The organism is Kocuria salina, assembly GCF_013368965.1.
Lineage (GTDB): Bacteria > Actinomycetota > Actinomycetes > Actinomycetales > Micrococcaceae > Kocuria > Kocuria rosea.
This window is the reverse complement of record NZ_SSSF01000001.1, coordinates 1-55,402: the sequence shown is the minus strand read 5'-3', so window position 1 is coordinate 55,402 and position 55,402 is coordinate 1. Positions and strand designations below refer to the sequence as shown.

The 55,402-nt window shown below is 75.2% G+C and carries 55 protein-coding genes, 1 pseudogene and 1 riboswitch; of the genes and pseudogenes, 35 read left to right on the top strand and 21 right to left on the bottom strand.

Annotated features, from left to right (window positions below):
• Positions 1-45: 45 nt before the first annotated feature.
• Entirely contained in the window at positions 46-1,059 is a 1,014-nt protein-coding gene (locus E7Z53_RS00275) for a hypothetical protein (protein WP_176336890.1), read from the top strand.
• Between the two features lie 59 nt (positions 1,060-1,118).
• On the opposite strand, the gene E7Z53_RS00270 is transcribed toward E7Z53_RS00275, so the two are convergent.
• The 3 genes from E7Z53_RS00270 to E7Z53_RS00260 form a co-directional block, all read right to left on the bottom strand.
• Positions 1,119-2,345: an NAD(P)/FAD-dependent oxidoreductase gene (locus E7Z53_RS00270; protein ID WP_176336889.1), complete on the bottom strand. Its 1,227-nt coding sequence runs from the start codon at positions 2,343-2,345 to the stop codon at positions 1,119-1,121.
• Between the two features lie 9 nt (positions 2,346-2,354).
• A complete protein-coding gene (locus E7Z53_RS00265) occupies positions 2,355-3,527 on the bottom strand; it encodes a type III polyketide synthase (protein WP_133410964.1) in 1,173 nt (390 codons plus the stop codon).
• Between the two features lie 93 nt (positions 3,528-3,620).
• The gene (locus E7Z53_RS00260) at positions 3,621-4,232 is read right to left on the bottom strand and encodes a malonic semialdehyde reductase (RefSeq protein WP_176336888.1); all 612 of its coding nucleotides are present in this window, start codon (positions 4,230-4,232) and stop codon (positions 3,621-3,623) included.
• A 126-nt stretch (positions 4,233-4,358) separates the two neighbouring features.
• Between E7Z53_RS00260 and E7Z53_RS00255 the strand changes: the two genes are divergently transcribed.
• The 3 genes from E7Z53_RS00255 (at position 4,359) to E7Z53_RS00245 (ending at position 8,994) form a co-directional block, all read left to right on the top strand.
• A complete protein-coding gene (locus E7Z53_RS00255) occupies positions 4,359-4,778 on the top strand; it encodes a DoxX family protein (RefSeq protein WP_176336887.1) in 420 nt (139 codons plus the stop codon).
• A 202-nt stretch (positions 4,779-4,980) separates the two neighbouring features.
• A complete protein-coding gene (locus E7Z53_RS00250) occupies positions 4,981-6,630 on the top strand; it encodes a S8 family serine peptidase (protein WP_176336886.1) in 1,650 nt (549 codons plus the stop codon).
• 237 nt (positions 6,631-6,867) lie between these two features.
• The gene (locus E7Z53_RS00245) at positions 6,868-8,994 is read left to right on the top strand and encodes a S8 family serine peptidase (RefSeq protein WP_176336885.1); all 2,127 of its coding nucleotides are present in this window, start codon (positions 6,868-6,870) and stop codon (positions 8,992-8,994) included.
• A 26-nt stretch (positions 8,995-9,020) separates the two neighbouring features.
• Here the strand turns inward: E7Z53_RS00245 and E7Z53_RS00240 are convergent, their stop codons facing one another.
• From E7Z53_RS00240 to E7Z53_RS00230, 3 genes are read right to left on the bottom strand one after another with little or no spacing between them, the layout of a single operon-like run.
• Positions 9,021-9,569: a TspO/MBR family protein gene (locus E7Z53_RS00240; protein ID WP_176336884.1), complete on the bottom strand. Its 549-nt coding sequence runs from the start codon at positions 9,567-9,569 to the stop codon at positions 9,021-9,023.
• Between the two features lie 3 nt (positions 9,570-9,572).
• Positions 9,573-10,208, bottom strand: coding sequence for a hypothetical protein (locus tag E7Z53_RS00235; protein WP_176336883.1), 636 nt, complete (start codon positions 10,206-10,208; stop codon positions 9,573-9,575).
• Positions 10,205-11,008, bottom strand: coding sequence for a glycosyltransferase family A protein (locus E7Z53_RS00230; RefSeq protein WP_176336882.1), 804 nt, complete (start codon positions 11,006-11,008; stop codon positions 10,205-10,207). The genes E7Z53_RS00235 and E7Z53_RS00230 overlap by 4 nt, the downstream gene beginning before the upstream one ends.
• Before the next feature lie 38 nt (positions 11,009-11,046).
• On the opposite strand from E7Z53_RS00230, the gene E7Z53_RS00225 reads away from it, so the two are divergent.
• The 5 genes from E7Z53_RS00225 to E7Z53_RS00205 all read left to right on the top strand — a co-directional run bounded on the left by E7Z53_RS00225 (position 11,047) and on the right by E7Z53_RS00205 (position 16,832).
• Positions 11,047-11,652, top strand: coding sequence for a MarR family winged helix-turn-helix transcriptional regulator (locus E7Z53_RS00225; RefSeq protein ID WP_176336881.1), 606 nt, complete (start codon positions 11,047-11,049; stop codon positions 11,650-11,652).
• Between the two features lie 143 nt (positions 11,653-11,795).
• Complete coding sequence (locus E7Z53_RS00220; RefSeq protein WP_031283749.1) at positions 11,796-12,818, top strand: polyprenyl synthetase family protein; 1,023 nt, start codon at positions 11,796-11,798, stop codon at positions 12,816-12,818.
• Positions 12,815-15,301, top strand: a complete 2,487-nt coding sequence (gene crtI, locus E7Z53_RS20075) for a phytoene desaturase family protein (RefSeq protein ID WP_017834830.1) — start codon at positions 12,815-12,817, stop codon at positions 15,299-15,301. Before E7Z53_RS00220 ends, crtI begins: the two co-directional genes overlap by 4 nt.
• The gene (locus tag E7Z53_RS00210) at positions 15,298-15,654 is read left to right on the top strand and encodes a lycopene cyclase domain-containing protein (RefSeq protein ID WP_017834831.1); all 357 of its coding nucleotides are present in this window, start codon (positions 15,298-15,300) and stop codon (positions 15,652-15,654) included. Before crtI ends, E7Z53_RS00210 begins: the two co-directional genes overlap by 4 nt.
• Positions 15,651-16,832: a prenyltransferase gene (locus E7Z53_RS00205; protein ID WP_017834832.1), complete on the top strand. Its 1,182-nt coding sequence runs from the start codon at positions 15,651-15,653 to the stop codon at positions 16,830-16,832. The genes E7Z53_RS00210 and E7Z53_RS00205 overlap by 4 nt, the downstream gene beginning before the upstream one ends.
• A 44-nt stretch (positions 16,833-16,876) precedes the next feature.
• On the opposite strand, the gene E7Z53_RS00200 is transcribed toward E7Z53_RS00205, so the two are convergent.
• Together E7Z53_RS00200 and E7Z53_RS00195 are read right to left on the bottom strand one after the other, a co-directional pair.
• A complete protein-coding gene (locus E7Z53_RS00200) occupies positions 16,877-18,310 on the bottom strand; it encodes a phytoene desaturase family protein (protein ID WP_109221302.1) in 1,434 nt (477 codons plus the stop codon).
• A complete protein-coding gene (locus E7Z53_RS00195; RefSeq protein ID WP_017834834.1) occupies positions 18,307-19,173 on the bottom strand; it encodes a UbiA family prenyltransferase in 867 nt (288 codons plus the stop codon). Before E7Z53_RS00195 ends, E7Z53_RS00200 begins: the two co-directional genes overlap by 4 nt.
• 161 nt (positions 19,174-19,334) lie before the next feature.
• Between E7Z53_RS00195 and E7Z53_RS00190 the strand changes: the two genes are divergently transcribed.
• From E7Z53_RS00190 to E7Z53_RS00180, 3 genes are all read left to right on the top strand, one after another.
• Positions 19,335-20,528, top strand: coding sequence for a glycosyltransferase (locus E7Z53_RS00190; protein ID WP_109221301.1), 1,194 nt, complete (start codon positions 19,335-19,337; stop codon positions 20,526-20,528).
• A gap of 187 nt (positions 20,529-20,715) precedes the next feature.
• A complete protein-coding gene (locus E7Z53_RS00185; protein WP_017834836.1) occupies positions 20,716-20,877 on the top strand; it encodes a hypothetical protein in 162 nt (53 codons plus the stop codon).
• Positions 20,878-20,955: 78 nt separating this feature from the next.
• The gene (locus tag E7Z53_RS00180; protein ID WP_176336880.1) at positions 20,956-22,209 is read left to right on the top strand and encodes an alpha-hydroxy acid oxidase; all 1,254 of its coding nucleotides are present in this window, start codon (positions 20,956-20,958) and stop codon (positions 22,207-22,209) included.
• Positions 22,210-22,398: 189 nt separating this feature from the next.
• Here the strand turns inward: E7Z53_RS00180 and E7Z53_RS00175 are convergent, their stop codons facing one another.
• From E7Z53_RS00175 to E7Z53_RS00165, 3 genes are read right to left on the bottom strand one after another with little or no spacing between them, the layout of a single operon-like run.
• A complete protein-coding gene (locus E7Z53_RS00175; protein WP_176336879.1) occupies positions 22,399-23,934 on the bottom strand; it encodes a dihydrolipoamide acetyltransferase family protein in 1,536 nt (511 codons plus the stop codon).
• 2 nt (positions 23,935-23,936) lie between these two features.
• Positions 23,937-24,986 (bottom strand): alpha-ketoacid dehydrogenase subunit beta, encoded by a 1,050-nt coding sequence (locus E7Z53_RS00170; RefSeq protein ID WP_017834839.1) that lies wholly within the window; start codon positions 24,984-24,986, stop codon positions 23,937-23,939.
• Positions 24,983-26,158, bottom strand: a complete 1,176-nt coding sequence (locus E7Z53_RS00165; protein WP_176336878.1) for a thiamine pyrophosphate-dependent enzyme — start codon at positions 26,156-26,158, stop codon at positions 24,983-24,985. Before E7Z53_RS00165 ends, E7Z53_RS00170 begins: the two co-directional genes overlap by 4 nt.
• Positions 26,159-26,399: 241 nt before the next feature.
• Here E7Z53_RS00165 and E7Z53_RS19925 point away from each other — a divergent pair, with 241 nt between their 5' ends.
• From E7Z53_RS19925 to E7Z53_RS00150, 3 genes are all read left to right on the top strand, one after another.
• On the top strand, positions 26,400-26,852 hold the full coding sequence (locus E7Z53_RS19925; RefSeq protein ID WP_017834841.1) for an Lrp/AsnC family transcriptional regulator: 453 nt from the start codon (positions 26,400-26,402) through the stop codon (positions 26,850-26,852).
• A gap of 113 nt (positions 26,853-26,965) precedes the next feature.
• A riboswitch (SAM riboswitch) is annotated at positions 26,966-27,087 on the top strand.
• Between the two features lie 37 nt (positions 27,088-27,124).
• Positions 27,125-28,453, top strand: a complete 1,329-nt coding sequence (locus E7Z53_RS00155; RefSeq protein ID WP_115163511.1) for an O-acetylhomoserine aminocarboxypropyltransferase/cysteine synthase family protein — start codon at positions 27,125-27,127, stop codon at positions 28,451-28,453.
• 8 nt (positions 28,454-28,461) lie between these two features.
• Positions 28,462-29,649, top strand: a complete 1,188-nt coding sequence (locus tag E7Z53_RS00150) for a cystathionine gamma-synthase (RefSeq protein ID WP_035923206.1) — start codon at positions 28,462-28,464, stop codon at positions 29,647-29,649.
• Positions 29,650-29,720: 71 nt separating this feature from the next.
• On the opposite strand, the gene E7Z53_RS00145 is transcribed toward E7Z53_RS00150, so the two are convergent.
• The gene (locus E7Z53_RS00145) at positions 29,721-30,848 is read right to left on the bottom strand and encodes a tellurite resistance/C4-dicarboxylate transporter family protein (protein ID WP_237740476.1); all 1,128 of its coding nucleotides are present in this window, start codon (positions 30,846-30,848) and stop codon (positions 29,721-29,723) included.
• 87 nt (positions 30,849-30,935) lie between these two features.
• Here E7Z53_RS00145 and E7Z53_RS00140 point away from each other — a divergent pair, with 87 nt between their 5' ends.
• Positions 30,936-31,835, top strand: coding sequence for a sulfurtransferase (locus E7Z53_RS00140; RefSeq protein ID WP_176336876.1), 900 nt, complete (start codon positions 30,936-30,938; stop codon positions 31,833-31,835).
• Here the strand turns inward: E7Z53_RS00140 and E7Z53_RS00135 are convergent.
• The 3 genes from E7Z53_RS00135 to E7Z53_RS00125 form a co-directional block, all read right to left on the bottom strand.
• Positions 31,801-33,372 (bottom strand): SDR family oxidoreductase, encoded by a 1,572-nt coding sequence (locus E7Z53_RS00135; protein ID WP_109221293.1) that lies wholly within the window; start codon positions 33,370-33,372, stop codon positions 31,801-31,803. The two genes, E7Z53_RS00140 and E7Z53_RS00135, sit on opposite strands and share 35 nt — an antisense overlap.
• Positions 33,373-33,503: 131 nt before the next feature.
• Positions 33,504-34,619 carry a fatty acid desaturase family protein gene (locus E7Z53_RS00130; RefSeq protein WP_017834847.1) on the bottom strand — a complete coding sequence of 372 codons (1,116 nt, stop codon included), beginning with the start codon at positions 34,617-34,619 and terminating at the stop codon, positions 33,504-33,506.
• Between the two features lie 53 nt (positions 34,620-34,672).
• A complete protein-coding gene (locus E7Z53_RS00125) occupies positions 34,673-35,725 on the bottom strand; it encodes a ferredoxin reductase (RefSeq protein WP_035923198.1) in 1,053 nt (350 codons plus the stop codon).
• Between the two features lie 103 nt (positions 35,726-35,828).
• On the opposite strand from E7Z53_RS00125, the gene E7Z53_RS00120 reads away from it, so the two are divergent.
• Positions 35,829-37,037 carry a PucR family transcriptional regulator gene (locus tag E7Z53_RS00120; protein ID WP_229588109.1) on the top strand — a complete coding sequence of 403 codons (1,209 nt, stop codon included), beginning with the start codon at positions 35,829-35,831 and terminating at the stop codon, positions 37,035-37,037.
• Positions 37,038-37,056: 19 nt separating this feature from the next.
• Here the strand turns inward: E7Z53_RS00120 and E7Z53_RS00115 are convergent, their stop codons facing one another.
• Positions 37,057-37,872: a lysophospholipid acyltransferase family protein gene (locus E7Z53_RS00115; RefSeq protein ID WP_095651841.1), complete on the bottom strand. Its 816-nt coding sequence runs from the start codon at positions 37,870-37,872 to the stop codon at positions 37,057-37,059.
• A 248-nt stretch (positions 37,873-38,120) separates the two neighbouring features.
• On the opposite strand from E7Z53_RS00115, the gene E7Z53_RS00110 reads away from it, so the two are divergent.
• The 7 genes from E7Z53_RS00110 to E7Z53_RS00080 all read left to right on the top strand — a co-directional run bounded on the left by E7Z53_RS00110 (position 38,121) and on the right by E7Z53_RS00080 (position 42,873).
• On the top strand, positions 38,121-38,519 hold the full coding sequence (locus E7Z53_RS00110; RefSeq protein ID WP_017834851.1) for a DUF4870 domain-containing protein: 399 nt from the start codon (positions 38,121-38,123) through the stop codon (positions 38,517-38,519).
• A gap of 162 nt (positions 38,520-38,681) precedes the next feature.
• Positions 38,682-38,966, top strand: coding sequence for a hypothetical protein (locus E7Z53_RS00105; protein ID WP_052132646.1), 285 nt, complete (start codon positions 38,682-38,684; stop codon positions 38,964-38,966).
• A gap of 39 nt (positions 38,967-39,005) precedes the next feature.
• Complete coding sequence (locus tag E7Z53_RS00100) at positions 39,006-39,578, top strand: hypothetical protein (protein ID WP_176336875.1); 573 nt, start codon at positions 39,006-39,008, stop codon at positions 39,576-39,578.
• A gap of 34 nt (positions 39,579-39,612) precedes the next feature.
• Complete coding sequence (locus E7Z53_RS00095; protein ID WP_109221291.1) at positions 39,613-40,185, top strand: hypothetical protein; 573 nt, start codon at positions 39,613-39,615, stop codon at positions 40,183-40,185.
• A 74-nt stretch (positions 40,186-40,259) separates the two neighbouring features.
• Positions 40,260-40,664 carry a hypothetical protein gene (locus E7Z53_RS00090; RefSeq protein WP_035923187.1) on the top strand — a complete coding sequence of 135 codons (405 nt, stop codon included), beginning with the start codon at positions 40,260-40,262 and terminating at the stop codon, positions 40,662-40,664.
• The gene (locus tag E7Z53_RS00085; RefSeq protein WP_176336874.1) at positions 40,661-42,220 is read left to right on the top strand and encodes a hypothetical protein; all 1,560 of its coding nucleotides are present in this window, start codon (positions 40,661-40,663) and stop codon (positions 42,218-42,220) included. The genes E7Z53_RS00090 and E7Z53_RS00085 overlap by 4 nt, the downstream gene beginning before the upstream one ends.
• Positions 42,190-42,873, top strand: coding sequence for an ABC transporter ATP-binding protein (locus tag E7Z53_RS00080; protein WP_052132645.1), 684 nt, complete (start codon positions 42,190-42,192; stop codon positions 42,871-42,873). Before E7Z53_RS00085 ends, E7Z53_RS00080 begins: the two co-directional genes overlap by 31 nt.
• Here the strand turns inward: E7Z53_RS00080 and E7Z53_RS00075 are convergent.
• Entirely contained in the window at positions 42,837-43,532 is a 696-nt protein-coding gene (locus tag E7Z53_RS00075) for a response regulator (protein ID WP_035923181.1), read from the bottom strand. The genes E7Z53_RS00080 and E7Z53_RS00075 overlap by 37 nt on opposite strands.
• Before the next feature lie 182 nt (positions 43,533-43,714).
• Here E7Z53_RS00075 and E7Z53_RS00070 point away from each other — a divergent pair, with 182 nt between their 5' ends.
• Positions 43,715-43,900: a hypothetical protein gene (locus E7Z53_RS00070; protein ID WP_035923179.1), complete on the top strand. Its 186-nt coding sequence runs from the start codon at positions 43,715-43,717 to the stop codon at positions 43,898-43,900.
• Between the two features lie 86 nt (positions 43,901-43,986).
• Positions 43,987-45,204 (top strand): sensor histidine kinase, encoded by a 1,218-nt coding sequence (locus E7Z53_RS00065; RefSeq protein ID WP_176336873.1) that lies wholly within the window; start codon positions 43,987-43,989, stop codon positions 45,202-45,204.
• On the opposite strand, the gene E7Z53_RS00060 is transcribed toward E7Z53_RS00065, so the two are convergent.
• Positions 45,133-46,419 (bottom strand): MFS transporter, encoded by a 1,287-nt coding sequence (locus tag E7Z53_RS00060; RefSeq protein WP_176336872.1) that lies wholly within the window; start codon positions 46,417-46,419, stop codon positions 45,133-45,135. The genes E7Z53_RS00065 and E7Z53_RS00060 overlap by 72 nt on opposite strands.
• Positions 46,420-46,475: 56 nt before the next feature.
• Here E7Z53_RS00060 and E7Z53_RS00055 point away from each other — a divergent pair, with 56 nt between their 5' ends.
• From E7Z53_RS00055 to E7Z53_RS00025, 7 genes and pseudogenes are all read left to right on the top strand, one after another.
• Complete coding sequence (locus E7Z53_RS00055; RefSeq protein WP_217905327.1) at positions 46,476-47,114, top strand: DNA-3-methyladenine glycosylase I; 639 nt, start codon at positions 46,476-46,478, stop codon at positions 47,112-47,114.
• 58 nt (positions 47,115-47,172) lie between these two features.
• Complete coding sequence (locus E7Z53_RS00050) at positions 47,173-47,382, top strand: hypothetical protein (RefSeq protein WP_095651850.1); 210 nt, start codon at positions 47,173-47,175, stop codon at positions 47,380-47,382.
• Positions 47,383-47,386: 4 nt separating this feature from the next.
• Positions 47,387-48,220, top strand: coding sequence for a PhzF family phenazine biosynthesis protein (locus tag E7Z53_RS00045; RefSeq protein WP_095651849.1), 834 nt, complete (start codon positions 47,387-47,389; stop codon positions 48,218-48,220).
• 37 nt (positions 48,221-48,257) lie between these two features.
• Positions 48,258-48,434: pseudogene (locus E7Z53_RS00040) on the top strand (acyl-CoA thioesterase); the annotation flags it as partial.
• A 70-nt stretch (positions 48,435-48,504) separates the two neighbouring features.
• Positions 48,505-49,374 carry an SMP-30/gluconolactonase/LRE family protein gene (locus tag E7Z53_RS00035; protein WP_176336870.1) on the top strand — a complete coding sequence of 290 codons (870 nt, stop codon included), beginning with the start codon at positions 48,505-48,507 and terminating at the stop codon, positions 49,372-49,374.
• Positions 49,375-49,379: 5 nt separating this feature from the next.
• The gene (locus E7Z53_RS00030; RefSeq protein ID WP_165979738.1) at positions 49,380-49,553 is read left to right on the top strand and encodes a hypothetical protein; all 174 of its coding nucleotides are present in this window, start codon (positions 49,380-49,382) and stop codon (positions 49,551-49,553) included.
• A 60-nt stretch (positions 49,554-49,613) separates the two neighbouring features.
• A complete protein-coding gene (locus tag E7Z53_RS00025; protein WP_176336869.1) occupies positions 49,614-50,318 on the top strand; it encodes a TetR/AcrR family transcriptional regulator in 705 nt (234 codons plus the stop codon).
• Position 50,319: 1 nt separating this feature from the next.
• On the opposite strand, the gene E7Z53_RS00020 is transcribed toward E7Z53_RS00025, so the two are convergent.
• Positions 50,320-50,865 (bottom strand): GNAT family N-acetyltransferase, encoded by a 546-nt coding sequence (locus E7Z53_RS00020; protein WP_052132692.1) that lies wholly within the window; start codon positions 50,863-50,865, stop codon positions 50,320-50,322.
• A gap of 131 nt (positions 50,866-50,996) precedes the next feature.
• On the opposite strand from E7Z53_RS00020, the gene E7Z53_RS00015 reads away from it, so the two are divergent.
• On the top strand, positions 50,997-53,123 hold the full coding sequence (locus E7Z53_RS00015; protein ID WP_176336868.1) for a 3-hydroxyacyl-CoA dehydrogenase NAD-binding domain-containing protein: 2,127 nt from the start codon (positions 50,997-50,999) through the stop codon (positions 53,121-53,123).
• A gap of 46 nt (positions 53,124-53,169) precedes the next feature.
• Positions 53,170-54,408 (top strand): acyl-CoA dehydrogenase family protein, encoded by a 1,239-nt coding sequence (locus E7Z53_RS00010; protein ID WP_176336867.1) that lies wholly within the window; start codon positions 53,170-53,172, stop codon positions 54,406-54,408.
• 93 nt (positions 54,409-54,501) lie between these two features.
• On the opposite strand, the gene E7Z53_RS00005 is transcribed toward E7Z53_RS00010, so the two are convergent.
• Together E7Z53_RS00005 and E7Z53_RS19920 are read right to left on the bottom strand one after the other, a co-directional pair.
• Positions 54,502-54,840 (bottom strand): hypothetical protein, encoded by a 339-nt coding sequence (locus E7Z53_RS00005; RefSeq protein WP_017834871.1) that lies wholly within the window; start codon positions 54,838-54,840, stop codon positions 54,502-54,504.
• 205 nt (positions 54,841-55,045) lie between these two features.
• A partial coding sequence (locus tag E7Z53_RS19920) for a hypothetical protein (protein WP_217905326.1) occupies positions 55,046-55,402 on the bottom strand: 357 nt, incomplete at its 5' end.

The window sequence follows — 55,402 nt, the reverse complement described above, 5'->3', positions numbered from 1 at the left end:
GGGGTTCTCGCTGATCCGGGGCTGCCGGAAAAGGTGGCCCGTCGGGTGGCCGAAGACCTGCCGCGGGCGCTCGCGGAACGCTCCGGCCCGGAGATCTCCTGGACGGTGGAGGTCAGCCGCGAGACCCTGCCCCTGACGGCCGAGGGGAACATCCCGCTGCTGGACAAGGCCGGCCGGCTGCGCGAGGAGCACGGGTGGGACTTCGTGGTGTACCTGACGGACCTGCCGCGCGTCCACGACGGGGAACCGCTGCTCTGCGAGATCGGCGCGGCCGACGCCGCGGCGCTGGTCTCGCTGCCGGGCCTGGGCGCCGACCACTTCTCCCGCAAGACCTGCCGGCTGCTGGCCGCCCTGGTCGGCGCGATCCGGGACGGCGCCGAGGACGCCCCTTCGCCGTCCGCGGTGCACGGGGCCCTGGGACGGGCGGCGGCGCGCAAGGTCTCCTCGGGGGAGGCGGGAGGCGCGGCCTACGTCGTGCTGCCCGGGCGGATGAACCGGCTGCGGCTGCTGATCGGCATGATCCTGAGCAACCAGCCCGGGCGCCTGCTGCCGGCCCTGGCCAGCTGTGTGGCGGCCGCGGCTGCCACCGGCGCCTTCGGCATCTTCTACGCCTCCATCTGGAACATGTCCGACGTCCTGTCCCCGCTCCGGCTGGCCACGATCAGCGTGGTGGTCACCGCCGCGCTCAGCGGCTGGCTCATCCTCCACAACGGCCTGTGGAACCGTTCCGCGGACGACGGCGAACCCTGGCGGTCCCGGTCGGACAACGCCTCCACCGTCATCACCGTGTGGCTGAGCGTGGCCCTGATGTACGTGATCCTGTGGGCGATGCTGCTCCTCGTGGGCCTGGCGGTGATCGAGGCCGGCTACCTCGAGTCCCAGCTGGGCCATCCCGTCGATCTCCTCGACTACCTGCACCTGTCCTGGCTCGCCGCGTCGCTGGGCACCCTGGCCGGCGCCCTGGGCTCGAACTTCGACAGCGACGAGGCCATCCGCGAGGCCACCTACAGCCGCCGGGAGCACCAGCGCCGCCGGCTCGCCGACACCTACGAAGACTGACCCGGCGCGGCCGGGGCCACCCCGGCGACCGGCGGGCTCAGGCCAGCAGGGCCTCGGCCTCAGGCCAGCAGGGCCTCGGCCGCGCGGCGCCCGGAGCGCAGGGCGCCCTGAGTCGAGCCGTCGGTGCGGTGGTCGCCGCACACGTACAGGCCGTCGCCGAGGGCGGCGGGCCGGTCGGCCACGAGCCCGGGCGGCTGCTCCGGCAGCGCCCGGCGCACCTCGTGCACGGTCAGCAGGTCCCAGGCGGCGGCGTCGGCGGACCAGATCGTGCCCAGCTGCCGGCGGACGTCGGCCTCGGCGGGGAGCTCGGCGCCCCGCGGCAGGAGGGCGGTCGCCTGGATCAGCGCCCGGCCGTCCGGGGCGTAGCTGGGGGCGGCGTTGCTGACCACGGCCGTGTCGACGAGCGGGCCGGTCGACTCGCCCGGCAGGACCAGGCACCCGAGGTCGGAGGGCGCGGCGTCCGCCGCGAACCACCAGGTCGCCTCGCCCTTCATGGGGGTGTCCGGCAGGTCCAGGAGCCGGGCGGCGGCCGGGCCCTCGGTGGCCACGACCACGGCGGACGCCCGCCAGGCGGCGTCCCCGGCGCCCACGGTCCACCCGTTCCCGGTGCGCTCCACCGCGTCCACGCGGGCACCGAGGACGGCCGGGGACCGGAGCCCGTCGTGGATCCAGGCCGGGAGCGCGCCCATGCCCCCGGTGGGCAGGCCGGGGGTGCCGAGCAGGAACCAGCCGACGAGCTCGCGCACGAAGGCGGCCGAGGTGCGGCCCTCGTCCTCGAGGATCACGCCCGCCAGGAACGGCTCGAGCACCAGGTCCCGCAGCGGTCCCCGCACTCCTGCGGCGTCGAGGGAATCGTGCCAGGGCAGGTCCCGCCGCTCCCGGCGCCGCGCGCGGGGGTCCAGGCCCGGGGCGAGCCAGGCAGCCAGGGCGGGCAGCCGGCGCAGCTCCACGAGCGGGCTGCGCAGCGTCCCCGGCAGCCGGGAGGGGACGCGGCGGGGGTCGGCGAGGACGTCGATGCCGTCGCCGCGGCGGACCCCGGCGGCGGCGTCGAACTGCTGGATCCCCAGGGCCGCGACGTCCACGCTGCGCCGCAGCTCGGTGTAGGCGGGGTTGAGCACCTGGAACCCGCGGTCGCAGCGGAAGCCGTCGACCGTGTCGGTGCGGATCCGGCCCCCGACGCCGTCGGAGGCCTCCAGCACCACCACGTCCAGTCCGTGCCGTTCGAGCAGGTGGGCGCACTGCAGACCGGCGAGCCCGGCGCCGACGACGACGACGTCGTGGTCCACGGGAACCTCCTAGCGGATCGGGACGGCCGCGGCGGGATCGAGCTCCGCGGCCGGTGCCGCGGCCCGGGCGGGGATCGTGAACAGCGCCGACTCTACGGTCAGGCCCGGCCCGAACGCCAGGGCGCAGACGGTGCGGGTCTCGTCCGCGGGGGCCGCGTCGATCACCTGGCGCAGGACGTGCAGGACGGTCACGCTGCTCATGTTGCCGCGCGTGGCGAGCACGTCGCGGGACTCCCGCAGCGCCTCGGGCGGCAGCCCCAGGGTGTCCTCGAGCTTGTCGAGGATGCCGCGGCCGCCGGGGTGGAGGGCCCAGTCGGTGATGCGGTCCCGGTCGACGGACCCCTCCGGCCCGTCCAGCAGCGCGGCGAGGGCGGTGTGGATGTTGTCCTCGAGGACCTGGGGCACCGCGGCGCCGAGGATCATCTCGAACCCGGCGTCGCCGATGGTCCAGGCCATGGCGTCCTCGCCGTCCGGGATCACGAGGGTGCGGAACCGGTCGAGCTCGAGCAGCGGGGTGACGCCCTCGGGCGTCCGCGCGCTGACCACGGCCGCCGCGGCGCCGTCGGCGAAGAGCGCGGCCCCCCGGATGGCGTCCGGGTCCCGGGCCGGGCGCAGGTGCAGCGTGCACAGCTCCACGGCCACGAGCAGGACCACGGCGTCCGGGTCCGCCGTGGCGATGGCCGCGGCCTGGCGCAGCCCGATCAGCCCGCCGTGGCAGCCCATGAAGCCGATGTGCGCGCGGCGGACGGCCGGGTCGAGGCCGAGGTCCCGGACCAGCTGGTAGTCGGGGCCCGGGGCGAAGAAGCCGGTGCAGGAGACGGTCACCACGTCGGTGACGGTCGCGGGGTCGAGCCCGGGGCAGCGGGCGAGGGCGTCCCTCGCGGCCTCGGCGAAGAGCGCGGGGGCCTGCTCCACGTAGGTCCGGTTCCGGACGCCGGTGAGGGGGGTCAGGAACCGGCCGTCCTCGGTGATGTACGGGGATCCGGCGCGGGCGCCGTCCTCGACCAGCTCGGACAGCACCGTGTGCCGGCGCTGGACCCCGGAGGCGCCGAACACCGTGCGCAGCAGCCGGGCGTTGAGCCGGTCGGTGCCGGGCTGGGCCTGGTAGAGGTCCTGGGCGTCGGTCTGCTCGAGCACGTGCGGCGGGAGGGCCGTGCCGAGGGACAGGAGTGCGGGCGTCATCCCGTCCAGTATCCGTCCTCGGGCCGACAGGTGCCACGGAGGGCGCGCGGGGGCCGGGCGGACCCGCGGCCGGCGGGTCCGCCCGGGGCCGCCTCAGACAGTGCGGGTCGCGGCGTCGAAGTCCAGGCGCGGCAGCCGGTCGTGGCGCGGGGCGGCGGGGGCGCCGATGTTCACGACCATCAGCGCGCGCAGGCTCGTCCCCGCGTGGAACTCGGCGTCCACCCCGGGGGCGTCGAAACCGCCCATGGGGCCCGCGGCGAGGCCGACGGCGCGCACGGCGAGCACGAAGTACCCGGCCTGCAGGTGGGCGTTGTCCCGGCCCATCTGCGCGCGCAGCTCCTCGTTGCCCGCGAACATCTTCTGGTTGCCGGCGGCGGGCGGGAAGAGGGCGGGCAGGTGCTCGTGCCAGTCCACGTCGTAGCTGAGCACCGCGACGGCGGGCGCGGCGGCGGTCTTCGCCCGGTTGCCCTCGGCCATGTGCGGGAGCAGCCGCTCCCGGGCCTCCGCGGAGCGGATCCACGTCACGCGCAGCGGCTGGATGTTCATGGCGGTGGGGCCCATCTTGGCGAGCTCGAAGGCCGCCCGGAGCTGCTCGTCGGCCACGGGCTCGTCGAGGAACTCCGAGGCCGTGCGGGCCTCGCGGAAGAGGAGGTCGGCGGCGAGGGCGTCGAGGGTGAGCTGGTCCTGCAGGGTCTCGGGAGCCACGGGAAGTCCTTTCGGGGGCACGAACAGGTTGATGTACACGTCAACAAAGAGCGGGGCGGGTCTATGCCGGGGGCCTCGTGTGCCGTCCGTCACGTCGCGGTGCCTCCCGCTGGGTACCCTGGCCCCATGCCCCTTCGTCCCTCGCAGCTCCTGCCCGGCGCGGACCGCCGCGCGGTCCGTTCCGGCGCCGCGGTGCGCGCCCTGCGCCTGGGCGCGGTCCTGTGCGGGACGGGCGTGCTCCACCTCGTCCGGCCCGCGCTCTTCGACGGGCTGATCCCGCGGTCCCTGCCCGGCTCGCCCCGCGCCTGGACGCTGGGCTCCGGGGTGGCGGAGATCGGTGTGGGGGCGCTGCTGCTCCGTCCCGGCACCCGCCGCGCCGGCGGCTGGGCCGCGGCCGCCCTGTTCGTGGGCGTGTGGCCGGGCAACGTCACCATGGCCTGGCGTGCCCGCCGCGGCCCCCCGGTGCGGCGGGCCGTGACGCTCGTGCGGCTCCCCCTGCAGGTCCCCCTGATCGCCGGAGCGCTCCGCATCGTCCGGGCGGGCTGAGCGCCCGCAGCCTCGTCCGGGGCGACGTCCCGGACCCGGTCCGCGGGGTTCGCATTCGGTCACACACGCACACCCTCCCTACGCTGGGCAGAGCACAGGAGCGGGGGCTCCGTTTCCGCAGGGGGATCGCTCTCGCTCCAGTCCATCGGGGGGTGGGCTCTGCGCACCATGCCGCCTCCCGTCCTGACGGCCGGAGGAATCCTTGACCACCACCCGCAGCACCACCGCTTCCCTCGCGCTCGCGGCCGCCCTCGCCCTCGTCCCGCTGGGCTCCGCCGCGGCGGCGACCGGGGCCACCGCACCCGCGGCCCCGGCCGTCCAGCCGGTCCCGGAGGCCCCCGTTGCCGCCCCCGGTGCCGACTCGACGGCGGCGACCGACCGCTTCGTCGTGAAGTTCCGGGACGGCACCGCCCCCGAGGACTCCCGCGACGTCGTGTACGCGCAGGCCGCCGGCCGGTCCGGGGGCGCCGGGCTCGTGGAGACCACGGCCACCGCGGACGGCGCCCAGGTGGTGCGGACCGACGGGATGCTGGCCGGCGCCGAGCTCGACGCGCTGACCACCGCCCTGGAGCAGGACCCCGCCGTGGAGTACGCGGAGCCGGACCTCCTGGCGACCACCACCGCCGTGCCGAACGACCCGTCCTACGCCGCGCTGCAGTGGAGCCTGTGGGACGACCCGGCCGGACTGGGCATGCCCCTCGCGTGGGACCGGGCCACCGGCGCCGGGCAGACCATCGCCGTCGTGGACACCGGCATCACCGCCCACCCCGACCTGGACGCCAACGTCCTGCCCGGCTACGACTTCGTCTCCACGGCCCAGAACGGCCGGGACGGCGACGGGTTGGACGCCGACCCGACGGACATGGGCGACTACCCCGACGCCGTGCTGTGCCCCAACAGCCCCATGCCCCCGAGCTCCACCTGGCACGGCACCCACACGGCCGGCATCGCCGCGGCCGACGCGAACAACGGACTGGGCGTCGCGGGGGTGGCCCCGGACGCGAGGATCCTGCCCGTGCGCGCCGTGGGCGCCTGCAGCCAGGGGTACATCACCGACGTCGCCGCCGGCGTCCTGTGGGCCGCCGGCGCCCCGGTGGCGGGCGCCGCCGCCAACCCGAACCCCGCGACGGTCATCAACCTCAGCCTCGGCGTGCCGGGGGAGTGCCCGGCGGTGCTGCAGTCCGCGATCAGCGAGGCCGTGAACCGCGGGATCCCCGTGGTCGTGGCCGCGGGCAACCAGGCCGTGGACGCCGCGCAGTCCGCGCCGGCCAACTGCGCCGGCGTGATCTCGGTCGCCGCGACGGACGTCTCGGGCGCGCTGGCCCCCTACTCCAACTTCGGCTCGGTCACGGTCGCGGCCCCGGGCGGGGACCCCTACGCGCAGATCCTCTCGACCGGCAACGCCGGGGCGCAGGGCCTCGGCGCACCCACGTACACGGAGCGCAACGGCACGTCCATGGCGGCCCCGGCGGTCGCCGGCACCGTGGCGCTGCTCCGGGAGCTCGCTCCGGGGCTGGGCGTGGCGGGTCTCCAGGACGCCCTGACCTCGACGGCCCGGCAGGCCCCCGGCGGGTGCGCGCCCGGCTGCGGCGCCGGCATCGTCGACCCGGTCTCCGCGCTGGTCGCGGTGCAGGGCGGCGAGCCCTTCAGCACCGCGGGCGGCATCGGGGCGCTGCACCGGAAGATCGGCGCGACCACCGGCGAGGCCCGCTCCCGGGAGCTGTGCGCCCTGGGCGGCACGCCCTGCTTCCAGGAGTTCGCCAACGGCTGGATCGTCTGGAACGCCGGCCTCGGGGCCCGCTGGCAGCAGGTCCTCCCGGCCCAGTGGTGGGCGATCCCCGCCGCCGGCTGACCCTCGCCCCGCCCGCCGGCGCCGTCCACCCGCTCGGGGTGGGCGGCGCCGTCGTCGTCCCCGGGCCGTTCCTCCGAGACGACCTCTAAGTCCAGCGAAAAGCATGGATCTTCCCATTCGGTAACACGAGCAGACGCTCCGTACGCTGAGCGCAGCGGCGCCGACTCCCCGCTTCCCGTGGTCGGCGCGCCGCAGCTCCCCCGCTGCGCGCTGCACCCCCCACCGGCTGGAGAGTCCATGACGTCCTTCCACGGCCGCGCCCTGACGGCCGCCCTGGTCCTGATCCTGGCCGGCGCCGCGGCCCCCGCCGCGGCCCGGCCCCCGGCCGAGGCCACCGTGCCCGCCGCACCGGCGCCCGCGCCCGCTGCGGAGGGGGCCGGGAGCCCCGGCGCGACCGACCGGGTGATCGTGAAGTTCAATGACGGCGCGGAACCCGCCCCGCGGGCCCGCGAGCGCGTCTACGCGGAGGCCGCGGAGCGGATCGCGCCCGGGGGCGCGGCGGCGGGCGAGCCGGCGGCGGCGCCCCTGCTGGACGAGATCAGCCGGACCGTGGACTCGGCCCGGGTCGTGGCGGCGGACGGGCTCCTCGACGCGGAACAGCTCGAGACCCTGACCGGCGCCCTCGAGGAGGACCCGGCCGTCGAGTACGCCGAGCCGGACCACCTCGCGAGCATCGCCGCGGTGCCCGACGACCCGTACTACGCGACGTCGCAGTGGAACCTCCAGCCCGCCGCGGCAGGCCTCGACCTGCCCAGCGCCTGGGACCGGGCGACCGGCAGGGGCCAGACCATCGCGGTCGTGGACACCGGGATCACGTCCCACCCCGACCTGGACGCCAACGTGGCACCGGGCCACGACTTCGTCTCCCTGCACGCCGGGGGCGTGCAGCCGGGCCACTCCCGCGACGGGGACGGCTGGGACCCTGACCCACGGGACGAGGGGGACCACGCCGGTCCCGGCGAGTGCGGATCCGGCTCCGCCGCCCGCTCCTCCTCCTGGCACGGCACGCACACGGCGGGCATCGCGGCGGCGCGGGGCAACAACGGCACCGGTGTGGCCGGTGTCGCCCACGGCGCGACGCTCCTGCCGGTGCGCGCCCTCGGGGCCTGCGGGGACGGGTACGTGTCCGACATCGCCGTGGCCATCGCCTGGGCCGCCGGCGAGGACGTCGACGCCGTCCCGGCGAACCCCCACCCGGCGACCGTGGTGAACCTCAGCCTGGGCTTCCTCTCCAGCACGTGCCCGGCCGCCCTGCAGGACGGGATCGACCGGGCCCTGTCCCGCGGGGCGAGCGTGGTCGTGGCGGCGGGCAACCACGATCGCGACGCCAGGATGGAGTCCCCGGCCAACTGCCGGGGGGTGATCACCGTGGCCGCCAGCACCGCCCAGGGCGCCCGCGCCGGGTACTCAAACTGGGGCCGGGTCACGCTGGCCGCCCCGGGCGGGGACCCCTCCCGGCAGATCCTGTCCACCGCCGACACCGGGAGCGCCCGGCCCGGCGGCGGCACCTACTCCTACAAGTACGGCACCTCGATGGCCAGCCCCACGGTCGCAGGGGTCGTGGCGCTGGTCCGCGAGACGGACCCGTCCCTCTCCCCGGCCCAGGTCAAGGAGGTCCTGGCCGCCACGGCCCGGCCCCTGCCCGGGTCCTGCCCGGGCGGCTGCGGCGCAGGGCTCGTGCACCCCAGGGCCGCCGTCGCCCGGGCCACGCTCCAGGAGGGCTACCGCACCCAGGGCGCCATCGGCGCCCTCCACGCCCGGATCGGCGCCTCCACCGGGGCGCCGCGCTCGCACGAACGGTGCGGCCTCGCCCAGGACGGCTGCTACCAGGAGTTCGAGCGCGGAGCCGTCTACTGGAGCGCGGACTCGGGCGCCCGGTGGGTGCACGGCGGTGTGCGCGGCGCCTGGAACCGCGCCGGCGGCGTGAACGGCCTCCTGGGCTATCCCCGGACCGGGGAGCGCGACAACGGCGCCGGCGGCGTCCACCAGCACTTCCAGCGGGGCACGGTCGTCTGGAGCGCCGGGACCGGTGCGGCCCCCGTGCACGGCGCCGTCGGCGCGCGCTGGGCGGCCCTCGGCGCGGAGACGGGTCTGCTGGGGCACCCGCTGGGCGGTGAGCACCGCGGCCCGGACGGCGGGGCGCACCAGTCCTTCGAGCGGGGCAGGATCCTGTGGTCGCCCGCGACCGGCGCGCAGCCCGTGCGCGGGGCGATCGGCCGGGCCCACGCCGACCTCCGGGGCGAGCACGGCCGCCTGGGCTACCCGGTGACCCCGGAGCAGCGCTCCGGGGACACGGTCGTCCAGCGCTTCCAGGGCGGATCGATCGGCTACCGCCACGGCGCGATCACGGTCTCCGCCCGCTGAGCGGGCCCGGGCCGCCCGGACCCGCTTCAGGAGTTGAGCTGGTGGATGCGGGCGTTCAGGACCGTGGCGAAGCCGCACCAGCCGGCGTAGGGGAGCAGAGCGGCGCCGTGCAGGGGCCGTGCCTGCGCCGCCCGGCGCGCGAGATCGGCGGTGCTGACGGTCAGCGCCGCGGCCGTGACCGTGGCCAGGCCGGTGTCGTGCTTCGTGAAGAAGACCCAGCTCCACCCTGCGTTGAGGGCGAGGTTCAGCGCGAGCGCCCGGCGGTAGCCGCGCTCGCGCCGTGCCGCCTCGGACGGGGCGCACCCCGGGCGCCGGATCGTCCGCACCCGCGGTCCGCGGCGGTGCGCGCCCGGGCGGGTCTGCCGCTGCAGCTCGGTGAGCACGGCCGCGGAGGTCACCGCGAGATCCGCGTAGAGCACGGTCCACACGACCGGGAACACGGCGGCCGGCGGCTGCAGCCCCGGCTTCCGCAGGTCCCGGTACCAGGGGCTGTCCACCCCGGCGGAGGCCGCGGTGCCGGCCGCGGCGGCCGCCCCCGTCTGCGCGCTGGTCTTGAGCAGGTTCGTCCAGAACATGGGTCAGTCCTTCGTCTCGGTGGTGTCCGGGTCCTCGGCGGCGTGCCGCCTCCCGACGGCGTCCCGGGGGCCGGTGCGGTCCGGTGGGCCGGCGCCGTCCGGACGGGTGCCGCCGGAGGCGTCCGCCCGCTGCCGGGCCCAGGTGCCCAGGATCCCGGCGACCACCGCCCCGGCGTGGCCGGCGGCCATGTCGCCCATGGTGTCCAGGTAGCCCACGTTCACCCGGGGGTCCACCAGGTAGTAGCCGGCGAACTCGAGGTACTCCCACACGAGGGCCAGTGCCGCGCCCAGGGAGCTGACCAGGACCACGTGGGAGACCGGGCCGGGGGACGAGAGCCGGGACCACCGCTCGAGGGCGCGGAACGTCAGCTCGGCCAGCACCGCGGTGGCCGCGAAGTGGACGACCAGGTCCCAGTGGTCGTACCTCTCGTAGAGCAGGAACACGGAGCTCCAGGCCGCGACCAGCAGCGTCAGGTCCGTGGTGATCTCCAGGGCCGCGGGCAGCCGGGCCCGCCACGTGATGGTGATGGCCAGGCACACGAGCATCATCACGGAGGCGCCCACGGCGTCGAAGAACAGGGCGGTGAGCAGCACGGAGAGCGGGCCGAGCCACCGCACCGCCAGGGCGAGCCGGCTCATGCGCGGCCCCCCGGCAGCCGGTGCCCCAGGCGCGCCTGCCACCGCTCCCACGGGCGCTCGTCGGCCCAGTTGAGCCGGATCGTCCGGAAGGCGCGCGCCAGCCGGCGGACGGCGGGGCGCCCGCCCCGCAGCGCCCGCGGGGACATGCCCACGGACAGGCCGGGCCGGAAGAGGATCCGGTGCGCCGGGTCCAGCCGGAAGCTGAGGTCGAAGTCGTCGTGCAGCTCCGGGTCGTGCCGGTGGACGCCGTCCCGGACCTCGAGCCACCAGGAGCGGCGCATCGCCATGTTGGTGCCGAACAGGGGAGGGTGGGCCAGCGCGGCGGCCGTGCTGAGCACGTACAGGCCGATGTAGAGGGCGGAGAGCAGCCGGTCGAGGCCGGGCGGCAGGCCGTGGAAGCGGCCCGGGCCGGCCACGGCGACCACGTCGGGGCGGGACGCAAGGGCCGCGAGCAGCCCGGCGATCCACTCCGGGCCGGGGACGGTGTCCGCGTCGCAGCGCACCACCACGTCCCCCCGGGCGGCGTCGTAGCCGGCGGCCGCGGCGAGCGGGATGCCCGGCGCGGGTTCGAACACCACGCGGGCCCCGGCGGCGCGGGCCACGTCCGCGGTGCCGTCGCTCGAGGCGTTGTCCACCACCACGATCTCGTCCGGCGGCCGGGTCTGCGCGGCGAGCAGCCCCAGGCAGCGCGCGAGGTGCACGGCGTCGTCACGGGCCGGCACGACCACGGACACCGTGGGGGCGCCGGACGCCCCCGCGGGTGGGTGGCCGGGTCCGGTCGGGTCTCTGCTCTCCGTCATGGCCCCATTCTCTCGCGCCCGTGCCCTAGAATCGGCACATGCAGTCCGACGAGGGCACGATGAGCACGTCCGGCGCCGCGGCGCCGGGCGGCGGCGCGCACCGGGGGCGGCGCGGCTTCGACGTGCTCTTCCTGCTGCAGCAGTTCAGCACCGAGGCCGAGCGGTACGCGGACCAGGTCCGCCGCCGCTTCGGGCTGGCGCACAAGGACGTCCACGCCCTCAACGAGGTCATGCAGGCCAACCGCGCCGGCCGCCCGATCCGCGCCGGGGACATCGCCCGCCGGCTCGTGCTCAGCGGCTCGGCGACCACCACGGTGATCAAGCGCCTGGTCGCCGCGGGGCACCTGGTGCGCGCGGTCGACCCCCGCGACCGGCGGGAGGTCAGCCTGCAGGCCACCGAGCACGCCTACCGCTCCGGCCGCCAGATGTTCTCGGCCATGGGCGAGGAGGTCCTGGCGGTGCTCGACGACTGCACCGACGAGGAGATCGACGTCCTGCGGCGGCGCCTGCCCGAGCTCACCGAGGCGGTCCGCCGGGCCGGCCACCGGGCGGGGGAGGGCGCGCCCGAGGACGGGGCGGCGACCGGGGGGACCCCGCCCGCGGCGGCTCCGGAGGGTTCCGGGGCGGCTCCGCGCACGGCGTGACACGGACAATTGATTCGATTTTCGAAGGACTGTGGTGGAATGGGGGAATGGTGACGGTCTTCTCGCGCGAATCGGCCTTCTCGAGCGCTCGTCCGGGCACCGGGACGCGGACCGGGCACGGCGGGGGGCGAGAGCCTGCCCGGGTGCCCGTCCTGGAGGAGTTCCTCGCCGAGGCCACCGGCCGCGCCGAGGCCGTGGACCCCGGCTTCGCCCGGCTGTGGGGCGAGGTCGCCCGGCTCAGCTCCGGCGGCAAGCAGATCCGTCCGCACCTCGTGCGGCTCACGGCCGGCGCCTATCCCGCGCCCGAGCCGGACCCCGTGGTCGAGTCCGTCGGGGCGGCGTTCGAGCTGCTGCACACCGCCCTCATCGTGCACGACGACGTCATCGACCAGGACGAGCTGCGCCGGCACCAGCCCACCATCAACGCCGCCGCGGCCTCCCGGGCGTTCGCGTCCGGCTCGGGGCCGGACCAGGCGCGCCAGTACGGCGCGAGCGTGGGCGTCATCGCCGGGGACCTCGCCCTGGCCGGCGCGTACCGGCTCGTGGCCCGCTCCGGGCTCTCGCCCGAGCGGCTGCCCCGGGTCCTCGACCTGCTCGACGCCGCCCTGTTCTCCTCGGCCGCGGGCGAGCTGCTCGACGTCGACCACACCCTGCCCGGGGCCCGTCCCGGCCGCGAGCAGATCCTCGCGGCCACGTGCCTGAAGACCGCGGTCTACTCCTTCGAGACCCCCCTGCAGGCCGGGGGAGTGCTCGGCGGGGCCCCCGACCGGGACGTGGAGGTGCTCGGGCGCCTCGGCCGGACCGTGGGCACCGCCTACCAGCTCGTGGACGACCTGCTCGGCGTCTTCGGCGACCCGGAGGCCACGGGCAAGTCCGCGGTCAGCGACCTGCGGGAGGGCAAGCGGACCATGCTCGTGGCCGCCGCCCAGCGCACGCCCGCCGGTGAGGAGCTCGACGCGATCCTGGGCCGCCACGAAATCAGCAGCGAGCACGCCCTGCGCGCCCGCGACCTGCTCGAGCAGTGCGGGGCGCGGCAGGAGGTCGAGGACATGGTCGCCGGGTGCGCGGCCGAGGCCCGTGCCCTGCTCGACGCCGCGGGGCTGCCCCCCGCCCTCGAGGAGGACCTGCGCCGCATCGTGGCCGGGGCCACGGAGCGCATCCGGTGACCGCCGCCCAGCACACCGGGTCACCGGCCGAGGCCGCCGCCCGGTACGACGCCACCGCCCAGCAGGCCGCCGCGACCGTCATCCGCCGCTACTCCACGTCCTTCGGCCTCGCCTGCCGGCTGCTGGGCCCGGAGATCCGCCCGCACGTCTACGCCGTCTACGCCCTGGTGCGGATCGCCGACGAGATCGTCGACGGCGCCAGCGCCGGCGCCGGCGTCCCGCCCCGGGGCTCGCGGGAGCTGCTGGACGGCCTCGAGGACGAGACGTACGGGGCGATCGAGCGCGGCTTCAGCAGCAACCTCGTGGTGCACGCCTTCGCCCGCACCGCGCGCCACGCGGGGATCGGCCCCGACCTCGTGCGCCCGTTCTTCGCGTCCATGCGCGCCGACCTCAGCGAGGACCGGCACAGCGCCGACTCCCTCGACGAGTACGTGTACGGCTCGGCCGAGGTCGTGGGGCTGATGTGCCTGCAGGTCTTCCTGGCCGGCCGCACCGTGCCCGAGCGGCGCCGCGCGCAGCTCGTGGCGGGGGCCCGCCGCCTGGGCGCGGCGTTCCAGAAGGTCAACTTCCTGCGCGACCTGGCCGAGGACTACGGGGAGCTCGGCCGCGTGTACTTCCCCGGCGTGGAGCCCGGGGAGTTCTCCGAGACCGAGAAGAACCGCCTCCTCGACGACATCGACGCCGACCTCGCGGCCGCCCGCGCGGTCATCGACGACCTCCCCGGGTCCTCCCGCGCCGCCGTCCTCGCCGCCCACGACCTGTTCCGGGAGCTGTCCGTGCGGATCCGCGCCACCCCTGCCCGGGAGCTGCTGAGCTCCCGCATCCGCGTGCCGAACCCCCGCAAGGCCGCGCTCGCCGCGGCCGCCGTGGTCAGGGCGCACACCCGCCGCCGCCCCACCGGGCCCCGGGGACGGCACGCCGTGGTGGTGGGGGCCGGAATCGCCGGGCTCGCCGCCGCGGGCCTGCTCGCGAAGGACGGGTGGGACGTGACCGTCCTGGAGCGCGGGAGCACGACGGGCGGGCGCGCCGGACGGCTCGAGCGGGACGGCTTCCGCTTCGACACCGGGCCCTCCTGGTACCTCATGCCGGAGGTCTTCGACCACTTCTTCCGGCTCATGGGCTCCAGCGCCGCCCAGGAGCTCGAGCTGCTCCGCCTGGACCCCGCCTACCGGGTCTGGGGCGAGCGCTACGAGCAGCCCATCGACATCCGCTCGGACCTCGAGGACACCGTGGCGCTGTTCGAGTCCGTGGAGCCCGGGGCGGGCGAGCGGATCCGGGCGTACCTGGCCTCCGCGAAGCGGACCTACCAGCTGGCCGTCGACCACTTCCTCTACACCTCCTACGCCTCGTTCACGCCGCTGCTCACCCGGCCGGTCGTGCGGGGCCTGCCCGAGCTCGCCCGGCACCTCACCGGCTCGCTGCACGACTTCGCCGCCGGCACCGTGCAGGACACGCGGCTGCGGCAGGTGCTCGGCTACCCCGCCGTCTTCCTGGCCAGCGCGCCCCGGATGACGCCGTCGCTCTACCACCTCATGAGCCACATGGACCTCACGGACTCCGTCCAGTACCCGCAGGGCGGGTTCCGCCGGGTCGTCGAGGCCGTCGAGCGGCTCGCCGTCGCCCACGGGGCACGGATCCGGACGGGCGCGGACGTGGTGCGGATCAGCACCTCCCCGGCCGCCGAGGGCCCCGTCCGGGCCACCGGCGTCGTGTGGCGGGACGCGGACGGGGCGGAGCACGAGCTGGCGGCGGACGTCGTCGTCTCGGCCGCGGACCTGCACCACACCGAGACCGCGCTGCTCCCGCGCGAGCTGCAGAGCTACCCGCAGCGGTACTGGGACCGGCGCCAGACCGGCCCCGGCGCGGTGCTCGTGATGCTCGGGGTCCGCGGAGAGCTGCCCGAGCTCCCGCACCACAGCCTGTTCTTCAGCGAGGACTGGGACACGAACTTCCGGGCGATCTTCGAGGAGCCCACGAGCGTCCCGGACCCCGCGTCCGTCTACGTCTGCAAGCCCTCGGCGACCGACCCCGGCGTGGCCCCGGACGGGCACGAGAACCTCTTCGTGCTGATCCCGGTCCCCGCCGACCCCGCGCTGGGCGCGGGCGGACCGGACGGCACCGGCTCCCCGCGGGTCGAGGCCGTCGCGGACCGGGTGATCGACCAGGTCGCGGCGTGGGCCGGTGTGCCGGACCTGCGGGAGCGCGTGGTGGTGCGCCACACCGTGGGCCCCGAGGACTTCCGGCGGGACTTCAACTCCTGGCGCGGCAACGTGCTCGGTCCCGCCCACGTGCTCAAGCAGTCCGCGTTCTTCCGGGGCGCCAACCGCAGCCGGAAGGTCGCCGGCCTGCACTACTGCGGGGCCTCGACGATCCCCGGCATCGGCCTGCCGATGTGCCTGATCAGCGCGGAGATCCTGCTCAAGGACCTGCGCGGGGACACCTCCACCGGACCGCTGGCAGAACCCCTGGTGTCGCGCGGATGAGCTTCGTGTACCTCGGCTTCCTGCTCCTCAGCCTGGCCGGGATGGTGCTCCTCGACGTGCGGGAGCGGCTGTTCTTCGCCCAGGACCCCCGCCGGGCGGCCCTCGTGCTGCTCGCTGGCCTGGTGTTCTTCCTCGCCTGGGACGTCGCCGGGATCAGCCTCGGGATCTTCCTGCACAGCCGCAGCGCGTGGGCGACCGGCTGGATGGTCGCCCCGCAGATCCCCGTCGAGGAGGTCGTGTTCCTCGTGTTCCTCTGCTACCTGACGATGAACCTCGTCCGGCTCACGGAGAAGGCGCTGGCGCGCCGCTCCGCGGCGGCCGGTCCGGCCCGCGGAGGAGCGGACGCCCCGTGACCTACGCCCTCGTCATCCCCGTCTTCCTCGCGCTCGCCCTGACCCCGGCCACCCTGCTGGTCCGCCGGCCCTCCCCGGCGCCGCCGCGGCGCCGGGCCCTGGCCGTGCTCGGGATCTCCTTCGCCGTGCTCGCGCTGCTGACGGTCGTGTTCGACAACCTCATGATCGCCGCCGGGTTCTTCGACTACGGGGCCGGGCACATCACGGAGCTGCGGATCGGCCTCGTGCCGGTCGAGGACTTCGCGTACCCGCTCGCCGCGCTGCTGCTGCTGCCCTCGCTGTGGTGGGGGCTGGCCGAGCGCGGCCGGCTCACCGCCACCGTGCGCACCCTGGTGGCCACCTCCCGGCCGGTCTCCTGGGTCAACACCGCCTACCCCTTCGCGGCGGCCTATGTCCTGACCACGGGCCGGGTGGACCTGCCCCTGGTGGTGGGGACGCTGTTCTTCCTCTTCCCGTACAACCTCCTGATGTACGGGATCAACGACGTCTTCGACTACGAGTCCGACCTCCGCAACCCCCGCAAGGGCGGTGTCGAGGGCGCGCTCGTGGACCGCTCCGAGCACCGGTCGGTCCTCGTGGGCTCGGTGCTGACGGCGCTGCCGTTCCTGGCGTACCTGTTCCTGGCGGGCGGGGCCGCCGCGGCGGGGGTGCTCGGGATCAGCCTGTTCGCGGTGGCGGCCTACAGCCTGAAGGGGCTGCGCTTCAAGGAGGTCCCGTTCCTGGACTCGGCGACCTCCGCCACCCACTTCGTGTCCCCGGCGGTCTACGGCCTCGTGCTCGCCGGCGCGGCCTGGTCGGGGGGACTCGTGGCCCTGTGCGCCGGGTTCTTCCTGTGGTCGATGGCCTCGCAGGCGTTCGGGGCCGTGCAGGATGTCCAGGCGGACCGGGAGGGCGGGCTGCGCTCGATCGCCACCGTCCTGGGCGCCCGCCCCACGGTGTGGGCCGCCGCGGCCCTCTACCTCGCCGCCGGGGTGCTCCTGCTGCTCGCCCCCTGGCCCGGGCCGGTCGGGTCCCTCCTGGTGCTGCCCTATCTCGCCAACCTCGTGCCGTTCCTGACCATCACGGACGCCGGCTGCGAGCGCGCCAACCGGGGCTGGCGGCGGTTCCTGTGGCTGAACTACCTCACCGGGTTCCTCGCGACGCTGCTGCTGCTCTGGGCGTGGGAGCTCGCCCGCTGATCGGCCGCCCGGCCCGGGGCGGGGACCTGCCGGGGGCTCCGGCCCTACCCGAGGCGCTTCAGCAGCTTGTCGGTCGAGATCATGGCGCCGCCCAGCACCGCGGGCAGCCCGCCGCCCGGGTGCACGGATGCGCCCACCCGCCACAGCCACGGCCGCAGCGGACTCGTGTGGGCCGGGGCGTGGAACGGGCCGCTGCGCCACGCGGGACGCACGGCGCCGTAGAGCGCCCCTCCTGCCGAGCCGTGCGCGGCGAAGTACGCGGGGTCCAGGATCTCCGCGCTCCGGAAGCGGTCCGTGAGCGGTCCGGGCAGCCCGAGCACCCGCGCCGTGCGCTCGAGCTCGCGGGCGACGAACGGGTCCTCGAGGGTGTAGGACTTCCCGTTGGCCGGCGCGGTCAGCAGCAGGGCGAGCGTGGCCGCGCTGTTGGGGTGGCCCGCGTGCGCCGGGTAGTGGTTGGCGAAGGCCATGGTCTGCTCGGGCTCGGTCCCGGCCTCCAGGTCGGCGTAGAGGTCGGCGGGCCGGTCGGGCATGATCACCCCGTGCCGGGGCGTCCCCTCGGGCAGCTCGTGGTCGAGCACGGCGTAGACCGCGATCGCCGAGCAGCTGAGCCGGCGCGGTGCCCGGGGCGCGCGCCCGGCGAGCAGCCCGTCCAGCCGGTGGGCGTCGAGCCCGCTGACGACGGCGTCGGCCGGGTACGCGCCCCGGGCGGTCAGGACGCGCCGGCGGGCGACGGAGGTCACCGGCTCCCCGGTGCGGAGCTCGACCCCGGCGTCCACGGCGAGGCGCCGGAGCGCCTCGACGAGCTCGTAGACCCCGCCCCGGGGGATCCAGACGCCGTCGCGCGCCATGACGGCGGGCATGCTCGCGTACAGGGCCGGGGTCCGTGCCGGGCCGACACCGGCGTTGAGGGTGTGGATGGCGATGACCTCGCGCAGGCCCTCCGGCATCCAGGTGAGGCTGTCGAGGTAGTCGCGGGTCGTGAGCCGGCGCCCGTACAGCGTCCCGAGCCGGCCCAGCGCGGGATAGGCCGCCCGGTCCAGCACGTCGGTGGTCAGCAGCCGGGTGATGTCCGGGCCGAGCACGCCGTGCTCGGCCTCGAATCGGGTCCAGGCCGCGTGCCAGGGGTGCCCGGGCGGGACGGGCAGCTCGCACCGGGTGCCGCGGTAGTAGTACGTGCCGACCGCGGGCAGGCGCTCCAGCTCCAGCCCGGCGGTCTCCTCGGCCCTCGGCGCTCCGGCTCCCGCGGTGCCGGCGTCCCGCAGTCGGTCCAGGCGGCGGAGGAGCTCCTCCCACACCCCCGGGAAGGTGAAGAGGGACGGTCCGGTGTCCAGGCGCTGCCCCTCGGCCTCGAGCCGGCGGCTCTTGCCGCCGAGGTGGTCGGCGGCCTCGAGGAGGGTGACGCGGTGACCGGCGTGGCCGAGCAGCACGGCCGAGGTCAGCCCCCCGATCCCCCCGCCGACGACGACGACGCGGCTCACGGGTACAGCCCGAAGAACAGCGCCACCGTCAGCTGCACGCCGGCCACGGCGCCGGCGACGTAGGGGAACGCGATCGAGTACCGGTACAGCCGGTGCCCGGTCCCCGGCCTCGGGTCCCGCAGGAGGGAGACCACGAGCCACCCGGCGATGAGCGCGTTGACCGCGGCCACCGGGAGGCTGACCAGCGCGAAGCCCAGCGTGGACACGGCCCACCAGCCGCCGCTCCACAGGGCCGTCCCGCGCGCGCCCAGCCGGACCGCCGTCGTCGTGATGGCCACCGCGCGGTCCTCCTCGATGTCCTGGACGGCGTCGAACGCGTGCTTGGCCACGCTCCAGGCCATCAGGCCGAGGGCCGCGGGCCACACGGGGGCCGCCCCGAGCGCGTGGGCGACGAAGACCAGCGGCAGCGCGTAGGCGGCGTTGCTCAGGGAGTCGAGGTATGCCCGGGCCTTGAAGCGCAGGGGAGGGGCCGAGTAGAACACGAAGACCAGGACGTACAGCGCGATCCAGCCCAGCGCGGCCGGGGGCAGGGTCACGGCGAACCAGACGACGAACGGCACATTGGTGACGAGCACCGCGGTCAGGATCGTGCGCACCTCCTCGGACCGGATGAGGGCTCCCTCGAGCGAGCCCTTGCGGGGGTTGAGGGCGTCGGTGTCCTGGTCGAAGACGTCGTTGACGCCGTAGATCAGCAGGTTGAAGGGGAGGGTGAGCCACAGCAGCAGCGGCAGCGCCTCCCACTGCCAGAGCGAGCCCGCCAGCCACATGCCCACCACGCCGGTGCCCAGGGCGTTGATCCAGAGCACCGGTCGCGAGATGTGCACGATCCGCTGGAGCGCGGGGGCGAATCCGGCCTGGGGCACGGCGGCGGACCTCCTCGGACGTCAGGTGACCCGGGGGTCCGGGTGCACCCCACACTACGTCGGTTCCGGGGCCGGTGCGGCGGCGGGCCCCGGCGGTCCCGGGGTGCTCCGCCGGTCCGTTCGTGCGCCGTCCCGCCGCGGGGCAGACTGTGGGGGTGCGCATGATGCTGCTGACCTCCGGAACCCGCGGCGACGTGGAGCCCTTCGCGGCCCTGGCCCGGCACGCCGCCGCACAGGGCCACCGGGTCCGGCTGGGGGTGCCGGAGAACTCCGGGGTGGACCTGGCCGGGATCGACACCGTCGGCCTGGACGTGGACTTCCACCGGCTGATGGACGCCCCCGGGGCCTCCCCGCGGGCGGCGGTGCACCACGTCCGCGCGGAGGTCCGCCCCGGGATGCGGCGGATGTTCTCCGCGGCGGTGCGCGAGACCCTGGCGTTCGACCCGGACCTGGTCCTGCACCACCCGCTGATCCTCAGCGCGCCGGCCGTGGCCGACGCCCTCGGCGTCCCCCGCGCGCTCGCCGAGTTCGTGCCCGTGGCGACGCCCACCCGGGAGTTCTCCGCACCGGGCGGGCCCACGGTCTCGAAGGACCTCGGGCGGTTCAACCGGGCGACCTACGCGGTGCCCCGCGGCGGCGCCCGGCTGTTCCGCCGGGACGTCGAGCACGCGTGCCGGCAGCTGCCCGGCGGCCGGGCGCCCCGGCACCCCGCACCCTCCCGCGCCACGCTGATGGGGATCAGCCCGCAGCTGCTGCCCCGGCCCGCCGACTGGCCGGCCCGGGTGCACCTGACCGGTGCCTGGCACCCCGGCGCGGCCGCCCCCGCCCCGGACCCGGCGGTGGCCGAGTTCGTCCGGGGCGGGCCGTGCCTGGTGGCGACCTTCGGGTCCATGGCGGCCGGGGACCCGTCCGCGCGGGGGAGGACGGTCGTGGACAGCGCGCGCGCCCACGGGCTGCGGACCCTCCTGGTCACGGGCTGGGGCGGTCTGTCCCTGCCGCCGGACCGCCGCGGCGAGGACGTGCTGGTGGTGCCGGCCGCCCCGCTGGGCACCCTGCTCCCGGACGCCGCGGTGGCGGTCCACCACGGCGGAGCCGGGACCGTGCACGCGGTGGCCCGTGCGGGCGTCCCGTCCGTGGTGGTGCCCTTCCTCGTCGACCAGCCCTTCTGGGGCCGGCAGCTGCACCGGCTCGGCATCGCCGCGGCCCCCATCCCGCGCCGGTCGCTGACGGCGGAGGCCCTGGTCCCCGCCGTGGGCGACGCCCTCGCCCGCCGGGAGCGGGCGCAGCGCGTGGGGCGCGCGGTCCGGGCGGAGCAGGGCCTGGACACCGCCCTCGACGTCCTCACCGGCCTCTGAGCGCGGGCCGCCTCCCGGGGCACGTCCCCGGGACCTCGTGACCGGGTCGGCGACCCCGGCAGGAATCATCAGCGGGGCTGACGGATCAGCATGGGAAAACATCGCTGTTCCGCACGGATGACGCCCCCGATACTGGAGGGACCGGGCGACGCCCCGCCCGCCGCCACCCCTCCCGGAGGACTGCACCATGACCGTCGACCTGCTCCCGCCCCGTTCCCCCCGGACCTCCTCGCGCCCGGACGACGCCGCCGGCCGCGGACCGGCGGCACCGCTCCTCCGGGGCGGGCGGCACAGCTGGGCCGACGTCGAGCAGGACTGCCCGTACTGCGCGGGCCCCGAGACCGACTGAACGGCGCCCCGCCCCCGGCGTCGTCGGGGCCTCCGACGTAGTGTGGTCGGGAACACCCCGATCGTCAGGAGGTCCGCCGTGGAACGGCGTCTGCCCCAGTGGTCCGAGCTGCGCCCGCTCCTGCAGTTCGAGCCCCCCGCCCTCGACCGCCGCGCGGCCCGGCTCGCCCGGGCTGCGGACCTCTGGGACCTGCGCCGGATCGCCCGCCGCCGCACCCCGCGCCCGGCCTTCGACTACGCGGACGGCGCCGCCCAGCGCGAACTGACCCGCCGGCGCTCGCGGGAGGCGTTCGACGCGGTCGAGCTGCTGCCCCGGATCCTGCACGGCATCGCCGCTCCCGACCTGTCCACGCCGATCGCCGGGGCGCGGTCCGCGCTGCCGTTCGGGATCGCCCCGACCGGCTTCACCCGCTTCATGCACGCGGAGGGTGAGATCGGGGGAGTCCGCGCGGCGGAGCGGGCCGGCATCCCCTTCACGCTGTCCACCATGGGGACCCGCTCGCTGGAGGAGGTCGCCGCGGCCGGACCGGACGCCACCCGCTGGTTCCAGCTGTACCTGTGGAAGGACCGGGCCCGGTCCCGGGACCTGCTGGAGCGCGCCGCGGCCCACGGCTACGGCACCCTGCTCGTCACCGTGGACACCCCGGTGGCGGGCCAGCGGCTGCGGGACGTGCGCAACGGCATGGTCATCCCGCCGAGGCTGACGCTGCGGACGGTGGCCGACGCCTCCTACCGGCCCGAGTGGTGGTTCAACTTCCTCACCACGGACTCCCTGAAGTTCGCGTCCCTCTCCAGCACGAGCGCCGACCTGCCCACCATCACGAACTCGATGTTCGACCCGACCCTGTCCTACGCGGACCTCGAGTGGATCCGCTCCGTGTGGCCGGGGAAGCTCTTCGTGAAGGGGGTGCTGACCCGGGACGACGCCCGGCAGTCCCTGGCCGCGGGGGCCGACGGGCTGGTGGTCTCCAACCACGGCGGCCGCCAGCTGGACCGCGCCCCCGCCTCGCTGCACGCGCTGCCCGAGGTGCGGGACGAGGTGGGGGAGGGAGTCGAGCTGATCCTCGACTCCGGGGTGATGAGCGGCGCCGACGTGATCACCGCCCTGTGCGCCGGAGCGGACTTCGTGCTCATCGGCCGGGCCTACCTCTACGGGCTGATGGCCGGCGGGCAGCAGGGCGTGGAGCGGGCGATCGGGCTGCTGGCCGAGGAGGTGCGGATCAGCATGCAGCTGATGGGCGCCGAGACGGTCGCCGACCTGGGCCCGCACCTGCTCGGCGCCCGCCACCACCCCGCCGCCTCCCGCCGGGACACCCCGGCCGACCGGCGCTGAACTACCGGCCCCCGCACCGAGGAGTCGCGTTCCGCCTCCGCCGCTGCCGAGGGGTCGCGTTCCGCCTCCGCCGCTGCCGAGGGGTCGCGTTCTGTCGACAAGTGACCGCGATACCAGCCGAACGCAACCCCTCGCCATGGGGGTGCGCCGGACGCGACCCCTCGCGGGCGGCGGTGGGACTGCGGGCCGCTACAGGTCTGCGAGCACCGACACCGGGTTCTCCACCGCGTCGGCCACCATGCGCAGGAAGCCGCCGGCGGCCCCGCCGTCGCACACCCGGTGGTCGAACGCGAGGGAGAGCTGGGTGACCTTGCGGACGGCCAGCTGCCCGTCGACCACCCACGGGCGGTCGATGATCCGGCCGATCCCGAGGATCGCGACCTCCGGGTGGTTGATGATCGCCGCGGCCCCGTCCGTGCCGAACACCCCGTAGTTGTTGAGCGTGAACGTGGAGCCGGACAGCTCGGCGGGCCCGGCCTTGCCGGAGCGGGCGAGCTCGGTGAGCCGCCGGAGCTCGGCGTCGAGCCCGCGGGCGCTCAGGGTGTGCGCGCCGCGGATGTTCGGCACCACGAGCCCGCGGTCGGTCTGCGCCGCGAAGCCGAGGTTCACGCCGTCGAAGCGCACGATCTCCTGGCTGCCGTCCTCGAGGGTCTCGATCCGCGTGGCGAGCTCGGGGTGGCGGGCCAGGCCGGCGAGCACGAACCGCGCGATCAGCGCCATGAGCCCCGGGGCGGTCGCGGGGTCCTGGGCCTTGAGCTCGGCGCGCAGCTCCACCAGCCTCGTGGCGTCCACGTCCACCCAGACGGTGGCCTCGGGGATCTCGGCGCGGGAACGGGTCATGGCCTGCCCGATGACCTTGCGGATCCCGGAGACCGGGACCCGCTCCGCGACCCCGAGCCCCGTGCGGGCGTCCACGGCGGACGGCGCCGCGGTGGTGGACGGCACCGGGGCGGGGGCCGACGACGTCGGGGCCGTGCTCTCCCGCGCGGCCGGTGCGGCGGGGGCGGCCGCCGCGGTCACCACGTCCCGGCGCAGGATGAGCCCGCCGGGGCCCGAGCCGCGCACGGTGGAGATGTCGACCCCACGGTCCTTGGCGAGCTTGCGCACGATCGGCGAGACGACCGTGGGCGCCAGGCGCGGGGCCGAGGCCATCGCGTCGTGGGCGGCACCCGCGGCCTGCGACGCCCGGGCCGCGGCCTGCTCCGCGGCCCGCGCGCGGGCGGGCTCGGGGACCGGCCGGGCGGCGGAGGCGGCCGGGCCGGTGGCACCGGCCCGCTTCGGCCGGCGCCGGCGTCCGGCCGTGCCGCCGGCGGGCGTGCCGTAGCCGATGAGCACGCTGCCCGATCCGGCGTCGTCGTCGGAGGCCGCGGCGACCGCGGAGGCCTCGGCGGCCGCCGCGGGGTCCGCCCCGGCGCGCTCCTCCTCCCGGTAGGACTGCCCGCCCTTCGGGCCGCCGCCCTGCGGGGCGGGCGTCCCGGCCCGGTCCGCGGTGTCGACGGAGATCAGCGGCGCGCCGACGTCGAGGGTCTGCCCCGAGGCGCCGTGCAGCTGGTGCACGGTCCCGGCGAAGGGGCAGGGCACCTCCACGGCGGACTTGGCGGTCTCCACCTCGGCGATCGGCTGGTCCACGGCGACGGTGTCGCCCACCTGGACGAGCCAGCTCACGAGCTCGGCCTCGGTCAGTCCCTCGCCGAGATCCGGCAGGGTGAACGTCTTCACGGTCATGGTCAGTCCTCCCACTGCAGGTCGTCCACGGCGTCGAGGATGCGGTCGACGCTCGGCAGGTAGTGCTCCTCGAGCTTGGGCGCCGGGTACGGGATGTCGAACCCGGTCACGCGGCGCACGGGCGCGGCCAGGGAGTGGAAGCAGCGCTCCTGGACGCGGGCCACGATCTCGGCGGCCACGGACGCGAAGCCCGGCGCCTCGGCCACGACCACCACGCGCCCGGTCTTCCGCACCGACGCGGCGACCGTCTCGTCGTCGAACGGGACGATGCTGCGCAGGTCCACGACCTCGAGCGAGCGACCCTCGGCGGCGGCGGCCGCGGCGGCCGCCACGGCGGTCGGCACGGACGGCCCGTAGGCCAGCAGCGTGGCGTCCTCGCCGGCGCGGGCGACGACGGCGCGGCCCTCCCGGCGCTCGGGCGCCCCGTTCTCGTAGCGGTCCCTCAGTTCGGCCAGGTCCACGGGGGCCTTGGACCAGTAGAGCTTCTTGGGCTCGAAGAACACGACGGGGTCGTCCGAGTCGATCGCCTCGCGCAGCATGAGGTAGGCGTCCTCGACCGTGGCGGGGGTGAACACCTTCAGCCCGGGGGTGTGGGCGTAGTAGGCCTCGGAGGAGTCGCAGTGGTGCTCCACGCCGCCGATGCCGCCGGCGTAGGGGATCCGGATGACGATCGGCAGGCGCACGGCGCCGCGGGTGCGGTTGTGCATCTTCGCGATGTGCGAGGCGACCTGCTCGAAGGCAGGGTAGGCGAAGGCGTCGAACTGCATCTCGATGACGGGGCGCATCCGGTTCATCGCCATGCCCACGGCCATGCCGGCGATCCCGGACTCGGCCAGCGGGGTGTCGAAGCACCGGGTGCGGCCGAAGCGCTTCGTCAGCCCGTCGGTGATGCGGAAGACGCCGCCGAGGGTGCCGACGTCCTCGCCGAAGACGACGACGGCGGGGTCGGCGGCCAGCGCGTCGGCCAGGGCGGTGTTGAGCGCCTGGGCGAAGGTGGCGGGCTTGACCGCCGGGGCCTCGCCGGCCGGGGCGGGGGCGTGCAGGGTGCTCACTGTCCGGTCTCCTCTCGGGCGAGCTCGGCGGCCAGGAACTGCTCCTGCTCGGCGAGCTGCGGGGTCTGCTCGGTGTAGACGTGGCGGAACAGCTCGAGCGGGTCGATCTCCACGTCGGCGTTCATGCCGTCGCGCAGGGCCGTGGCGACGTCCTCGGCGGCGGCGGCGATGCGCTGCTCCGCCGCGTCGTCGAGCACGCCCTCGGCGCCGAGGTAGGCGCGCATCCGGGTCACCGGGTCCTTGGCGATCCACTCCTGCACCTCGGCGTCGTCCCGGTAGCGGGTGGCGTCGTCAGCGTTGGTGTGCGCCTGCATGCGGTAGGTGTGCGCCTCCACGAGGAGGGGCTCGGACTCGGAGCGGGCCAGGTCCACGGCGCGCCGCAGGGTGGCGAGCAGCGCCACGAGGTCGTTGCCGTCCACGCGCTCGCCGGCCATGCCGTAGCCGACCGCCTTGTGGGCGAGGCTCGGGGCCGCGGACTGCTGGGACAGGGGCACGGAGATCGCGTAGCCGTTGTTCTGCACGAAGAACACGACCGGCAGCTTGAACACGGCCGCGAAGTTCAGGGCCTCGTGGAAGTCGCCCTCGCTGGTGGCGCCGTCCCCGCACATCGCCAGGACCACGGTGTCCTCGCCGCGCAGCTTGGCGGCGTGGGCCACGCCCACCGCGTGCAGCAGCTGGGTGGTGAGCGGGGTCGACTGGATGCCCACGTGGTGCTCGTACGGGTCGTAGCCGCTGTGCCACTCGCCGCGGAAGATCGCCATGACCTGCATCGGGTCCACGCCCTTGGTCATGACCGCCACGGTGTCCCGGTAGGTGGGGAACAGCCAGTCGCCCTCCTCGAGGCACAGGGCGGCCGCCACCTGGCAGGCCTCCTGGCCGTGGCTGGACGGGTAGACGGCCATCCGGCCCTGGCGGACCAGCGCGGAGTTCTGGTCGTTGACCCGCCGCCCGACCACCAGCTTCTCGTAGGCGCCCAGCAGGACGTCCGGGGCCGGCAGCGGGTACTCGTGGCCGGGGCCGGTGCCCTGCTCCTCGGGGGCGAGCAGCCGCCCGCTCGGGTCGACCATGCGGATCTCGCCGCGGGCCGGGAGCATGTACTGCTCCGGTGTGATGCCGAAGCTCTGGGAGGCCCGGAGGATCGGGTCCTCGGGGGTCTCGACGGTCTGGCTCATGGTGTCCCCTCGGTCGGTCCCCGGTGCGGCCGCGGTCCGGGGAGGGCAGGAAGGTGGTGCGGCTCTGTCTCCCCAGTATGGGAACCGGGCATGGTTCGTATCCACAGAGCGGGGAAAATGCAGAAGTCTGAGACGGACAGTGCACCGCGCGTGGACGAAATGTTCTAGTGTGGCGTGGAGCACACGCATTCGTCCGTCACGTTCCGGGCCCCGCGCCCTACCCGCCCCGAAGGAGCCCGCCGTGCCCTCGACCCCCGTGCCGCTGGACGAGACCGACCGGAAGATCCTCGCGGAGCTGTCCCGGGACGCGAGGCAGTCCGTGACGGCGATCGCCGCGGCCGTGCACGTCTCCCGCGCCCACGCCTACGCCCGGATCAACCGACTCCGGGACGAGGGGGTGATCCTGCGCTTCAGCACCGTGATCGACCCGGTCCGGGCGGGCCTGCAGGCCTCCGCGTACGTGACGCTCAAGCTCCAGCAGAACACCTGGCGGGAGCTGTGCGCCCAGCTCCAGGCGATCCCCGCCGTGCACCACATCGCCCTGGTGGGCGGGAACTTCGACGTCATGCTCCTCGTGCGGGCCGTGGACACCGTGCACCTGCGGCAGGTGATCTTCGAGCACGTCCAGCAGCTGCCCGGCGTGGTGGACACCCAGACGTTCCTGATCTTCGAGGACATCGACACCCGGGCCTGACGCGCCGGCCCCGCGCCGGGCCCGGCGCGCACGGCCGGCGTCACGAACCGTCACGGTCGTCATCTTCCGACGCGGAGGGACACCCACTACCTCTGCGCATAGTGTTGTTCCAGCTTCACGAGACGTGACCGCCAAGCTCCGACTTGGTCACGCACCAACCCCATGCTCATTGGGTGGTTCGGATGAGGAAGCGGCCTGCATCTTCCGCGGCGTGCCCACCGGGCCCGCGCGGATGACCGGTGCGGGTAAGAGCAAGGCACAGGAGCAGCGCCATGTCCATCCCCGTGACCGACCACGACCTCGCGACCCGGCAGATCCACGCCGGCACCCACGACCAGGTCACCCAGCGCACCCTGACGGTGCCGATCTACCAGACCGCGGCCTTCGAGTTCCCGGACTACGAGGCGGCCCGGCAGATGTTCGCCCAGACCCGGGCAGGCTTCACCTACACGCGCACCGGCAACCCCACGGTGGCCGTGCTCGAGCAGCGGATCAGCGACCTCGAGGGCGGCGCGGGCGCCGTGGCGACCGGCTCGGGCCAGTCCGCCGTGGCCGTAGCGCTGCTGGCCCTGCTCGGCCAGGGCGCCGGGAAGCACCTCGTGGCCTCCGAGAAGCTCTACGGGGGCACGGTGGACCTGCTCACCGACTCCTTCGCGGACTACGGCATCGAGGTCTCCTTCGTGGACCCCACCGCCCCGGGGGCGTGGGCCGCGGCCGTGCGCCCCGACACCCGCGCGTTCCTGCTCGAGTCCATCGGCAACCCGCTGGCCACCCTCCCGGACCTGCCCGGGATCGCCGACGTCGCCCGGACCGCCGGGGTGCCCGTCGTCGTCGACAACACCCTCGCGTCCCCGGCCCTGTACCGGCCGCTGGAGAAGGGCGCGGACATCGTGGTGCACTCGGCCACCAAGTTCCTGGGCGGGCACGGCAACGCGCTCGCCGGGGCGGTCGTGGACGGCGGGACCTTCGACTGGTCCGCCCGGCCGGACAAGTGGCCGCAGTTCACCCAGGCCCGCGCCCGCTGGGGCGGGCTCAGCCTCGTCGACAAGTGCGCCGCCGCCAGCCCCTACCTGCACCTGGTCCGGGCGAAGTACGTGCACGACCTCGGCACCACGCTCTCCCCGTTCAACGCCAGCCAGATCCTGCAGGGCACCGAGACCCTCGACCTGCGCGTGGCCCGCCACACGGCCTCGGCGCTGGCGGTGGCCGAGTTCCTGGCCGGGCACCCCGCCGTCGCCCGCGTCCACCACCCCGGCGTGCCCGGGGACCCCGGCGCCGGGATCGCGGCCCGGGACTTCCCGCGCGGGACCGGCTCCGTGTTCTCCTTCGACCTCGCCGCCCCGGACGGCGCCGTGGGCCCGTTCATCGACGCGCTCCGGCTGTTCAAGCTGGTCGCCAACATCGGGGACACCCGCAGCCTCGTGGCCCACCCGGCGGCCATGACGCACTGCCGCCTGACCCCCGAGCAGCGCCGGGCCGGCGGGATCGCCGAGACCACGATCCGGCTCTCGATCGGCCTCGAGTCCCCCCAGGACCTCGTGGCCGACCTCGGCCAGGCCCTCGACACCGTCGTCACCGCCGTCCAGACCACCCGGAAGTGAGCCCCGCCATGACGTCCCCCACCGAGACCCGCACCCGCCACCGGGGCTTCACGACCACCGCCGTCCACGCCGGCCAGGAGCCCGACCCGCTGACCGGGGCGGTCATCCCGCCGATCTACCAGACCTCCACGTTCGCCCAGGACGGGATCAACGTGCTGCGCGCCGGGCACGAGTACAGCCGCGGCTCCAACCCCACCCGCAGCGGCTTCGAGGAGCAGCTCGCGGCCCTGGAGCGCGGCGAGCGGGGGTTCGCGTTCGCCTCGGGGATCGCGGCAGAGGACGCCCTGCTGCGCGCCGTGCTGCGCCCGGGCGACCACATCGTGCTCGGCGCCGACGGCTACGGCGGCACCAACCGGCTGATCACCCGGGTCCTCGCCCCGTGGGACATCGGGCACACGCCCGTGGAGATCACGGACCTCGACGCCGTCCGGGCGGCCGTGCGCCCCGGCGCCACGAAGGTGCTGTGGCTCGAGACGCCGTCCAACCCGCTGCTCGGCATCGCCGACGTGGCGGCGTGGGCGCAGCTGGCCCGGGACGCCGGGGCGCTGCTCGTCGTCGACAACACCTTCGCGTCCCCGTACCTGCAGACCCCCCTCGAGCTCGGCGCGCACGCCGTGGTGCACTCCACCACGAAGTACATCGGGGGGCACTCGGACGTGCTCGGCGGCGCCGTGGTCGTGGGCGCGGCCCAGTGGCGCGGGGCCCCGCTCGCCGAGGCGGTCGGCTTCCAGCAGTTCGCCGCCGGCGCCGTGGCGGGCCCCCAGGACAGCTACCTGGCCGCCCGCGGGCTCAAGACCCTGAGCCTGCGGATGGAGCGCCACCAGGACAACGCGCAGCGGATCGCCGAGTGGCTCCTGGAGCGCCCCGAGGTCGCGCAGGTGCTCTACCCCGGGCTGCCCGGGCACCCCGGCCACGCGCTCGCCGCCGCGCAGATGCGCGGGTTCGGCGGCATGGTCTCCTTCCGGCTGACCGGCGGGGAGGCCGCGGCCCGGGCGGTGGCGGAGGGCACCCGGCTGTACTCGCTGTCGGTGAGCCTGGGCGGGGTGGAGTCCCTGATCTGCTACCCCTCGGAGATGACGCACGCCTCCGTGAAGGGCACTGCGCTGGCCGTGCCCGTGGACCTGGTGCGGCTCTCGGTGGGCATCGAGGACGTCGAGGACCAGTTGGAGGACCTCGAGCGCGCGCTCACCGCCTGACCGGTCCTTTCCGCCCGGTCGGCTGCGCCGCCGGCGCCGCCGGCGGCGCCGGCGGCGCCGGTTCCGCCGGGTCAGCGGGCGGCGCCCGGTCCGCCCCCTGGGTCCGGCCTGACGGCCGCGTCCGGCTCCGGCCAGGCCGGAGCCGGATCCTCCCGGCCGAGGAGCAGCCGGCGGACCAGGTGCACGAGCATGGCAGTGAACACCATCGCCCAGGCGCTCAGGGCCACCCACAGCCAGACGGCCCCGACCAGACCCACGATCGGCAGGTCGTCCGCGCGGCCCAGATAGATGCTGGCCACGGCGTACATCCCCAGCGGGAAGACCACACTCCACAGCGAGGACTCGTAGCGCAGCGGCACCCGGTGCAGGCGGTGGCGCCACCACCCGGCCGCCACCAGGGCCGGGATCAACCAGGTGGCGAACGCCCAGAAGACCAGGCCCAGACCCGCCACGAGCCCGCGGACCACAGCGACCATCGGGGTGTCGGACATCTCCACGATCCGGGAGGCCGCCAGCACGGTGATGGCGCACGCGCCCATCGCCACCCAGTACGGCGGGGTCAGGTCGACCGGCCGCAGCGGATAGAGCATCATGCGCAGCGTCACGAGCACGCCCGCCGCGGCGTAGAGGAACAGCCCCACGGACCAGCAGGCGACCGCGACGACGGAGAGCACGTGCCGCCAGGCGTCGCTGCCCACCACCGGGTCCAGGGCCGCGGCGGCCACGGCCACGGACTGGCTGGCCACCACCCAGATGAACCAGGTCCCGTTGGCGGTGCTGACCACGGGGCGGGTGCGCCGGGAGAGCACCGCGCTCCACGGGACCACGTAGCCGAGGCCCAGCCACACCGCCCCGGCGAGTCCTAGGAGCGCGGCCGTGGCCCCGTGCCAGCCCGTCGTCGCGAGCCGGGACGCCAGCACGTTCGTGCCGGCCACGAAGGTGAAGAAGCCGAACGCGCGGCGAGGGTCGAGGAACTCCACGACGAACTCTCGCCGGAAGACGGCGAACCGCCAGACGGTGAGCAGGCACAGCGCCGCCCAGCTGCCCGCGCACACCGCGAGCAGGGCCGTGGACAGCGCGGCGAAGCCCTGCATCTGCAGGCCCACCGAGAGGATGCCGCTGGCCATGACGAGGGCGAAGTAACCGGGCGCCAGGCCGCGGACGCCGCCGAGGACACGTTGTCGGAGCGATTCGGCCACCTGCCCAGGCTACCGGGGCCCCGCCCGCGGCCCCGCCCCGTGCGGCTGCCGGGACAGTACTGCCCCGGCGGAACTAGCCTTGGACGCATGAGCACCGGCACCCGGAACGACGACATCAGCGCATCGCTCGAGCTCCCCGGGCCCGTGGTGAGCACCCACTGGCTGGCCGAGCACCTCCAGGACCCCCGGCTGGTGCTCGTGGACGCGAGCTCCACGCTCAACCGGACCGACGAGGCCCTCCCCGGGGCGGTGCTCCTGGACCTGGACGGGGCCTTCTCGGACCCGTCCTCGGACCTGCCGCACACGGCGCCCCCGGCGGAGCAGCTGAGCGCGGCGGCCCGGGCGCTCGGCATCTCGCGCACGAGCACGGTGGTGGCCTACGACGCCAAGGGCGTCTTCGCGTCCGCCCGCGTCTGGTGGCTGCTCCGGACCGCGGGCTTCGACCGGGTCGCCGTCCTCGACGGCGGCCTCCCGGCGTGGGCCGCGGAGGGCCGGCCCACGGGGGCGCACGCCGCGCCGCCGGCCGAGCCCGGCGACGTGGAGCTCGTGCCCAGTCCGGGCGGCTTCGTCGGGGCGGAGGACGTCGCCCGCGCCCTGGCCGACCCGGACGCCACCGTCCTGGACGCCCGCTCCGCCGGCCGGTTCGCGGGCACCGAGCCCGAGCCGCGGCCGGGTCTGCGCCCCGGGCACATGCCGGGGGCGGTCAGCCTGCCCTACACCGACCTGCAGGACGGACAGGGGCGGCTGCTGCCGCTGCCGCAGCTGCGGGAGCGGATCGCGGCGGCCGCGCCCGAGGGGCGGCGGATCGTCACCAGCTGCGGCTCGGGCCTCACGGCGTGCGTCCTGGCGCTCGGCGCCCACCTCGCCGGCCGCGAGGACGTCGCGGTCTACGACGGCTCCTGGAGCGAGTGGGGCCGCCCCGGTCCCCGGCCCGTGGCGGGCCCCGAGGGGCTCAGCCGCGGGCCGGTGTCTCCCCGGCAGGACTGATCCGCGCCGCGGCCCCGTCGGCCTGGTCTGCCTGGTCCGACTGTCCCGGGGCGCCGGGGGCGGGGTCGTCCAGCGCGGCGGCGGTGGCGAGGATGTTGCGGGCCATGGACGGGAAGATGAAGCCGTGGAAGGGCCACACGCCCCACCAGTAGAGCCGGCCCGGCAGGCCCCGGGGGAAGAAGATGGCCCGCTGCCTGTACCGGCTGCCCTCGCCCTCGGGCTCCACGGACAGCTCGAGCCACGCCCGGCCGGGGGCGCGCATCTCGGCGTGCAGGAGCAGCTTGTGCCCCTCCTCCATGGCCTCGACGCGCCACCAGTCCACGTACTCGCCCACCTGCAGGTCCGTGGCGTCGCGGCGGCCGCGGTTCAGGCCGGCCCCGCCCACGAGCTTGTCCATGACGCCGCGCACCTGCCACGCCAGGGGCAGCGAGTACCAGCCGTTGCGCCCGCCGATGGACTCGACGACCCGCCACACCTGCTCGGGCCGCGCCGGTCCCGTGCGGCTGCGCTCGTCCACGAACACGGTGCGCCCCGCCCAGTCCGGGTCCGAGGGCAGCGGGTCCGCGGCCGCCTCGGAGGAGCTGTAGTGGACGTCCCACGTGGTCTCCACGGAGTTGTCCTCGATCTTCTTCAGCGCGAGCGCCACGGCGCGGCGGTAGCCGGCCAGCCCCTCGGGGGGCGGCGGGATGTGGTCGTCGATGTCGTGCTCGCCCGACACGGCGTCGTGCTGCAGCGACTGCACGAGCGGCACGGCCAGGCCCAGGGGGATCGGGGTGACCATGCCCACCCAGAACCCGGACAGCCGGGGCGCGGGGAGGGGGAAGTGGAAGACCACCCGCCGGCGCAGCCCGGCCACCCGGGCGTAGCGGCGCATGGCGTCCGCGTAGGTCATGACGTCGCGGGAGCCGATGTCGAAGGTGCGGTTGAGGCCCTCCGGCAGGTCCATGGCGTGGATCAGGTAGTACAGCACGTCACGGACGGCGATGGGCTCGATGCTGTTGGTCACCCAGGACGGCGCCGGCATGATCGGGAGGGTGTCGCCGAGGTGGCGGATCATCTCGAAGGACGCCGAGCCGGAGCCGATGACCACGCCGGCCTGGAAGACCACCGCCGGGACCGAGCTCGCGAGCAGGATCTCGCCCACCCGGACCCGGGAGCGCATGTGCTGGGACAGCTCCACGCCCTGGGGGTGCAGCCCCGAGAGGTAGACGATGCGCCGCACCCCGGCCCGCTCCGCGGCCCGGGCCACGGTCCGGGCCATCTCGGCCTCCTCCTCCTCGAACTCCCGGGAACCGCCCATGGAGTGCACCAGGTAGTAGAGGGTGTGCACGTCCTGGCACGCGGCGGTCATCCCGTCGAGGTCGTTGAGGTCCGTCTCGGCGACCTCCACCCGGTCCCGCCACGGCACGGCGCGCAGCTTGCCGGGGGACCGGACGGCGACGCGCACGGTGTGCCCGGCCTCCAGCATCCTGGGCGCCAGGCGCCCTCCGATGTAACCGGTGGCACCGGTGATGAGGACGCGCTGGGGAGAGCTCATGGCCTGCCTTTCGTGCGGGTCCCGCGAGCCTACCAACGCCGCCCGACAGGAGCCCGGCCCGGTCCCGGCACGCGGAACGGCCGCGTGCCGGAGCATCGCGGCCGTTCGGCCCGTCGTCGTGCGGGGACGGATCAGGGCAGGGCCAGGCGGAACACCTTCGCCCACGCGGAGGCGACCTGCTTCGGCAGGGGCCCGGTGGTGTAGGGCAGCTCGTAGCGCTCGCAGATCTCGCGCACCTTGACGGCGACCTCGGCGTAGCGGTTCGAGGGCAGGTCCGGGAACAGGTGGTGCTCGATCTGGAAGGACAGGTTGCCGGTCATGAGGTGCATCAGCCTCGACCCGGAGATGTTGGCCGAGCCGATCATCTGCCGCACGTACCAGTCGCCGCGGGTCTCGCCCTCGATCTGCTCCTCGGTGAACGTGTCCGCCCCGGCGGGGAAGTGGCCGCAGAAGATCACGGCGTGCGCCCAGACATTGCGGACGGCGTTGGCGGTCAGGGTCGCGGTCAGGGCCTGCTTCCCGGAGCCGGCCAGGGCCGCGGCGGCGGGGGTGGCCACGTAGTCCTTCGCGGCCTGCTTCAGGAACTTCGCCCCGAGGGCCTTCAGGCTGCGCCGGAGCTCCGACTTCGGCTTGCGGCCCTCGCGGTACTCGTCGAGCTCGAGGTCGTAGATGGCGATCCCCCACTCGAAGACCGGGGCGAGCAGCGCGTTGTACACCGGGTTGCCGAGGTTCCAGGGCTTCCACTCCTGGTCCTCGTCCATGCGCAGGATGGTGTACCCGACGTCCCGGTCCTTGCCGACCACGTTGGTCCAGGTGTGGTGCAGGTCGTTGTGGGTGTGCTGCCACGCCCGGGACGGGGTCACGAAGTCCCACTCCCAGGTGGTGGAGTGGATGTCGGGATCGCGCATCCAGTCCCACTGCCCGTGCAGCACGTTGTGCCCGATCTCCATGTTCTCCAGGATCTTGGCGACGGTCAGCATGCCGGTGCCGGCGAACCAGGCGGGCTTGTGCTTGGCGAACAGCAGCGTGGCGCGCCCGGCCAGCTCGAGGGAGCGCTGCGTGGCGATGACGCGGCGGATGTAGGCCGCGTCCTTCGCCCCGCGGGTGGCGATCACGGACTCCCGGAGGGCGTCGAGCTCGCGGCCCAGCTCCTCGACCTGCTCGTCGGAGAGGTGCGCGGCGGCGGAGGGCTTGGCCGACTCGGTGGGGCGGCCCGAGTCGAGCAGGAAGGGGGTGACGATCGTCATGGTGTCGGTCCTTTCGGAACGGGGTCGGGGAACGAGTGCTGGAAGCTTCGGGGTCAGGCGTCGAGGCTGACGGGACCGGCGGCCGTGGACACGCAGGTCTGGACGAGGTGGCCGGGCTCGCCGTGGACCTCGCCGGTGCGGGTGTCACGGACCTGCCCGGAGAGCAGCGGGGTCACGCACGCGTGGCAGATGCCCATGCGGCAGCCGCTGCGCATCATCAGACCGGCGTCCTCGCCGGCGGCCAGGAGGGTCGTGGCGCTGTCGGCCTCGACCTCCTTGTCGGACTTCTCGAAGGTCACGCGCCCGCCCTCCCCGCCGGAGCCGGGGGCGACCACGGCGGCGAAGCGCTCGACCCGCAGCTCGCCCTCCTCCCGCTGCCAGAGCGCCTCGGCGGCGTCGAGGAAGTCGGCGGGGCCGCACGCGTAGGCGGCGCGGTCGCGCCAGTCGGGGCACGCGGCGTCGAGGTCGGCGGTGGCCGCGAGGTCGAGGCGGCGGCCGCGCTCGCCGGTGAACCACTGGACCAGGCGGAAGCCGGGGAACTGGTCGGTGAGCTCCAGCAGCTCCTCGCGGAACAGGGACTCCTCCGGGGAGCGCGAGGAGTGCACGAGCACCAGGTCGGCGTCCGGGCGGCGGGGCACGAGGGTGCGGATCATGGACATGACCGGCGTCAGGCCGCTGCCGGCGGTGAGCATCAGCAGCGGGCGCGGGCTCTCGGGGAGGACGAAGTCGCCCTCGGGCGGGGCGAGGAACAGCACGTCACCGGGTCGGGTCCCCCGGACGAGGGCGGTGGAGACCTTGCCCATCGCCGTCACCGTGATCGCCGGGTCCTGGCCGGCGCCCGTGCTGAGGGAGTAGGAGCGCCAGTGCCGCACGCCGTCGATCTCCACGCCGATGCGGGCCCACTGGCCGGCCTCGTGCGCGTTCCAGCCGCGGCCGGGGCGGAAGCGGATCGTCACCGAGTCCGCGGTCTCGGGCACCACGGCGGTCACCAGGCCGCGCAGCTGGCGGGCGCTGGCCAGGGGGTCGATGAGCCGCAGGAAGTCCTCGGGGGAGCGGGGCGTGGTGAAGGCCGAGGCCAGGCGGGTGAACAGTCGCAGTTGGGGCACGTAATAACTGTGCCCCAAATCCGACGGCAGTTCTCGTCCCGTCGCGTACTCTTTCAGCAGAGAAATTGTGGTGTCGGAATGAAAGCGGGGGATCGTGGAGCGGGTGGACCACACGACGGAGCACGCGCAGCCGGGGCGGCGGGCGGACCGGGAGCTGCCGTGGACCTCCCTGCCGCCGGCGCTGACCCCCCTCCTGGTCCCGCACCTGCCCGCGGTGACGGAGGAGCTGCTGGACGCCGTGCGGCTCGACGTCCCGGTCTACGCCCGGCCGCTGGAGGGCCTGTTCGGCGACAGCATCCGGCGCGGGGTCGAGGTGGCCCTGACCCGGTTCCTGCAGCTGCCCGGCACCCAGCAGCCGGCGCTGATGGGGGACGACCGGCGGGTCTACGAGGGGCTCGGCCGCGGCGAGGTGCGCGAGGGCCGGCCGATGGACGCCCTCTTCGCGGCCTACCGCTCCGGGGCGCGCACCACGCTGCGCTCGCTCTCCCGCGTGGCCATGGACGCGGGGTTCGAGGCGTCCGTGCTGATCGGCCTCGCGGAGTCCGTGTTCGCCTACATCGAGGAGCTCTCCGCGGCCAGCGCCGAGGGCTATGCCATGGAGCAGTCCGAGCGTGCCGGGGAGCGGGACCGTCTGCTGGACGCGCTCGCGGACATGCTCGTCCGCGGCCACGTGGTGGAGGACGCGGTGCGCACGGCCGCCGCCGCCGCGGGGTGGCCGGTGCCCGACCGGGTGGTCGTGGTGACGCTGGCCGCCGACCGGCGGGTGGGGCTGCGCTCGCGCCTCGGGGAGCGGGCGCTGCTCACGTCCCGCCCCGGCGACGTGGTGGCGGTGGTCCCCGAGCCCTCCTCGCCGACCGGCCGCCGGGAGCTGGAGCGCGCGCTCACCGGCCGGGGAGCGGTGATCGGCCCGGGCCGGCCCTGGTACGCGGCCCCCGAGTCCCTGCGCCTGGCCGTGCTGACCCGGGATCTGCTGCAGCGGGAGGAACCGGCCGACGCCGGGCCGCTGTGGGTCTCGGAGCACCTCATGGAGCTCGTCCTGCACAGCGAGCGCAGTGTGGTCGCGGACCTCGCCGCGCAGTGCCTGGCCCCGCTGGACGAGCTCAAGGCCGGGCAGCGGGAGCGGCTGGTCGCGACCCTGCTGTGCTGGCTCGAGCACCACGGGCAGCGCGCGGCGATGGCCGCCGAGCTGAACATCCACGAGCAGACGGTGGGCTACCGGGTGAACCAGCTCCGGGAGGTCTTCGGGGACCGCCTCAACGACCCCAGGAGCCGGTTCCAGCTCGAGCTGGTGCTGCGCGCCGGCTTCCGCTGAGACGGTGCCCCGGCCGGGCTCAGCCGGTGCGCTTGTAGGCCTCCCGCTCCCGGGCGTCGGCGTCGATCTGCTCCTGGACCGTGATCGCGCTCCCGCCCCGGTGCGCCGGAATCCACCACGCACCCGGCTCCGGGGTCACGGGGTAGCTGTCGATGCACCGGTCGATCCCCTCCTGCAGCAGCGCGCGCAGCCGGGCGCTCGCGGCGCGGACGTCCTCGTCGGGGTCCACCCGCAGCACCGGGCCGACGTGCACGCGCACCGGCGTGCGCCACACGTCGCGCAGCCGGATCCTGCCGCGCCCGCGGGTGAGCATCCGGTGGCCGCCCCACACGGACACCGGGATGACGGGGGCGCCGGTCTCGGCGGCCATGCGCACGGCGCCGGTGCGCAGCGGGCGCACGGTCCAGCTGCGGCTGACCCCGCCCTCCGGGAACACCGCGAGGAACTCGCCGCGCGCCAGCTTGGCCACGGCCTCGGCGTAGGCCGGGGCGCCGTCGGCGCGGTCGACCACCACGTGGTCGCACAGCCGGCACACCGCCGTGACGAAGGCGCTGCCGGTGTGCTTGCGGGTGATGAGGAAGCGGGAGTGGGCCCGCAGCCGGCGCCAGACCACCAGCTGCGCGAAGACGAAGTCGAGGTAGCCGAAGTGGGTCACCGCCACGACGGCGCCCCGGCCGGGGCGGACCTCCCGGTGCAGGCCGCGCACCACCTGGTCGGTGGGCAGGTGCTCCTCGCCCGAGGCCAGCAGGGGCACGCGGAAGAGCTTCACCGCGGCGAGGCCGGCGAGCACGATGGCCCGGTAGGCGTACTTGTTGGGGCGCAGCTGCGGAGCCACGGGCCTCCCTCGGGAAGAGGCCCGCGGGGGCGGGCCGGGAACGGTCTGCCGAGAATCGTAAACCAGCGCGCGGCGCGACGCCGTCGTCGGTGCCGTGCGTGACGGCGGGGATCCGCCGCCGTCATGTGCGGTCTTCCCCCATACCGGGCGCGGGCCCGGCCCCGATACGCTGGCTGCACCGCGCCGGTCCGGCGTCCGCGGCACCGGGTGCCGCGACCGGTTCCGCCACTGCCCACCAGGAGAACCCCATGTCCTACCTTCCACCGTCAGCACCCCGTCCGCAGTACCGGGCGCAGGGGGACGACCGCACCATCGCGGTCCTCACCCACCTGTCCGGACTGATCGGCGCGCTGGTCTCCGTCGGGTGGCTCGGATTCGTGGGTCCCCTCGTCGTCTGGCTCGTCCACCGGGACAAGAACGCGTTCCTGCGCGCCACCTCCGCCGGGTCGTTCAACTTCAACCTGTCCATGTGGCTGCTCAACGTGGTGGCGTGGGTGTGCCTGTTCACCGTGATCCTGATCCCCGTGGCGATCGTGCTGTGGATCCTCGCCGCGGTGCTGCTCGTGGTGTGCCACGTCCTGGCCGTGCTCAAGGCCAACAAGGGCGAGGTGTACCGCTACCCGCTCCAGCTGCCGGTGCTGCAGTGACGTCCTTCCGGACCGGCCGGCGGCATCCTCCGGACGGTCCGGAACCATTCCTTCGGCCGATGGCCGCGGCCTCCCGGCTCTCGTAGATTCTGAGCCATCACCCGGGGAACCCGCCGGATGATGCCCCCCCCCACAGAAACCTCGGGAACACAGGAGCTCATCATGACCACCCCCCGCACCCCCTCCGTCCGCACGGTCCTGCCCGTCTCGGCCGCCGCCTCCATCGCCGTCCTCGGCCTCGTCCTCGGCGGTGTCGGCATCGCCTGGGTCGCCGGCTCCCTCGGCATCTCCGCCGCGTCCGCGAGCCAGATCGTGGCCGCGGTCGAGGCCGGCGGCTGGGCGCTGACCCTCGTGGCCGCGATGTTCGGCTTCGGCATCGGCGGCGCGGTCGTCGGCACCATCCGCTGGTACCTGTCCAAGAAGGCCCGCAGCCTGGCCATCGCCTGAGCCGCCGCCCGCTCCGCTGACGCTGCCTGGACCCCCGCCATGAAGACCGTGCCCACGGACCTCCGCACCGCTCCCCGCGACGCCCGCGCAGCGCGCCGCGCCCTCGGGTGGGCGGCGGCGGCCGCCACGGCGCTCTTCGTGGCGGGGTTCCTGGTGGGCTACGAGAGCATCTCCCGCGTCCCCGCGACCCTGCAGGACACGGCCGGCGCCGGTCAGGACCACGACGGGTCCTTCGGCGCCATCGTGGTCCGCAACCTCGGCGCCGCCGCCCTGCTCTACAGCGGCGTACTCACCGGCGGCCTGCTGACCGGCACGTCCCTGGCGCTGCTGTCGGTCTACGTGGGGGCCACGGCGAAGATCGGCGTGCTCAACGTCGGCGCCGCCGCGCTCGTCGGTGCGGCCGGGTGGTACGCGGGGCTCGAGTTCCTCGGCTGCCTCGTGGCCGCGGCCGCGGGCCTGCTCCCCCTCACCGCCGCCCTCACCGCCCGCCGGCACGGCCTGGTGCGCGGCTACCTCACGGCGCTGCCGGCCTCCCTCGGCGTCCTCGCCCTCGCCGTCGCCCTCCTGCTCGCCGCCGCGGGCATCGAGGCGGCGCTCATCGCCCGGCGGTGAGCGCCGCCGTTCCCCCGCTATCGGAAGGCCCCCGATGTCCAGCCTCCACGTCTCCGCCCACCCCGGCGCCGGGACCCCTGCCACCCGTCCGCTGCCGGCGACCACCCGGCCCGTCCGGACCGTCCTCTGGGCGGTGGGGCTCGGGCTGCTGCTGCTGCGGCTGCCGGCGACCACCGACCAGATGCAGGACCAGGCCGCGGCGGCCGTGACCGGCGAGCTGGAGGGGGTCGACCCGTCCCTGATCGGGCTCTCGGTCAACGTCGCCGTGCTCGTCGGCGTCCTGGTCTTCGCCGTGGTCCTCGCCCTGTACCTCTGGTTCGCCGGGCTCCTCGAGAGCAGACTCCTCCCGCAGGGCCTGCCGCTCGGCGGCGGGCAGCGGATCGGGCTCTACACGCTGGTGGTCGGCGGCCTCACGGTGCTGTCCCAGGGCTTGGCCCTGGCCACCGGGCGGATGGCGGAGGGACCCGTGGAGGCCGCCGCGGTGCTGGTCCTCGCCCTCGCCGCGGCGCTGCTCTACCGCGGCCGGTGGAGGTCCTGCGGCGCCGGCCGCCAGGTGCTCGTGGTCGTCGTCGCCGTCGCGACCGCCGCGCTCGTCGCCATGGTGTGACCCGGCCACCGTTCCCGCCGCCGGCCCCGCCCCCCCACCACTCATCAGATCCTCGACCACCAGGAGTGCCCACCGTGCCGACCCTCACCCAGAACCACGTCCGACTGGTCCTCGTCACCGTGGCCGTCCTGAGCGCCGCAGCCCTGACCGCGATCCTCCTCGAGGGCCGGGGCACCAGCACCGTCCCGGTCGGGCTGTGGTCCCTCCTCGTGGGCGGGCTGGCGGTCGCCGGGGTGCTCCTGCCGCTCGTGGCCGCCGCGACCCCGCTGTCCCGCCCGCGCTCCGTGGCACCGGCCGTGCTGCTGTTCCTGGCCATGACGGCCCACGCGACCTTCCTCGACGAGCAGCTGAGCGGGTTCCCCGTGGGCTGGCTGTGCACCATGGGCGTGGTCGTCGCCCTCGCGGGCACGGTCGTGCTCCTGTTCAACGCGCTCGGGCTGCGCCGGGAGCGGTCCGGGACGCGCAGCAGGCTCTCGTGACGACCAGCGCGACCGCGAGCCCCACGAGCGGGTCGGTGCGGCGGCGGCCGCCCGCCCCGCCGGCCCGCCGCCGTCTCCGGCTCCTGGCGGACCTGCGGATCGCGGACCTGCTGCAGGCGCTGGGCACGTCCGTGCCGGTGGACACGGCCCGCCGCATCGTGGTCGGGGCCGCCGCCGGAGCCGTGCTTCTGGCGCTCGCGGCCGGGATCCTCGCGGCGCGCGCGGCCGCGGTGCTGGCGCCGGGCGCGGACGTGGTCGGGCTCTTCGTGCTGCTCTGCGCCTACGCCGGGCTCGGCGCCCTCGCGGGCGAGACCCTCGGCCGGTTCCGCAGCTGCGTCAGCGACCACCCGCAGCGGGACTTCTTCGTGGGCCTCGACGTCCGGGCCGCGGACGTGTTCGTCGTCCACGCCCTCCCGCGCGTGGCCGTGGCGAGCGCCGTGTGGGGCGCCGCGGGCCTGGGGGTGCTCGCCGGGTCCGTCCTGGCCGGGCACGGGCCCGGGGCCGCGGGGACGGCACTGCTGCTGGGGACGCCCGTGGCCTTCGGCGCGCTGACGGCCGCCGGGGCGCTGCGCTCCGCCGCCCGCCCCGAGAACGGGCGCCGGCACTTCCCCGCGGTGCTCGCGGCGGCGTCCGTCCTGGCCGGGGCCGGGGCGCACGGGGCGGTGCTGCTGCTGGCCCCCCTCGTCCCCGGCGCCCTCGTCCCGGCGGCCGGTGCGGCACCCGGTCCCGCGCCGGGGCTGCCGGAGCCCGTCCTCCTCGCCGGTCTCACGGCGGTCGCGGCCGTCGGCGCGGCCGGTGCCGTCGCCGGCCGCCGCGCCCTCGCGGCGGTGTCCTTCCCGGCCCGGCGCGCCGCGCCCCCGGTGCGCCGGCCGCGCCTGAGCGGTCCCGCGGTCCTGCAGTTCGCCCGGGTGCTGGGCGTCCAGCGGGCGCACGGGTGGCGCCTGCGGGCCCAGCAGCGGATCACCGTCGCGGTCGCCGCCGCGACCACGGCGCTGCTCGGGGCGACCTCCGCAGGTCTCCGGATGCCGCCGCTGCCCGCCGTGCCGGACGCGGCGTGGGAGGCGGCGCTGCGGCCCACCCTGGGCTTCGCCGCCCTCATGACGGGTCTCGCTCTCGCGGAGCTCGTGAGCTCGGACATCGGCGCCTTCCGCTACGGCCGCCACCTGCGCACCGCCGTGGAGTCCGGGGCGTCCCGCTCCTCCGTGGCGCTGGGGCACCTCACCGCGCTCACCCTGCCGCTGCTGCTGCCGGGCCTGCTGCTCGTCGTCGCGGCCCGGGTGCTGACGGGGACCCTGTCCGCGGCGCCCGCGGCCGTGGTGCTGGGCGCGGTGTGGGCCGCGACCGTCGCGGAGCACCTGCTGCCCCCGCCGCGCACGGTCGAGGGGACGGGCGCGGACAGCCCGCTCACGGGGGTCCTCACCGTCGTCCTCGCCGCCGCGCCCGTGGCCGTCCCGCTGACCTTCCCCGCCACCGACCCCTGGATCGTCCCCCTGCTCGCCCTGACCCTCGCCGGAGGTGCCCTCGCATGCCTGCACCGCTCCCTCACCCGCCGCTGATCCACGTCGAGGCGGTGAGCGCCGGCTTCGACGCCGGGCGCCCCGTCCACCGGGGGCTCACGCTGCGGATCGACGCCCCCGGGCTGACGCTGCTGCAGGGCCCCAACGGCTCCGGCAAGTCGACGCTCGTCGAGGTCCTCAGCGGGCACCTGCCGCAGACCGCGGGCACGGTCACGCTCGCCGGCGTGGACGCACGCTCGCCGGAGGCCTCCCGGGTGCGCCGGATCTGCCGCACCGAACCGGCGCTCTACCCCACGATGACCGCACGGGACCACGTGGTGTTCGCGAGCGGCTGGTGCGGCGCCGACCCGCAGGAGGGGCTGCGCCGGGCGGAGCGCCACGGGCTCGGTCCGTGGCTGGACGAGGCCGCCGAGCACCTGTCCACGGGCAACCGGCGCAAGCTGTGGACGATCGTGTGCACCAGCGGCGACTTCGACGTCGTCGTCCTGGACGAGCCGTTCAACGGACTGGACGGCGCGTCCACGACGGTGCTCTGCGAGGAGCTCACGGAGTGGGCGGCGCGGCGCGCGGTCCTGGTGGTGTCCCACCGCCCGCCGGCGCAGCTGGCGCCGGACGCGGTGCTGACCCTTCCCGGCGGCGCGGACCCGCGGGCGGCTCAGGACGAGGGGATCGTCACCAGCCCGGTGCGGTAGGCCTTGATCACCACCTGCACCCGGTCCCGCACCTCCATCTTCGTGAGGATGTGGCTGAGGTGGGACTTGACGGTCGGCTCGGACACGAAGAGCGCGGCGGCGATCTCGCGGTTGCTGAGGCCCTCGCAGAGCAGGGCCACGACCTCGCGCTCCCGCGCCGAGAGCCCCTCCACCGCGGCGACGTCCTCCGGGCGCGGCGCCGCCGGCTCCGGGTCCGCGACGACGCTGCGGACGAGGGTGGCGGCCACCCGCCGGGAGATCGCGGCCTCCCCGGCCAGCACGCTGCGCACGGCGCCCACGATCTCGTGGGGCTCGGAGTCCTTGACCACGTAGCCGCTCGCCCCGGCCCGGAGCGCGGGGATCACCCAGTCCTCCGAGTGGAACGTGGTCACGGCCAGCACCTTCACCTCCGGGTGCTCGTGCGTGATCGCACGGGTGGCCTCGATGCCGTCCAGGACCGGCATCTGCAGGTCCATGACCACCACGTCCGGACGCAGGGCGCGGCACTGCTCCACCGCCGCCCGGCCGTTGCGGGCCTCGCCCACGACCACGAGGTCCTCCTCGGCGTCGATGAACACGCGCAGGGCGCGGAGCATGAGCTGCTGGTCGTCGACGATCAGGACCTTGACGGGGCTCGCCGCCGGCGCGTGCTCGTTCATGGCTCTCACCGTAGCGGAGAGGGGCCACGGCGCCGGCGGGACGGGGCCGCCCGGCGCGCGGGTCCGCCCAAGGGATGACCCCCGGCCATCCTCCCGGATGACCCCGCGGACCCCACCCCTCGGCGACCATGGTTCGCGACCGCACACCGATCGGGTGCGGCGCCCTGCCGGAAGGACCCCCCGTGAACACGCTCTCCGCCGCCTCGCTGCTCGCCGCACTGCTGCTGACCGCCGGCGGTGTTCCCACCGCCGCGGCCCAGGAATCGCCGGTCGCCCTGGCGCCGGTCCTGAAGGTCGACCCCGGCACCGACAGCCCGGACGGGCACACAAGCCGCGGGTGCTCGTTCCTCTTCCTGCGCTGGTGCTGATCCGGCGCGCTCCCGGACGGGCCCGGCACCCGCGGCTATCCTCCGAGGTGGACCGGAGCACCGGGCCACCGCACCGGAAGGACCGCATGGCACGCCGCGCAGCGCAGCAGGACCGCCGGCCCGGCCTGGGCACGCTCCTGCCGCAGGGGATCGCCCGGGCCCGCCCCCTGCACCGGTGGGTGCGGGTGGCCCTGCTGCTGTTCATCACGGTGAGCGCCCTGGACGCCGTCCGGCTCGTGCTGACCGGCCCGGGCCTGGGGTTCGGGGACCGGGACTACGAGCTGCTGCTCGTGGTCCTCGAAGCCGCCACGGTCGCCGTCCTGGCGCTGCGCTCCAGCTGGACGTGGCTGCCGCTCGCCGCGCTGCTGGTCCTGCTCCACCCCCAGACCAACCCGGGCAGCTACATGGTCGTGATCCCGCTGGTCCTGGCCTTCACCGCCTACGGGGCGGCCCTGCCCGGACTCGCCGCGGCCGTCGGGGCCTTCCTCGTGTGGCAGACCTCGTGGGCCGTCAACGTCTCGGTCGTGGGCCCGCAGTTCCTCTGGAGCTACGTGCCGCTGACCCTGGTCCTCCTCCTGCCCGGTCTCGTCCTGCGGGCCCTGAGCGCGCAGCAGGAGCTGGACCGCGTCGAGATCGCCGCGGGCCAGGAGCGCACTGCCCACGCCCTCGAGCAGCAGCGCCTCGAGCTGGCCCGGGAGCTGCACGACATCGTCGCCCACGACCTCACGCTCATCGCCATGCAGGCGCGATCAGGGGCCTACTCCCGGGACCCGGAGACCATGAAGGAGGCCCTGGACGTGGTGGGCGACTCCTCCCGCGCGGCCCTCAAGGACCTGCGCCGGCTGCTGGGGATCATGCGCGTGGAGCCGGGCGCCGGGCTCGCACAGGACTCCAGCGCCGCCGCGGCCGTCGACACGGGCCGGGGCCTCGAGGAGGTCGCGGCCGCGCTGCGGGAGGTCGAATTCCGCACGGACACCCGGGTGCGGGGCGACCTCGCGCGGATCCCGGAGGGGGTGCGGCCCACGGTCCAGCGGGTCCTCCAGGAGGGGGCGACGAACATCATGAAGCACGCGCCCGCCCGGACGAGCTGCGTGCTGGCCGTGCAGGTCGACGAGGCCGACGTCGTGGTCGAGGTGCACAACGCCGCGGGGCCGGGCTCCGGGCCCGGCCTCCCGGCCTCGGGGTACGGGCTGCTCGGGCTGCGCGAGCGCGTCCAGCTGCTCGGCGGGGAGCTAGCGGCGGGACCGGCGGACGGCGGCTGGCGCGTCGGCGCCCGCATCCCGCTGGGCCCGGCCGCCGTGTGAGACCACCACGACCGCCACGAGGACGAGCAGGGCCGCGCTGAGGCCGTCGAAGCCGATCAGCGCCAGCACCGGACCGGCGAGCGCACCGCCGGTCGCCCCGGCGAGGTTCATGAACAGGTCCGAGACGCCCTGCAGCTTCGGCCGCTCGGCCGGCGGGACGGCCTCGGCCACGAGCGTGGAGCCCGCGACCGTGGAGGCGGACCAGCCGAGCCCGAGCAGGACCAGGCTGACCGTCACCAGCACGGGGGACGTCGAGCCGAACCAGGACAGCACGAGGGACGCCACGAACAGGGCCTGGCCGAGCAGGACGGTGGGGCGGCGCCCGGCCCGGTCCGCGAGCCAGCCGAACACGGGGGCGAGGGCGTACATCCCGGCCACGTGCAGGCTGATGGTCAGGCCCACGACGCTCAGCGACGCCCCGTGGAGGGTCAGGTGCACGGGCGTCATGGACATGAGCGCCACCATGACGGCGTGGCTCAGCGCCACGGTGAGCACGGCCCGGCGGGCGGGCGACGAGGCCCGCAGCACCGCCAGCCCGCCCGCGGGGGAGGGCTTGCCCCTGCCCGCGGTCTCGCCGTCGGCCACGGCCAGCAGCAGGGGGTCCGGCCGCAGCGCCGTGAGGTAGACCAGGGCCCCGAAGGCCTGCGCCACGAGGGCGATGACGAATCCGCCCGTCAGCGCCGGCAGGCCCAGGGCCCGCCCGAGCAGCTCACCCGGCTCGAAGAGGTTGGGGCCGAGCACCGCGCCGATGGTCGTGGACCAGACCACCAGGGAGAGGTCCCGGGCGCGGGTGTCGTCAGCGGCCAGGTCGGTCGCCGCGAACCGGGACTGGAGGTTGAGCGCCGAGCCGGCGCCGAGCAGCGCCAGGCCCAGCAGCAGGACCGGGAAGCTCGAGAGGACGGCGGCGCCGATCGTGATCGACGCGCCCGCCATGGCGGTGAACGCCCCGGTGCTGAGCGAGATCCGCCGGCCGCGGGCCTGGGCGAGCCGCGCGAGGGGGACGGCGAGCAGGGCCGCGCCCAGGGTGTTCATGGTCGCGGCCATGCCGGACCAGGCGGAGGAGCCGGAGACCTCGGTGACGAGGAGGGCGCCGAGGGCCAGGGTGGCGCCGACGCCCAGCCCGCCGAGGATCTGGCCGAGGGCGAGGACGCGGACGACCTTCCGCTGCAGGGCGCGCCGGTCCACGGCGGGGTTCGTCGGGTGCATGACCGCCATCCTATACCCCTGGGGGTACTTGCTCCGGGTGTGTCGGAGCCCCTCGGTGTGGTTCGATGCTCGGCATGAGCTCCCTGCCCGATCCCGCGACCGGACTCGTCCTCGGCGAGGACGGGCTCGCCCGCCCCGTCTGGGCCGCCACGGACCCGCTCCTGCGCGAGTACTACGACACCGAGTGGGGCGTCCCCGTGCGGGACGAGCGGGGGCTCTACGAGCGGATCTGCCTCGAGGGCTTCCAGTCCGGGCTGTCCTGGGCCACGATCCTGCGCAAGCGGCCCGCCTTCCGGGCGGCCTTCGCGGACTTCGACCCGGACACGGTCGCGGGCTTCGGCCCGGTCGACGTCGACCGCCTGCTGGGCGATGCCGGGATCGTGCGCCACCGGGGCAAGATCGAGGCCGCCGTCGGCAACGCCCGCGCCACCGTGGCCCTGCGCGCCGAGGGCGGGCTGACCGAGCTCGTGTGGTCGTTCCGCCCGGCACGGACCCCGCGTCCGCGCACGGCGGAGGAGGTCCCGACCCGCTCGCCGGAGTCCGAGGCGCTGTCCCGGGCCCTGCGGGCGCACGGCTTCCGCTTCGTGGGGCCGACCACGATGCACGCGCTCATGGAGGCGGTCGGGATCGTCGACACCCACCTGCTCGGCAGCCACCGCCGGGGCAGCTCCGGGGTGTGGCCGGAGGCGCCGGAGGGTGCGTAGGATTCCTGGCACCGAACCCGACGACGCCCCGCGTCGCCTTCCGGCAGGAGGCCCGGCCATGTACGACAACAGCGAGCAGCGCAGCGCGGTGCTGCCCCTGGTGCTGAGCACCGTGGGCTCCGTCCTGGTCGGCCTGGTGGTCCGGAGGCTGCGGGAGGACCGGGCGGCGGCCCGTGGCGGGACCGCCGGCGGGCCCGCCGGCCGGGACGCCCGGCGGACGGGACGGGCCCGGCCCGCCCGGAGGAACACGCGCGGGCCGGTGCTCTGAGATCATGACGAGCCACGCGATCAGCTGGGTGGACGTCTTCTCGCCGGCGCCGCTGGGCGGCAACCCGCTCGCCGTCGTGCACGGGGCCGACGCCCTCGACGAGGCCACGATGGCGCGCTTCGCCCGCTGGACCAACCTCTCCGAGACCACGTTCCTGCTCGAGCCCACGGTCCCCGGCGCCGACTACCGGGTGCGGATCTTCACCCCCGGCGGGGAGCTGCCCTTCGCGGGTCACCCCACGCTCGGGACGGCGTCCGCCTGGCTCGCCCTCGGCGGGGAGCCCGCGGGAGCGGACGTCGTCCAGGAGTGCGGGGTCGGGCTGGTGACCGTCCGGCGCCGCGAGGGCAGGCTCTCGTTCGCCGCCCCGCCCCTGACGCGCTACGAGCCCGTGGCGGAGCCCGCGCTGCTGGACCGGGTGGCGCGGTCCCTGCGGCTGGACCCGTCCGCGCTGCTCGACGTGTCCTGGCTGGACAACGGCCCCGGCTGGATCGGGGTGCGCGTGGCCGACGCCGGGACCGTGCTGGGCGTGCGTGCGGACTGGTCCGCCATGGCCGGGCTCAAGCTCGGCGTGGTGGGCCCCCACCCCGAGGGCGCCGAGTGCGCGGTCGAGGTGCGGGCGTTCGTGGGGGACTGGGTCGTGGAGGACCCGGTCACGGGCAGCCTCAACGCGGGCCTGGCCCGGTGGCTGACGGACAACGGGTGGGCTCCGGCGCGCTACGTCGCCGCCCAGGGCACCGTGCTCGGGCGCACCGGGCGCGTGCTGCTGGAGCGGGACGCGGACACCGTCTGGGTCGGCGGCCAGGTCAGCCCGGTGGTCCGCGGGACCGTGGAGCTGTAGCCGACGGTGCGGAGGGCGCCCTCGGTATCGTGGGGGCATGACCACCCAGGACATCACCTTCCGCACCCGCAAGTGGGTCAAGCCGGAGGACCTCAACGCCAACGGCACCCTGTTCGGCGGCAGCCTGCTCCGCTGGATCGACGAGGAGGCGGCGATCTACGCCATCGTCCAGCTCGGCAACCAGCGCGCGGTGACGAAGTACATGTCGGAGATCCTCCTGAACCCCGACCGGGACCGGATCCCCACCACGGCGCTGCCCGCGGTGCACGAGAAGGGACTCTGAGATGGCGGCACGGCGGCTGCGCGCCGAGCGGATCACCGACTCCGTCACCTACCACGGCGAGGGGCCGTGCTGGTCGGAGTCCTGGGGCGGGCTGCGGTGGGTCGACATGCTCGCGGGGGACGTGCTGTCCCTCGGCGCGGACGGCGAGGTGCTCCGCAAGCACGTCGGGGACGTCGTGGCCTGCGTGCGCCCGCGCGCGACCGGGGGAGCGGTGCTGGCTCTGGAGACCGGCGTGGCCCTCGAGGACCCGGACGGCACCGTCCACCCGGCCGAGCAGCTCTGGGAGCCCGGGGCGGTCCGGATGAACGAGGGCGGGGCCGGCCCGGACGGCTCCTTCTACGTCGGCTCCATGGCCTGGGACCAGACGGAGGGCGCGGCCACGCTCTGGCGCGTGCACCCGGACCTGCGCTGGGAGCCGGTCCTGGAGGGCGTCACCGTCTCCAACGGCATCGCCTGGTCCCCGGACGGCGCGCTGGCCTACTACAACGACACGCCCACCGGGAAGGTCGACGTCCTCGACTGGTCCCCGGACGGGGGTCTGCGCGGGCGCCGCACCTTCGTGGTGCCCGAGCTCGAGGAGGGGGACGTCCACCCCGACGGGCTGACCGTCGACGCCGAGGGCGCGGTCTGGGTGGCGCTGCACGGCGCCGGGCAGGTGCACCGCTACACGGCCGACGGCGTCCTGGACACCGTCGTGGAGGTCGGCGCGCGCCAGACCACCGCGTGCTGCCTGGGCGGGGAGGACCTGCGCACCCTCTACATCACCACGTCCCGGGAGAACCTCGCCCCGGACGAGGACCCCGCCGCCGGCTCCCTGTTCGCGGTCCGGGTCGACGTTCCCGGCCTGCCCGTCCTGCCGTTCGGGGGCTGAGCGCGGTGGAGAACCCCCGGCGCACCGCCGGACTGCTGTGGCTGCTCGTGCTCGTGTGGGTCGTGGCCCTCGTGGGCTCCCTGCTCAGCGGGGGCACCTCCTCGGCGCTCTCCTTCGCCGTGCTCGCCGTGCTGTGCGCCGCCGGGGCGGTGCTCTTCGGCGCCCGGGCCCGCCGCTGACGGGCTCGACCCGCACACGGCGGGAGGCCCGGGTCTACCATCGTCAGCGAGGAGGCACCCATGACCGAAACCCCCCGGGCGGCCCCGGACGTCGTCACCGGCTCGATCCGCCTGCTCGCGGAGCAGGGCTGGGACGCCACGACCGTGGACCGGCTCGCGCTCGCCGCGGGCATCAGCCGGGCCACGTTCTTCCGCAAGTACGGGTCCAAGGAGGACATCGTCTTCGCGGACCACGCCGCGAACCTCGAGCGCCTCGAGCAGCAGCTGGCCCGGGCGGGGGAGGAGCCGGGCACCGATCCGGCCGTCGCCCTGCGGGACGGCGTGCTGCTGGTCTTCCACCACCACCTCGACCACCGCGAGCGGGCGCTGGCCCGCAACGCCCTGCTCCGGCAGGTCCCGCAGCTGCGGGACCGGGAGCTCATCACTTCCCACCGCTACGAGCGGGTCCTGCGGCGCTACCTGCGCTCCGCGCTGCCCGACTCGCCGGGGCGGAGCACGCTGGCCACGGCGCTGTCCGCCGCCGCGGTGGCGGTGCACAACGCCGCCCTGCGGGCCTGGCTGCGCGCACCCGACACCGACCCCTCGGCCGAGCTGGCCGGGCAGCTCGAGCGCCTCGCGCACACGCTCGTCTCCGGCTACGAGGACGGCGCGGCGCGGCCGGCCGCCGCGCCCGGGGCCCGCCCCGCCGTCGTCGTCACCGTCCTGGACCCCGGCGCGGACACGGAGGAGATCCTGGCGTCCGTGCGGGACGCCCTGCGCCGATGACTCAGACCTCGTCGGCGAGGATCGCGTAGATCAGCTCGTCGCGCCACTCGCCCAGCTGGCGGTGGCTCTCGCGCAGGGTCGCCTCCAGGCGCATGCCGATGCGCTCGCAGACCTTGGCGGAGCTCACGTTGAGGGCGTCCAGGCTCGCGCAGACCCGGTGGGCGCCCAGCTCGGCGAACGCGAACTCGATCGCGGCGCGGGCCGCCTCGGAGGCGATGCCCCGGCCCGCGTGGTCGGGGTGGACCACCCAGCCGATCTCGACCTGCGCGGCCGCCGCGTCCGTGAGGGTCAGCACGATCTCGCCCACGAGCTCCCGCGAGCCCCGGGGGGAGACGGCGAAGCGGACGGAGTCGCCGTCCCGGCCCCACGGCCGCAGGCCGCTGTTCTCGGCCAGGGTACGCTCGCACTCCTCGCGCGTGCGCGGGCCCCGCCACGCGTACTGCGCGTAGTCCTCGCGGCTCTGGTAGGAGTGCATGGGCTCGAGGTCCTCGCCGTCGAAGCGGCGGAACGCGAGGCGCTCGGTCTCTGGGGGCAGCACGTCGATCATCACCAGCCAGAATACGGCCTGAACGCCCCGGAACCGCACGCCGCACCACCACACTGAGACTCAATCCCTTGACCTGAGACTCGGTATCAGTCAGAGTGGTGACGATCACACCACTCGTCAGGAGTCCGCCCATGGCACCCGCCGCGCCCGCCCCGTCCTTCCCCTCCACCGTCGCGGTGGACGTCGAGCAGCTGGTCCTGCCCGGACGCTCCGCGCCCGTCGCCCTGGTGCGGCTGGACTCCACCCCGCCGGGCGGGCTGATCATCTGGGGCTCCGCGGCCCTGGAGCAGCTCCGGGACGTCCTGGGCTCGATCGACCAGTCCGCGGTCGAGGCCATCGTGGTCACCGGCAACGCCCGGTCCTTCGGCGCGGGGGCCAACCTCAAGGAGATCCGCCACGCCCAGCTCAGCGGCGTCTCCGACCGGTACGTGGGGCTCGGCCACGAGGCCTTCGGCGTCCTGGCCGACGCGAGCGTGCCCACCTTCTCCCTGCTCACGGGTCAGGCCCTGGGCGGCGGGCTCGAGCTCGCCCTGCACACGGACTACCGTGCGGCCCACCCGCGCACCGGCCCGCTCGGACTGCCGGAGTGCAGGCTCGGCTTCTTCCCCGGCTGGGGCGGCGTGCACCTGCTCCCGCACCTGATCGGCCCGGCCGCGGCGCTGCGCGTCATCGTGTTCGACTCCCTGCGGGGCCGGAACACCAAGGCGGCGGAGGCCCTCGAGCTCGGCCTCGTGGACGTGGTGCTCGACGCCGCCCCGGGGACCGGGGAGTGGGACACCGCCTGGCAGCGGTGGGTGGCCGGCACGCTCGACGCGCTCGACGCGGGGGAGACCCGCCGCCGCGCGGGCACGCCCGGCGGCACCGGGGAGCAGGAGTGGCAGGACGCCGTGGACCAGGCCCGGGACCGCGCCGAGCGCACCTGGCACGGCGCGGCGCCGGCACCGCTCGTGGCGATCGACCTCGTGGCCGACGCCCGGACGGAGTCCCGCACCGAGAACGGGACGAAGGCCGTGGCCGCCTTCGCCGAGCTGGTCCGCGGGGACGTGGCCAAGGCCTCCCTCTACGCGTTCGAGCTCGTCTCGGCCCGCTCCCGGCAGGCGGCCGACGTGCCCGCCGCCGAGCCCGTGCCCCTGCGCAAGGCCGCCGTGATCGGCGCCGGCCTGATGGCCGGCCAGCTCGCCTCGCTCATCGCGAGCGGCGCCCGGATCCCCGTGGTCATGACCGACCTCGACGACGAGCGGCTCGCCGCCGGCGTGGCCCGGACCCGGGAGCGCTTCGCCGCGCAGGCGGCCAGGGGCCGGATCAGCGCGGAGCAGGCCGAGCAGCTCGGCGCCCTCGTCACGGGGGCGAGCGGCCCGGAGGACCTCGCCGACGCGGACTTCGTGATCGAGGCCGTCTTCGAGGACCTCGACGTGAAGAGGAAGGTGTTCGCCCAGTGGGAGCAGGTCGTGCGCCCGGACGCGATCCTCGCGACCAACACGAGCTCCCTGTCCGTCACCGCCATGGCGGAGGGCCTCCGGCACCCCGAACGGGTGGTCGGCTTCCACGTCTTCAACCCCGTGGAGGTCACCCCGCTCCTCGAGATCGTCGCCGGGCGGCGGACCGGCGACGCGGCCCTCGCGACCGCCTTCGAGCTCGCCGCGGCGCTGCGCCGCACGGCGGTGCGCGTCCAGGACGCCCCCGGCTTCGTGGTCAACCGGGTGCTGACCCGGCTGTTCGACGTGATCGTCCAGGCGATCGATGCGGGCACGGACGTGGCGGCCGCCGACCACGCCCCCGACCCGATGGGCCTGCCCATGACCCCGCTGAGGCTGCTCGACTTCGTGGGCCCGGCCGTGCTGCACCACGTGGACGAGACCATGCACCGTGCCTACCCCGAGCGCTTCGCGCGGTCCCCGTGGATGGACGCGGTGGTCGGGGCGGGCCTCACCCACGTGCTGCCCACCGAGCAGGCCCCGGGGACGGGCACGGACGGCTACCTCGCCGCCGACGCCGCCCGGCTGCTCGAGCGGACCCGGGCCGAGAATCCCGCCGGCGCTCCCGTCCCGGCGGAGGAGCTGCTCGTGCGGGTGCAGGACGCCCTGGCCGAGGAGATTGGCGCGATGCTGGCCGAGGGCGTCGTCGCCGGGCCCGAGGACGTGGACCTGTGCATGGTCCTCGGCGCCAACTACCCCTTCCACCTGGGCGGGATCACCCCGTACCTCGACCGCACGGGCGCCTCCGAGCGCGTCCTCGGCCGCCGCTTCCACCAGGACTGACCTTGTCCCCGACCTCCCACCAGCCCGCAGAACGAAGGACCCAGCCATGACCGCCACCCCCGAGACCGGCGCGACCCTGTTCCCCGCCGGCACCGTGGAGCCCGACTACGTCCTCGACAAGGCCCTCGACACCGACGCCGCCGGCGCGTTCGACGCGGTCTCCGACACCGACCGGGGGCACTGGATGCGCGCCCGCCGGTTCGTCCAGGAGGACCTGCTGCCCGTCATCGGCGAGCACTGGGACCGCTCGGAGTACTCCCTCGACCTCGTCCGCCGGCTCGGGGAGCTCGACCTGCTGCGCGACGGCGTGGCCGTCGACGGCTACGAGCAGATGTCCAAGACCGCCGCGGGCCTGATCAGCATGGAGCTCTCCCGCGGCGACGGGTCCATCGCGACCGTCTCCGGCGTCCAGGGCGGGCTCGCGATGCGCTCGATCGCCATGTGCGGCTCCGAGGAGCAGCGGCAGCGCTGGCTGCCGCGGATGGCCACGGGCGAGCTCCTCGGCGCGTTCGCCCTCACGGAGCCCACCCACGGCTCCGACTCCGTCAGCCTCGAGACCCGTGCCACCCCGGTGGACGGCGGCTGGGTGCTCAACGGGGAGAAGAAGTGGATCGGCAACGGCTCGATGGGTGGGATCACCGTGGTGTGGGCCCGCGCCGACGAGGACGGCCAGGTCAGGGGTTTCGTGGTCCCGCAGGAGAGCGAGGGCTACACCGGCACGACCATCCGTGGAAAGCTCGCCCTCCGGGCCATCCACCAGGCGCACCTCCGGTTCGAGAACGTCTTCGTGCCCGAGGAGAACGCGCTGCCGGCGGCACGGTCCTTCAGGAACACCGCCGACGTCCTGTTCGCCACCCGCATCAGCGTGGCGTGGGGCGCGGTGGGGCACGCCCAGGCCTGCTATGAGACCGCCGTGCAGTACGCGGCCCAGCGCGTGCAGTTCGGCCGCCCGCTGGCCGCATCGCAGATCGTGCAGGAGCGGCTGGCCCGGATGCTGAGCGAGCTCACCCAGATCCAGCTCCTCGTGGCACGGATGACCGAGCGGGAGGAGGCCGGCCGGCTCACCGCCGAGCAGGCGTCGCTGGCGAAGTACACCTCCACGCGCATGGCCCGCTCGATCGCGGCCAACGCCCGGGACCTCCTGGGCGGCAACGGCATCCTCATCGAGAACCGCGTGGCCCGCCACTTCGCGGACATCGAGGCGCTGCACACCTACGAGGGCACCGAGACCGTGCAGGCCCTCATCATCGGACGCGGGATCACCGGCATCTCCGCGTTCGCCTGACCTACCGGCGCTCCGACCGACGACGGCGCCCCGACCGACGACGGCGCCCCGGCCGTGGAGGCCGGGGCGCCGTCGTGCTCGGTCCGTCGGGGCTCAGAGGTCGGCGCCGCCGTGGAACGAGTCGTTGCTCGGGTCGACCTCGTCCTCGAACGCGGGGTCCTCGGGGACGTCGAGGTCCGCGATCGCCTCGCCCATGCGGGGCTCCTCGGGCGGGACCTGCTCCTCGCCCGCCTCGTAACGGGCCTCGGCCGTCTCGTCCCGGAGCTCCTGCTCCGAGGGGACCTCCGGGTGCTCGGGGTCCACGCGCTCGTCCTGCGCGCCGGCCTCGGCGCCCTCGATCAGCGGATCCTCGCGCCAGTGCTCGGGGTCGACCTCGGCGGCGCCCTCGTAGGTGTCGGGGGTCTCCGGCAGCTCTTCCGGTGAGGTGCTCATCTGCTGTCCTTTCGGGTCGGGGCATCGATGTGCCATCAGCCTACGCACTGCCGTCGCCGCCGCTCCGGCCGCCGGTCCTCCGGGGTTTTGACGGTCCTGCGGGGCGTGTGTAATGTATTCCGAGTCGCCGCAAGGGACGCGAGAGATCGCCCCGGACGGCAACGCCGAATCCGGCGGACCGAACCCCCTCGAACCATCAAGCCGATCACCGCTGCGCGGTGGCCGACAGCTTGTGGGCCGGGACCGGGTCGGGTACGCTGGTGGAGCTGTTTCGGGCAGCAGCGAGGAATCGCTGCGGCCCACGGCGTCGAATCCGGCAGATCCAGGAATTCTCCTCCCGAAGAGCTTTTTCGCCGCTGAGCGAAGGAAAAGCGATTTGGGAAAGCGGAGAAGATCGGGATAAGCTGAGGAGGTCGCCGCGGGGAAAGCGAGAGATCGCGAGAACCGAGCGAAAAAGAATTCCAATACGGTTTCCGGGTGTGGTGCCTGGTTGCTGGTCTGTTGTTTGAGAACTCAATAGTGTGCCATGTTTGTTGATACCGGATGTTTTATTCGGTTGATT

Bases quoted from the DNA above. Each gene is read 5' to 3' on its own strand.
- E7Z53_RS00075 (WP_035923181.1), bottom strand. From the start codon at position 43,532: ATGAACGAGCACGCGCCGGCGGCGAGCCCCGTCAAGGTCCTGATCGTC.
- E7Z53_RS00080 (WP_052132645.1), top strand. From the start codon at position 42,190: ATGCCTGCACCGCTCCCTCACCCGCCGCTGATCCACGTCGAGGCGGTG.
- E7Z53_RS00235 (WP_176336883.1), bottom strand. From the start codon at position 10,208: ATGAGCCGGCTCGCCCTGGCGGTGCGGTGGCTCGGCCCGCTCTCCGTG.
- E7Z53_RS00025 (WP_176336869.1), top strand. From the start codon at position 49,614: ATGACCGAAACCCCCCGGGCGGCCCCGGACGTCGTCACCGGCTCGATC.
- E7Z53_RS00060 (WP_176336872.1), bottom strand. From the start codon at position 46,419: ATGGCGGTCATGCACCCGACGAACCCCGCCGTGGACCGGCGCGCCCTG.
- E7Z53_RS00135 (WP_109221293.1), bottom strand. From the start codon at position 33,372: ATGAGCTCTCCCCAGCGCGTCCTCATCACCGGTGCCACCGGTTACATC.
- E7Z53_RS00005 (WP_017834871.1), bottom strand. From the start codon at position 54,840: ATGAGCACCTCACCGGAAGAGCTGCCGGAGACCCCCGACACCTACGAG.
- E7Z53_RS00140 (WP_176336876.1), top strand. From the start codon at position 30,936: ATGAGCACCGGCACCCGGAACGACGACATCAGCGCATCGCTCGAGCTC.
- E7Z53_RS00175 (WP_176336879.1), bottom strand. From the start codon at position 23,934: ATGACCGTGAAGACGTTCACCCTGCCGGATCTCGGCGAGGGACTGACC.
- E7Z53_RS00130 (WP_017834847.1), bottom strand. From the start codon at position 34,619: ATGACGATCGTCACCCCCTTCCTGCTCGACTCGGGCCGCCCCACCGAG.
- E7Z53_RS00100 (WP_176336875.1), top strand. From the start codon at position 39,006: ATGAAGACCGTGCCCACGGACCTCCGCACCGCTCCCCGCGACGCCCGC.
- E7Z53_RS00150 (WP_035923206.1), top strand. From the start codon at position 28,462: ATGACGTCCCCCACCGAGACCCGCACCCGCCACCGGGGCTTCACGACC.
- E7Z53_RS00010 (WP_176336867.1), top strand. From the start codon at position 53,170: ATGACCGCCACCCCCGAGACCGGCGCGACCCTGTTCCCCGCCGGCACC.
- E7Z53_RS00035 (WP_176336870.1), top strand. From the start codon at position 48,505: ATGGCGGCACGGCGGCTGCGCGCCGAGCGGATCACCGACTCCGTCACC.
- E7Z53_RS00055 (WP_217905327.1), top strand. From the start codon at position 46,476: ATGCTCGGCATGAGCTCCCTGCCCGATCCCGCGACCGGACTCGTCCTC.
- E7Z53_RS00050 (WP_095651850.1), top strand. From the start codon at position 47,173: ATGTACGACAACAGCGAGCAGCGCAGCGCGGTGCTGCCCCTGGTGCTG.
- E7Z53_RS00190 (WP_109221301.1), top strand. From the start codon at position 19,335: ATGATGCTGCTGACCTCCGGAACCCGCGGCGACGTGGAGCCCTTCGCG.
- E7Z53_RS00230 (WP_176336882.1), bottom strand. From the start codon at position 11,008: ATGACGGAGAGCAGAGACCCGACCGGACCCGGCCACCCACCCGCGGGG.
- E7Z53_RS00210 (WP_017834831.1), top strand. From the start codon at position 15,298: ATGAGCTTCGTGTACCTCGGCTTCCTGCTCCTCAGCCTGGCCGGGATG.
- E7Z53_RS00255 (WP_176336887.1), top strand. From the start codon at position 4,359: ATGCCCCTTCGTCCCTCGCAGCTCCTGCCCGGCGCGGACCGCCGCGCG.
- E7Z53_RS00165 (WP_176336878.1), bottom strand. From the start codon at position 26,158: ATGAGCCAGACCGTCGAGACCCCCGAGGACCCGATCCTCCGGGCCTCC.
- E7Z53_RS00245 (WP_176336885.1), top strand. From the start codon at position 6,868: ATGACGTCCTTCCACGGCCGCGCCCTGACGGCCGCCCTGGTCCTGATC.
- E7Z53_RS00240 (WP_176336884.1), bottom strand. From the start codon at position 9,569: ATGTTCTGGACGAACCTGCTCAAGACCAGCGCGCAGACGGGGGCGGCC.
- E7Z53_RS00110 (WP_017834851.1), top strand. From the start codon at position 38,121: ATGTCCTACCTTCCACCGTCAGCACCCCGTCCGCAGTACCGGGCGCAG.
- E7Z53_RS00265 (WP_133410964.1), bottom strand. From the start codon at position 3,527: ATGACGCCCGCACTCCTGTCCCTCGGCACGGCCCTCCCGCCGCACGTG.
- E7Z53_RS00065 (WP_176336873.1), top strand. From the start codon at position 43,987: ATGGCACGCCGCGCAGCGCAGCAGGACCGCCGGCCCGGCCTGGGCACG.
- E7Z53_RS00045 (WP_095651849.1), top strand. From the start codon at position 47,387: ATGACGAGCCACGCGATCAGCTGGGTGGACGTCTTCTCGCCGGCGCCG.
- E7Z53_RS00225 (WP_176336881.1), top strand. From the start codon at position 11,047: ATGCAGTCCGACGAGGGCACGATGAGCACGTCCGGCGCCGCGGCGCCG.
- E7Z53_RS00015 (WP_176336868.1), top strand. From the start codon at position 50,997: ATGGCACCCGCCGCGCCCGCCCCGTCCTTCCCCTCCACCGTCGCGGTG.
- E7Z53_RS00020 (WP_052132692.1), bottom strand. From the start codon at position 50,865: ATGATCGACGTGCTGCCCCCAGAGACCGAGCGCCTCGCGTTCCGCCGC.
- E7Z53_RS00185 (WP_017834836.1), top strand. From the start codon at position 20,716: ATGACCGTCGACCTGCTCCCGCCCCGTTCCCCCCGGACCTCCTCGCGC.
- E7Z53_RS00105 (WP_052132646.1), top strand. From the start codon at position 38,682: ATGACCACCCCCCGCACCCCCTCCGTCCGCACGGTCCTGCCCGTCTCG.
- E7Z53_RS00155 (WP_115163511.1), top strand. From the start codon at position 27,125: ATGTCCATCCCCGTGACCGACCACGACCTCGCGACCCGGCAGATCCAC.
- E7Z53_RS00095 (WP_109221291.1), top strand. From the start codon at position 39,613: ATGTCCAGCCTCCACGTCTCCGCCCACCCCGGCGCCGGGACCCCTGCC.